Source organism: Halarchaeum sp. P4 (assembly GCF_051195175.1).
Lineage (GTDB): Archaea > Halobacteriota > Halobacteria > Halobacteriales > Halobacteriaceae > Halarchaeum.
Map to the genome: position 1 here is coordinate 1,086,823 of NZ_JBNTKC010000001.1, position 53,013 is coordinate 1,139,835.

At 69.3% G+C, this 53,013-nt stretch carries 67 protein-coding genes and 1 tRNA gene (2 of these 68 cut by a window edge); 37 read left to right on the forward strand and 31 right to left on the reverse strand.

Annotation, left to right across the window (positions count from 1 at the left end; all coding sequences use genetic code 11):
- The 4 genes from ACQUS8_RS05815 to ACQUS8_RS05830 all read left to right on the forward strand — a co-directional run.
- Positions 1-928 carry the 3' portion of an SGNH/GDSL hydrolase family protein gene (locus tag ACQUS8_RS05815; protein WP_435098292.1) on the forward strand. It extends 101 nt beyond the left edge of the window, so only the last 928 of its 1,029 coding nucleotides appear in the window; the start codon falls outside the window, past its left edge; the stop codon is at positions 926-928.
- A 423-nt stretch (positions 929-1,351) separates the two neighbouring features.
- Positions 1,352-2,203, forward strand: coding sequence for a pantoate kinase (locus tag ACQUS8_RS05820; protein WP_435098295.1), 852 nt, complete (start codon positions 1,352-1,354; stop codon positions 2,201-2,203).
- A gap of 63 nt (positions 2,204-2,266) precedes the next feature.
- Positions 2,267-3,037, forward strand: a complete 771-nt coding sequence (locus ACQUS8_RS05825) for a 4-phosphopantoate--beta-alanine ligase (RefSeq protein WP_435098298.1) — start codon at positions 2,267-2,269, stop codon at positions 3,035-3,037.
- Between the two features lie 126 nt (positions 3,038-3,163).
- A complete protein-coding gene (locus tag ACQUS8_RS05830; protein WP_435098301.1) occupies positions 3,164-3,994 on the forward strand; it encodes a DUF7551 domain-containing protein in 831 nt (276 codons plus the stop codon).
- Between the two features lie 6 nt (positions 3,995-4,000).
- Here ACQUS8_RS05830 and ACQUS8_RS05835 read toward each other — a convergent pair whose 3' ends face one another.
- Genes ACQUS8_RS05835 through ACQUS8_RS05845 form a run of 3 tightly spaced genes read right to left on the reverse strand, consistent with a single transcriptional unit; the run spans position 4,001 to position 6,220 of the window.
- On the reverse strand, positions 4,001-4,900 hold the full coding sequence (locus ACQUS8_RS05835; protein WP_435098304.1) for a thiamine-phosphate synthase family protein: 900 nt from the start codon (positions 4,898-4,900) through the stop codon (positions 4,001-4,003).
- Complete coding sequence (gene dcd / locus ACQUS8_RS05840) at positions 4,901-5,512, reverse strand: dCTP deaminase (RefSeq protein ID WP_435098307.1); 612 nt, start codon at positions 5,510-5,512, stop codon at positions 4,901-4,903.
- 45 nt (positions 5,513-5,557) lie between these two features.
- Positions 5,558-6,220, reverse strand: coding sequence for a hypothetical protein (locus ACQUS8_RS05845; protein WP_435098310.1), 663 nt, complete (start codon positions 6,218-6,220; stop codon positions 5,558-5,560).
- Positions 6,221-6,346: 126 nt separating this feature from the next.
- Between ACQUS8_RS05845 and pth2 the strand changes: the two genes are divergently transcribed.
- The 9 genes from pth2 (at position 6,347) to ACQUS8_RS05890 (ending at position 11,006) form a co-directional block, all read left to right on the forward strand.
- Positions 6,347-6,685 carry a peptidyl-tRNA hydrolase Pth2 gene (gene pth2, locus ACQUS8_RS05850; protein ID WP_435098313.1) on the forward strand — a complete coding sequence of 113 codons (339 nt, stop codon included), beginning with the start codon at positions 6,347-6,349 and terminating at the stop codon, positions 6,683-6,685.
- The gene (gene truD / locus ACQUS8_RS05855; protein ID WP_435098316.1) at positions 6,685-8,007 is read left to right on the forward strand and encodes a tRNA pseudouridine(13) synthase TruD; all 1,323 of its coding nucleotides are present in this window, start codon (positions 6,685-6,687) and stop codon (positions 8,005-8,007) included. The genes pth2 and truD overlap by 1 nt, the downstream gene beginning before the upstream one ends.
- A gap of 40 nt (positions 8,008-8,047) precedes the next feature.
- Positions 8,048-8,770 (forward strand): DUF2103 domain-containing protein, encoded by a 723-nt coding sequence (locus ACQUS8_RS05860; protein ID WP_435098319.1) that lies wholly within the window; start codon positions 8,048-8,050, stop codon positions 8,768-8,770.
- 80 nt (positions 8,771-8,850) lie between these two features.
- Positions 8,851-9,138 (forward strand): 50S ribosomal protein L37ae, encoded by a 288-nt coding sequence (locus tag ACQUS8_RS05865; RefSeq protein WP_435098322.1) that lies wholly within the window; start codon positions 8,851-8,853, stop codon positions 9,136-9,138.
- 6 nt (positions 9,139-9,144) lie between these two features.
- Entirely contained in the window at positions 9,145-9,279 is a 135-nt protein-coding gene (locus ACQUS8_RS05870; protein WP_123074201.1) for a DNA-directed RNA polymerase subunit P, read from the forward strand.
- A 19-nt stretch (positions 9,280-9,298) separates the two neighbouring features.
- Entirely contained in the window at positions 9,299-9,562 is a 264-nt protein-coding gene (locus ACQUS8_RS05875) for a KEOPS complex subunit Pcc1 (RefSeq protein WP_435098326.1), read from the forward strand.
- A gap of 138 nt (positions 9,563-9,700) precedes the next feature.
- The gene (locus ACQUS8_RS05880) at positions 9,701-10,324 is read left to right on the forward strand and encodes a response regulator (RefSeq protein WP_435098329.1); all 624 of its coding nucleotides are present in this window, start codon (positions 9,701-9,703) and stop codon (positions 10,322-10,324) included.
- Between the two features lie 48 nt (positions 10,325-10,372).
- Complete coding sequence (locus tag ACQUS8_RS05885; RefSeq protein WP_435098332.1) at positions 10,373-10,759, forward strand: prefoldin subunit beta; 387 nt, start codon at positions 10,373-10,375, stop codon at positions 10,757-10,759.
- 4 nt (positions 10,760-10,763) lie between these two features.
- Positions 10,764-11,006 carry a DUF3194 domain-containing protein gene (locus tag ACQUS8_RS05890; protein ID WP_435098335.1) on the forward strand — a complete coding sequence of 81 codons (243 nt, stop codon included), beginning with the start codon at positions 10,764-10,766 and terminating at the stop codon, positions 11,004-11,006.
- Between the two features lie 122 nt (positions 11,007-11,128).
- Here ACQUS8_RS05890 and ACQUS8_RS05895 read toward each other — a convergent pair whose 3' ends face one another.
- The 4 genes from ACQUS8_RS05895 to ACQUS8_RS05910 all read right to left on the reverse strand — a co-directional run bounded on the left by ACQUS8_RS05895 (position 11,129) and on the right by ACQUS8_RS05910 (position 15,139).
- Positions 11,129-13,003 carry a DUF2070 family protein gene (locus tag ACQUS8_RS05895; RefSeq protein WP_435098338.1) on the reverse strand — a complete coding sequence of 625 codons (1,875 nt, stop codon included), beginning with the start codon at positions 13,001-13,003 and terminating at the stop codon, positions 11,129-11,131.
- A gap of 6 nt (positions 13,004-13,009) precedes the next feature.
- A complete protein-coding gene (locus ACQUS8_RS05900; RefSeq protein WP_435098341.1) occupies positions 13,010-13,561 on the reverse strand; it encodes a GMP synthase subunit A in 552 nt (183 codons plus the stop codon).
- A 75-nt stretch (positions 13,562-13,636) separates the two neighbouring features.
- A complete protein-coding gene (locus tag ACQUS8_RS05905; protein ID WP_435098344.1) occupies positions 13,637-14,452 on the reverse strand; it encodes a hypothetical protein in 816 nt (271 codons plus the stop codon).
- Between the two features lie 75 nt (positions 14,453-14,527).
- Positions 14,528-15,139: a DUF7097 family protein gene (locus ACQUS8_RS05910; protein ID WP_435098347.1), complete on the reverse strand. Its 612-nt coding sequence runs from the start codon at positions 15,137-15,139 to the stop codon at positions 14,528-14,530.
- An 86-nt stretch (positions 15,140-15,225) separates the two neighbouring features.
- Here ACQUS8_RS05910 and ACQUS8_RS05915 point away from each other — a divergent pair, with 86 nt between their 5' ends.
- From ACQUS8_RS05915 to ACQUS8_RS05925, 3 genes are all read left to right on the forward strand, one after another.
- Complete coding sequence (locus ACQUS8_RS05915) at positions 15,226-15,573, forward strand: DUF192 domain-containing protein (protein ID WP_435098350.1); 348 nt, start codon at positions 15,226-15,228, stop codon at positions 15,571-15,573.
- A 162-nt stretch (positions 15,574-15,735) separates the two neighbouring features.
- Positions 15,736-17,262 (forward strand): 2-isopropylmalate synthase, encoded by a 1,527-nt coding sequence (locus ACQUS8_RS05920; protein WP_435098353.1) that lies wholly within the window; start codon positions 15,736-15,738, stop codon positions 17,260-17,262.
- A gap of 93 nt (positions 17,263-17,355) precedes the next feature.
- Positions 17,356-17,721, forward strand: a complete 366-nt coding sequence (locus ACQUS8_RS05925; RefSeq protein WP_435098356.1) for a DUF7522 family protein — start codon at positions 17,356-17,358, stop codon at positions 17,719-17,721.
- A gap of 105 nt (positions 17,722-17,826) precedes the next feature.
- Here the strand turns inward: ACQUS8_RS05925 and ACQUS8_RS05930 are convergent.
- Positions 17,827-17,911: transfer RNA gene (locus ACQUS8_RS05930), tRNA-Ser, on the reverse strand.
- 161 nt (positions 17,912-18,072) lie between these two features.
- On the opposite strand from ACQUS8_RS05930, the gene ACQUS8_RS05935 reads away from it, so the two are divergent.
- The gene (locus ACQUS8_RS05935) at positions 18,073-19,023 is read left to right on the forward strand and encodes an AAA family ATPase (protein ID WP_435098359.1); all 951 of its coding nucleotides are present in this window, start codon (positions 18,073-18,075) and stop codon (positions 19,021-19,023) included.
- A gap of 9 nt (positions 19,024-19,032) precedes the next feature.
- Here ACQUS8_RS05935 and ACQUS8_RS05940 read toward each other — a convergent pair whose 3' ends face one another.
- The 12 genes from ACQUS8_RS05940 to mbhE form a co-directional block, all read right to left on the reverse strand.
- A complete protein-coding gene (locus ACQUS8_RS05940; RefSeq protein WP_435098362.1) occupies positions 19,033-19,530 on the reverse strand; it encodes a DUF7519 family protein in 498 nt (165 codons plus the stop codon).
- Positions 19,527-20,792 carry a DUF58 domain-containing protein gene (locus tag ACQUS8_RS05945; RefSeq protein WP_435098365.1) on the reverse strand — a complete coding sequence of 422 codons (1,266 nt, stop codon included), beginning with the start codon at positions 20,790-20,792 and terminating at the stop codon, positions 19,527-19,529. The genes ACQUS8_RS05940 and ACQUS8_RS05945 overlap by 4 nt, the downstream gene beginning before the upstream one ends.
- The gene (locus tag ACQUS8_RS05950; protein ID WP_435098368.1) at positions 20,789-21,388 is read right to left on the reverse strand and encodes a DUF7269 family protein; all 600 of its coding nucleotides are present in this window, start codon (positions 21,386-21,388) and stop codon (positions 20,789-20,791) included. Before ACQUS8_RS05950 ends, ACQUS8_RS05945 begins: the two co-directional genes overlap by 4 nt.
- Complete coding sequence (locus ACQUS8_RS05955; protein WP_435098371.1) at positions 21,385-22,344, reverse strand: DUF4129 domain-containing protein; 960 nt, start codon at positions 22,342-22,344, stop codon at positions 21,385-21,387. The genes ACQUS8_RS05950 and ACQUS8_RS05955 overlap by 4 nt, the downstream gene beginning before the upstream one ends.
- 51 nt (positions 22,345-22,395) lie before the next feature.
- On the reverse strand, positions 22,396-22,911 hold the full coding sequence (locus ACQUS8_RS05960) for a hypothetical protein (protein WP_435098374.1): 516 nt from the start codon (positions 22,909-22,911) through the stop codon (positions 22,396-22,398).
- 43 nt (positions 22,912-22,954) lie between these two features.
- On the reverse strand, positions 22,955-23,350 hold the full coding sequence (mnhG, locus tag ACQUS8_RS05965) for a monovalent cation/H(+) antiporter subunit G (RefSeq protein WP_435098377.1): 396 nt from the start codon (positions 23,348-23,350) through the stop codon (positions 22,955-22,957).
- Complete coding sequence (locus ACQUS8_RS05970; RefSeq protein ID WP_435098380.1) at positions 23,347-23,634, reverse strand: monovalent cation/H+ antiporter complex subunit F; 288 nt, start codon at positions 23,632-23,634, stop codon at positions 23,347-23,349. The genes mnhG and ACQUS8_RS05970 overlap by 4 nt, the downstream gene beginning before the upstream one ends.
- A complete protein-coding gene (locus ACQUS8_RS05975) occupies positions 23,627-24,196 on the reverse strand; it encodes a Na+/H+ antiporter subunit E (protein ID WP_435098382.1) in 570 nt (189 codons plus the stop codon). Before ACQUS8_RS05975 ends, ACQUS8_RS05970 begins: the two co-directional genes overlap by 8 nt.
- Positions 24,193-25,755, reverse strand: a complete 1,563-nt coding sequence (locus ACQUS8_RS05980; RefSeq protein WP_435098385.1) for a complex I subunit 5 family protein — start codon at positions 25,753-25,755, stop codon at positions 24,193-24,195. The genes ACQUS8_RS05975 and ACQUS8_RS05980 overlap by 4 nt, the downstream gene beginning before the upstream one ends.
- The gene (locus tag ACQUS8_RS05985) at positions 25,752-26,153 is read right to left on the reverse strand and encodes a sodium:proton antiporter (RefSeq protein ID WP_435098388.1); all 402 of its coding nucleotides are present in this window, start codon (positions 26,151-26,153) and stop codon (positions 25,752-25,754) included. The genes ACQUS8_RS05980 and ACQUS8_RS05985 overlap by 4 nt, the downstream gene beginning before the upstream one ends.
- Positions 26,150-26,629 (reverse strand): MnhB domain-containing protein, encoded by a 480-nt coding sequence (locus ACQUS8_RS05990; RefSeq protein WP_435098391.1) that lies wholly within the window; start codon positions 26,627-26,629, stop codon positions 26,150-26,152. The genes ACQUS8_RS05985 and ACQUS8_RS05990 overlap by 4 nt, the downstream gene beginning before the upstream one ends.
- Before the next feature lie 175 nt (positions 26,630-26,804).
- Positions 26,805-29,165 (reverse strand): hydrogen gas-evolving membrane-bound hydrogenase subunit E, encoded by a 2,361-nt coding sequence (mbhE, locus tag ACQUS8_RS05995; RefSeq protein ID WP_435098394.1) that lies wholly within the window; start codon positions 29,163-29,165, stop codon positions 26,805-26,807.
- 358 nt (positions 29,166-29,523) lie between these two features.
- Between mbhE and ACQUS8_RS06000 the strand changes: the two genes are divergently transcribed.
- The 3 genes from ACQUS8_RS06000 (at position 29,524) to ACQUS8_RS06010 (ending at position 30,918) form a co-directional block, all read left to right on the forward strand.
- Positions 29,524-29,775 carry a hypothetical protein gene (locus ACQUS8_RS06000; RefSeq protein WP_435098397.1) on the forward strand — a complete coding sequence of 84 codons (252 nt, stop codon included), beginning with the start codon at positions 29,524-29,526 and terminating at the stop codon, positions 29,773-29,775.
- 136 nt (positions 29,776-29,911) lie between these two features.
- The gene (locus tag ACQUS8_RS06005) at positions 29,912-30,655 is read left to right on the forward strand and encodes a DNA-directed RNA polymerase subunit epsilon (protein WP_435098400.1); all 744 of its coding nucleotides are present in this window, start codon (positions 29,912-29,914) and stop codon (positions 30,653-30,655) included.
- A gap of 68 nt (positions 30,656-30,723) precedes the next feature.
- A complete protein-coding gene (locus ACQUS8_RS06010) occupies positions 30,724-30,918 on the forward strand; it encodes a cold-shock protein (RefSeq protein WP_435098403.1) in 195 nt (64 codons plus the stop codon).
- 86 nt (positions 30,919-31,004) lie between these two features.
- Here the strand turns inward: ACQUS8_RS06010 and ACQUS8_RS06015 are convergent, their stop codons facing one another.
- Positions 31,005-32,627: a BCCT family transporter gene (locus ACQUS8_RS06015; protein ID WP_435098406.1), complete on the reverse strand. Its 1,623-nt coding sequence runs from the start codon at positions 32,625-32,627 to the stop codon at positions 31,005-31,007.
- Between the two features lie 356 nt (positions 32,628-32,983).
- Between ACQUS8_RS06015 and ACQUS8_RS06020 the strand changes: the two genes are divergently transcribed.
- The 7 genes from ACQUS8_RS06020 to ACQUS8_RS06050 are packed head-to-tail and all read left to right on the forward strand — an operon-like array spanning position 32,984 to position 39,805.
- Positions 32,984-35,113: a type II/IV secretion system ATPase subunit gene (locus ACQUS8_RS06020; RefSeq protein ID WP_435098409.1), complete on the forward strand. Its 2,130-nt coding sequence runs from the start codon at positions 32,984-32,986 to the stop codon at positions 35,111-35,113.
- Positions 35,114-36,946: a type II secretion system F family protein gene (locus ACQUS8_RS06025; protein ID WP_435098412.1), complete on the forward strand. Its 1,833-nt coding sequence runs from the start codon at positions 35,114-35,116 to the stop codon at positions 36,944-36,946. It begins immediately after the preceding gene.
- Positions 36,943-37,671: a DUF7289 family protein gene (locus ACQUS8_RS06030; protein WP_435098415.1), complete on the forward strand. Its 729-nt coding sequence runs from the start codon at positions 36,943-36,945 to the stop codon at positions 37,669-37,671. The genes ACQUS8_RS06025 and ACQUS8_RS06030 overlap by 4 nt, the downstream gene beginning before the upstream one ends.
- Entirely contained in the window at positions 37,668-38,123 is a 456-nt protein-coding gene (locus ACQUS8_RS06035) for a DUF7266 family protein (RefSeq protein ID WP_435098418.1), read from the forward strand. Before ACQUS8_RS06030 ends, ACQUS8_RS06035 begins: the two co-directional genes overlap by 4 nt.
- Positions 38,120-38,878, forward strand: a complete 759-nt coding sequence (locus ACQUS8_RS06040; protein ID WP_435098422.1) for a DUF7263 family protein — start codon at positions 38,120-38,122, stop codon at positions 38,876-38,878. The genes ACQUS8_RS06035 and ACQUS8_RS06040 overlap by 4 nt, the downstream gene beginning before the upstream one ends.
- Positions 38,871-39,287 carry a DUF7262 family protein gene (locus ACQUS8_RS06045; RefSeq protein WP_435098425.1) on the forward strand — a complete coding sequence of 139 codons (417 nt, stop codon included), beginning with the start codon at positions 38,871-38,873 and terminating at the stop codon, positions 39,285-39,287. Before ACQUS8_RS06040 ends, ACQUS8_RS06045 begins: the two co-directional genes overlap by 8 nt.
- On the forward strand, positions 39,284-39,805 hold the full coding sequence (locus ACQUS8_RS06050) for a DUF7261 family protein (protein ID WP_435098428.1): 522 nt from the start codon (positions 39,284-39,286) through the stop codon (positions 39,803-39,805). Before ACQUS8_RS06045 ends, ACQUS8_RS06050 begins: the two co-directional genes overlap by 4 nt.
- Before the next feature lie 129 nt (positions 39,806-39,934).
- On the opposite strand, the gene ACQUS8_RS06055 is transcribed toward ACQUS8_RS06050, so the two are convergent.
- The 7 genes from ACQUS8_RS06055 to ACQUS8_RS06085 form a co-directional block, all read right to left on the reverse strand.
- Complete coding sequence (locus tag ACQUS8_RS06055; RefSeq protein WP_435098431.1) at positions 39,935-40,465, reverse strand: hypothetical protein; 531 nt, start codon at positions 40,463-40,465, stop codon at positions 39,935-39,937.
- Positions 40,466-41,239, reverse strand: a complete 774-nt coding sequence (locus ACQUS8_RS06060) for a P-loop NTPase (RefSeq protein ID WP_435098434.1) — start codon at positions 41,237-41,239, stop codon at positions 40,466-40,468.
- Between the two features lie 98 nt (positions 41,240-41,337).
- The gene (locus ACQUS8_RS06065; RefSeq protein ID WP_435098437.1) at positions 41,338-41,808 is read right to left on the reverse strand and encodes a hypothetical protein; all 471 of its coding nucleotides are present in this window, start codon (positions 41,806-41,808) and stop codon (positions 41,338-41,340) included.
- A 300-nt stretch (positions 41,809-42,108) separates the two neighbouring features.
- A complete protein-coding gene (locus ACQUS8_RS06070; protein ID WP_435098440.1) occupies positions 42,109-43,155 on the reverse strand; it encodes a tyrosine-type recombinase/integrase in 1,047 nt (348 codons plus the stop codon).
- Positions 43,152-43,454 (reverse strand): hypothetical protein, encoded by a 303-nt coding sequence (locus tag ACQUS8_RS06075; RefSeq protein WP_435098443.1) that lies wholly within the window; start codon positions 43,452-43,454, stop codon positions 43,152-43,154. Before ACQUS8_RS06075 ends, ACQUS8_RS06070 begins: the two co-directional genes overlap by 4 nt.
- Complete coding sequence (locus ACQUS8_RS06080) at positions 43,447-43,650, reverse strand: hypothetical protein (RefSeq protein WP_435098446.1); 204 nt, start codon at positions 43,648-43,650, stop codon at positions 43,447-43,449. Before ACQUS8_RS06080 ends, ACQUS8_RS06075 begins: the two co-directional genes overlap by 8 nt.
- Complete coding sequence (locus tag ACQUS8_RS06085; RefSeq protein WP_435098449.1) at positions 43,647-43,994, reverse strand: helix-turn-helix transcriptional regulator; 348 nt, start codon at positions 43,992-43,994, stop codon at positions 43,647-43,649. The genes ACQUS8_RS06080 and ACQUS8_RS06085 overlap by 4 nt, the downstream gene beginning before the upstream one ends.
- Positions 43,995-44,219: 225 nt before the next feature.
- On the opposite strand from ACQUS8_RS06085, the gene ACQUS8_RS06090 reads away from it, so the two are divergent.
- Both ACQUS8_RS06090 and ACQUS8_RS06095 read left to right on the forward strand, forming a co-directional pair.
- Positions 44,220-44,519, forward strand: coding sequence for a winged helix-turn-helix domain-containing protein (locus ACQUS8_RS06090; RefSeq protein ID WP_435098452.1), 300 nt, complete (start codon positions 44,220-44,222; stop codon positions 44,517-44,519).
- A gap of 5 nt (positions 44,520-44,524) precedes the next feature.
- Positions 44,525-44,830, forward strand: coding sequence for a repressor phrH2 (locus ACQUS8_RS06095; RefSeq protein WP_435098455.1), 306 nt, complete (start codon positions 44,525-44,527; stop codon positions 44,828-44,830).
- Positions 44,831-45,185: 355 nt separating this feature from the next.
- Here ACQUS8_RS06095 and ACQUS8_RS06100 read toward each other — a convergent pair whose 3' ends face one another.
- Together ACQUS8_RS06100 and ACQUS8_RS06105 are read right to left on the reverse strand one after the other, a co-directional pair.
- Positions 45,186-45,695 (reverse strand): type IV pilin, encoded by a 510-nt coding sequence (locus ACQUS8_RS06100; protein ID WP_435098458.1) that lies wholly within the window; start codon positions 45,693-45,695, stop codon positions 45,186-45,188.
- 6 nt (positions 45,696-45,701) lie between these two features.
- Positions 45,702-46,157, reverse strand: coding sequence for a type IV pilin (locus ACQUS8_RS06105; RefSeq protein WP_435098460.1), 456 nt, complete (start codon positions 46,155-46,157; stop codon positions 45,702-45,704).
- Positions 46,158-46,487: 330 nt separating this feature from the next.
- Between ACQUS8_RS06105 and ACQUS8_RS06110 the strand changes: the two genes are divergently transcribed.
- The 8 genes from ACQUS8_RS06110 to ACQUS8_RS06145 all read left to right on the forward strand — a co-directional run bounded on the left by ACQUS8_RS06110 (position 46,488) and on the right by ACQUS8_RS06145 (position 52,392).
- Complete coding sequence (locus ACQUS8_RS06110; RefSeq protein ID WP_435098463.1) at positions 46,488-46,892, forward strand: hypothetical protein; 405 nt, start codon at positions 46,488-46,490, stop codon at positions 46,890-46,892.
- Between the two features lie 109 nt (positions 46,893-47,001).
- On the forward strand, positions 47,002-47,445 hold the full coding sequence (locus tag ACQUS8_RS06115) for a hypothetical protein (RefSeq protein ID WP_435098466.1): 444 nt from the start codon (positions 47,002-47,004) through the stop codon (positions 47,443-47,445).
- A complete protein-coding gene (locus ACQUS8_RS06120; RefSeq protein WP_435098469.1) occupies positions 47,442-49,007 on the forward strand; it encodes a hypothetical protein in 1,566 nt (521 codons plus the stop codon). Before ACQUS8_RS06115 ends, ACQUS8_RS06120 begins: the two co-directional genes overlap by 4 nt.
- Positions 49,007-49,246: a hypothetical protein gene (locus ACQUS8_RS06125; RefSeq protein WP_435098472.1), complete on the forward strand. Its 240-nt coding sequence runs from the start codon at positions 49,007-49,009 to the stop codon at positions 49,244-49,246. The genes ACQUS8_RS06120 and ACQUS8_RS06125 overlap by 1 nt, the downstream gene beginning before the upstream one ends.
- Before the next feature lie 70 nt (positions 49,247-49,316).
- Positions 49,317-49,859 carry a hypothetical protein gene (locus tag ACQUS8_RS06130; RefSeq protein WP_435098475.1) on the forward strand — a complete coding sequence of 181 codons (543 nt, stop codon included), beginning with the start codon at positions 49,317-49,319 and terminating at the stop codon, positions 49,857-49,859.
- Positions 49,860-49,861: 2 nt separating this feature from the next.
- Complete coding sequence (locus ACQUS8_RS06135) at positions 49,862-50,647, forward strand: hypothetical protein (protein ID WP_435098478.1); 786 nt, start codon at positions 49,862-49,864, stop codon at positions 50,645-50,647.
- Positions 50,640-51,812, forward strand: coding sequence for an ATP-binding protein (locus tag ACQUS8_RS06140; protein ID WP_435098481.1), 1,173 nt, complete (start codon positions 50,640-50,642; stop codon positions 51,810-51,812). Before ACQUS8_RS06135 ends, ACQUS8_RS06140 begins: the two co-directional genes overlap by 8 nt.
- Positions 51,813-51,996: 184 nt before the next feature.
- A complete protein-coding gene (locus ACQUS8_RS06145; RefSeq protein WP_435098484.1) occupies positions 51,997-52,392 on the forward strand; it encodes a hypothetical protein in 396 nt (131 codons plus the stop codon).
- A 25-nt stretch (positions 52,393-52,417) separates the two neighbouring features.
- Here ACQUS8_RS06145 and ACQUS8_RS06150 read toward each other — a convergent pair whose 3' ends face one another.
- On the reverse strand, positions 52,418-53,013 hold the 3' portion of the coding sequence (locus tag ACQUS8_RS06150; protein WP_435098487.1) for a methyltransferase domain-containing protein. 133 nt of this gene lie beyond the right edge of the window; only the last 596 of its 729 coding nucleotides appear in the window; its start codon lies beyond the right edge, outside the window — the gene reads right to left on this strand; it ends in the stop codon at positions 52,418-52,420.

The following is a 53,013-nucleotide window of genomic DNA, read 5'->3' on the forward strand; positions in this document are numbered from 1 at the left end:
GTCGGTGGGCGAGAAGTTGAACGAGGACGCCCGTGAGCGCGTCCGGCATCCGACGAACGGCGAGATACGCTTCGTGCCGGCGGATGACGAGACGGAGGTGGAGGTGACGCTCTCGGCGGCCGCGGAGACGCACGTCCGAGTCTTCTGGGGGTCGTTCCAACGGCCGTTCCGACCGTGGGACCCCATCGAAGTCGGCCCGGAACCGAGGACGCTGACGTTCAGCGTGCCCGAGCGCATCGCGCGCCTCGACGCCGCGGCGGAGACCGGGCGCTTCGACCCGCGGGTGTGTCGGATACTGTTCGAGCGCCTGCCGGCGGCGGCGATTCACGACGTGTCCGGGGACTGCCGGCCACCCACGGCGGACGAACTGCCGGAGGCGCGCTATCTCGCGTACGGGACGTCCATCACGGAGGGCGCGGCAGCGACGGCGCCGCACCTGAACTTCGTCTCGCACGTCGCGCGCGAGCGGGGCTACGACGCGCTGAATCTCGGCTGTTCGGGGTCGGCGTACTGCGAGGCCGCGATGGCCGAGCACATTGCGGGCCGCGAGGACTGGGACGTCGCGACGCTCGAACTCTCGGTGAACATGGCGAACGCGGAGTTCTCGGTGGGGGAGTTCCGCGAGCGCGTCGAAACGTTCGTGGACACGGTGGCTGGTGCGCATCCCGAGACACCCGTCGTCTGCGTCACGCTCTTCCCGTACTTCGCTGACGTCGTCGCGAACGAGGACGCGGGGCGCGCCGCCGACTTCCGCGAGGCGGTGCGAAACGTCGTCGTGGAGAGCGCACACGAGAACGTCTCGCTCATCGAGGGCGCGGAGTTGTTGGACACGCCGGGGTTGACGACGGACGTCCTCCACCCGGGCGACGCGGGTATGGGAACGATCGGGCGCGCGCTGGCGGAGCGACTCGACGCCGTCGTCGACTAGTCGGCGCCGTCGAGTCGAACCGGCGTCGAACGGAGAGTGGGGGCGAGGGCGCCGGCACCCTCGGTGGGGAACTGAGCGGAGTCGTGGGGGTGAGCGACCGACCACGCGGCCGTATGGACGCGACGGGCCGCATCGGCGGCGCGTCGCGTTCCCCCGGTGGCCGATGGCTCCCCCCTTGTCGGGGCGGCCGGATTTTTCGGTTGCCGTGCTGTCTTCCGCGCGGAAGGCTCCGGAATCGACGCCTCCGGCCGAGGGCGTCTACTGGTATTCTGGATTCGGTCATGGTGTTTACGGCCGAGTTTTCATACACTGGTGATGTCGAAGAAGCCAGGGGCGGAGCGGGCGCAGGGAGAGAGGGCACCGAGTCGCCGTGACGACCCGACCTCGAATCGTTTAACCGGGGGCGTGTGGAAGGCTGACGCGATGAGTGACGAGGCGGCGACGGCGTTCGTTCCGGGCCACGTGACGGGGTTCTTCTCGGTGCATCGTGCGGCGACGCCCGCGAAGTCGGGGTCGCGGGGCGGGGGGCTGACGCTGACGGACGGCGTGGGCGTCCGCGTTGAGCGCGCGGACGAGCGACGGGTGACGCTGAACGGCCGGAAGACGTCCGTGCCGGCGGTCGACTCCGTCCTCGAGGCGCTGGACGCGACGGTGGCCGTCACGGCGGAGACGGACCTCCCGGTGGGCGCGGGGTTCGGCGTCTCCGGCGGGATGGCACTCGGGGCAGCGCTCGCGACGAACGCGGTGGTCGGCCCGTCGCGCACGGAGAACGACCTGGTTCGACTCGCTCACGAGGGCGAAGTGGAGGCCGAAACCGGGCTCGGTGACGTCGTCGCGCAGGCGCGGGGCGGCGTCCCGTTGCGTCTCGACCCGGGCGCGCCGCCGCACGGCGAACTTGACGGCGTGCCGGCGTCGGCGCGCGTCGAGTACGTCTCGCTCGGCGAGCTCTCGACGGCGGACGTGCTCTCCGGGTCGACCGCGCGCCTCTCGACGGCGGGCGTACAGGCTCTCGAGGAGGTGCGCGCGAACCCGACACTACCGAGTTTCGTCCAGCAGTCGCGCTGGTTCGCGGAGCAGGCGGGCCTGTTGACTGACGAGGTGGCGGACATCGTCGAAGACGTCGTCGAGCAGGGCGGGGAGGCGTCGATGGCGATGCTCGGCCACACGGTGTTCGCGCTCGGGCACGGCCTCTCGGACGCGGGCTACGACGCGACGGCGACGCACGTCCACCCGGCGGGCGCGGGCCTAACGGACGCGGCGGGCCGCGACGAGTAGCGACGCGAGCGGGTAGCGGAGCGAGACGCGGCGTTTTTGGCGCGAGCACACCCATCAGTGGATATGAGCGACGAGGTCGACGTGCCGGAGGATCACCCACGCTATCAGTCGTTGTTGACGCGCCACCGCATCGAGGCGGGCGTGGAGAAGGGTATCACGAGCAAGCAGGGGCTCATCGCGGAGGGGCGCGGCGAGGCGTTCGACTACCTGCTGGGCGAGGAGACGATTCCGAGCGCAGACGCCGCCGAGCGCGTTGCGGCGGCGTACTTCCTGCTCGCGGAGCACCCGGTCGTCAGCGTGAACGGGAACGTCGCGGCACTCGTCCCGGAGGAGGTCGTGGAGCTCGCGGACGTGACGGGCGCGGACGTCGAGGTGAACCTCTTCGGGCGCACGGAGGAGCGCATGCAGGCCATCGCGGAGCACCTGCGCGAGCACGGCGCCGAGGAGGTGAAGGGACTGACGGCGGACGCGCGCATTCCGGGGCTCTCCCACGAGCGCGCGAAGGTCGACCGGGACGGCATCTACGACGCCGACGTCGTGCTCGTCCCCTTGGAGGACGGCGACCGGGCGGAAGCGCTGGGTGAGATGGGGAAGACCGAAATCGTCGTCGACCTGAACCCGCTCTCGCGGAGCGCGCAGGTCGCGGCGGTGCCGATTATCGACAACATCATGCGGGCGATCCCGAACGTCACGGCGCACGCGCGCGACCTGCAGGACGCCTCGCGCGAGGAGCTGGAGGCCATCGTGGAGGCGTTCGATCGGGAGGAGGCCCTCGCGGCGGCAGAGCGCCGGCTCCGGGAGGGAGCGCGCGAGGACGCACAGGACGCCAAGTAGGGAACGGAGCGGGTTCCTACCCGCCGGCAACGACGGAAACGTGGTGTGTCGTCGCACACCGCAACCGCTAAGTTTGTTTAGGGTGGCCTAAATCGTATGTGTCAGAGCAGCCCGGAGGGAGCGTAGATGGTCGGGCGGACGCTCGACGAGATACGGCGGCGGCTCGACGAGTACACGGACCCGGAGGGGCGCTACTACCTCGCATGCGCCCGAACGGGCGAGCGCCCCGTGCCCTCGGGCGAGCGACGCTATCCTGACCGGGAGCGCGCCGCGAAGGCCGCCGACCTCGTGGACGCCTACCGGGACGAACTCCGGCAGTACGACCCGCGACTCCCACACTACGACGTCATCGTCCGCGAACTCCCGTCGCCCGCGTCGGACGGCGCCACGTCGGCGCCCGGCACGCTCTCGCGCAGCGAGTTCTGCCACGAGGTCGCCGCCGCGGTCTTCGAGACGCTCTCCGGCGGCGGCTTCCGGGACGCCGAGCGCGCCGTCATGGACGCCTACCTCGGCGCCGCCGAGACCGTCACCGATCCCGACGACCTCTGTCTCCTCCTCCTGCGGAGCATGGGCGCGGTGCTGGACGCGACGCTCGACGCCCACGAGCAGGAAGTCGTCCTCAACCGCGCCGCGGGCCGGCTCACCCGCACGGCAATTCGCGAAGACGCCGTCGTCGACAGCCTCACCAGCGTCGCGGACGCCGGGCTCCTGGACGGGTATCGAATCCAGAACGACGGTGCCGAGGAGCGGGCGTACACCGTCGAGTTGGATGGCTACGCGCTCAGCCAGCGCGAATACGTGTTGACGCTGCCCGTCGCCGTCGAACTCCTGCGGCGCCGACCCGGCGCGGACGTCCAGTTCACGCCCGCTGACGGCGACCGACCGGGGTTCCGGGTGGCGCTCGCGGACCGCCAGCGCCACCGGCCACAGGGCCTCTTCCGGGTCGCCGCACCGTAGCGCGTCTCAGAGCAACTCGCGGACGGCCGTGACGACGGCGGGTGCGTCGTCCCCGAGGACGTAGACGTTCGGTTCGACGCCGAAGCCGCCGGTCTGGTAGAGCGCGCGCGTCCCCGGGTTCGCCGCGACGACGTCCCGAATCTCCGCGCGGAGGTCCTCGGCTTCCGCGGGGAACTCGACGGGGTCGAGCCCCTGTTCGGCGAGCCCCTCGATGACCCCCGCGGAGTAGGCGACGTTGATGGCGGCGCGCGCGTCGCTCCCGGCGTCGCGGGCGGCGAGGAGGACGGTGGCGACGTGCGCGGAGACGCCGAACTCGGGGTCGGCGGGGACCTCCGCACGCCCCATCACGTCGAAGACCCGCCCCGGAACGCCGGCGACGTCCTCGGGCGTCTCGGCGTCCACGAGGCATTCGACGAGGTTCGAGCCGACCGCGGGGATGAGCGTCGCGAACCCGGAGGTACGCTCGAGGAGGCGGACGCCACGCCGAACGTCCGCGAGGACGTGCTCGCGCTCGCGGAGGGCGTCCTCGCCCGTCCCGCGGAAGTCGACGTCCATCCCCGCGAGTTCGGGCATCTGCTCGGTGTGGATGTCGGAGAGGACGTCGCCGGGCGCTTCGAGTTCCCGAACGAGGGCTTCGGCTTCCGCGAGCGCGCCGACGCGCGAGAGCGTGCCGTCCGCGAGGCCGTCCGCGACCTCCGCGACGTGGGCGGTGACGCGCTCATCCGCCGCGATGTCCTCGCGGGTGGCGACGTCGCCCTTCGCGTACTTCGAGACGGCGCTCTGACTCACGCCGAGGAGGTCAGCGACGGCCTGCTGTGTGAGGCCGCGCTCGCGGAGGGCGGCGGCGAGCAGGGAGCGATAGGTCGGGAGGAACTCCTCGACGACGACTTCCTCGAGGAAGCGCATCTATCGCTCACCCGATTCGTCGCCGACCTGTTCGCCGCCGAACTCCTCGTCGCCCTGAATCCGGGAGGCCTGCGGGCCGCCCTGGTCTTGGTACTTCGACCCGCGGGCCGCGCCGTACGGCCGGTCGGCCGCGGTTCGGAGCTCGGTGAAGACGAGCTGGCTGATGCGCATGCCGGGCGAGAGCGCGACGGGCGCGGTGCCGAGGTTGGAGAGTTCGAGCGTTATCTTCCCGCGGAAGCCGGGGTCGATGAAGCCGGCGGTGGCGTGGACGACGACGGCGAGCCGCCCCAGCGAGGAGCGGCCCTCGACCTGCGCGACGAGGTCCGGCGGGACTTCGACGCGCTCCTTCGTGGTGCCGAGGACGAAGTCGCCCGGGTGGAGGATGAACTCGTCGTCCTCCTCGATGTAGGTCTCGGAGACGTACTCCTCGACCTCGGTCTCGTCGGTCGGGTGGATGCAGGGGATGTTCGCGCGCTGGAACTCGAGGAAGCGCTTACCGAGGCGAACGTCGATACTCGCGGGCTGAATCTGCAATTCAGGGTCGTCGAGCGGCTCGACGGCGAGGTCGCCGGCCTCCAGCCTGTCGAGGAGGTCGGCGTCGGAGAGTATCATACGCGCAGGAAGGACCCCGGGGCTGTTAAACGAACCTTTCCGGCCTCAGAGGCCACCGAAGACGACGGTGAGCGCGGCGACGACGCCGCCGGCAGCGGAGGCGGTGACGAGGCGGAGGTCGGTGACGACGTAGACGCCGGCGGCCCAGACGTAGCCCTGCCAGACGGCGGCGCCCATCGAGACGAACGGCCGGATGACGGAGCCACCGACGACGACGGTGGTGAGCGCGGTGGCGAGCGGGCCGGAGAGGGACTGCTGGCCGAAACTCGCGCCGACGAGGGCGAGCGTGGTGAGGGCTTCGGCGGCGAGCGGGACGACACCCCACGCGGCGACGGCGAGGACGTCGCCGAAGACGACGTCGTCGGCGGGGACGGCGGCGAGGGCGTAGAGGGCGACGGCGGCGAGGAGCCAGACGACGAAGACGCCGGCGAAGACGAGCGGCGTCCACCCGGAGACGGCACCCCAGTTGTCGACGAAGAAGCCGGTCGTGGCGGGGACGGTACAGCCCGTCGAGGCCTGTCCGACGCTGTCGCTCGCGCAGATGGAGGCGGACGGGTGGACGGGGTCGCTGAGTGTGAGGTTGCTCGCAACGCTCCCGCCCGCGAAGAGGCCGACGCCCAGCAGGGAGAGGGAGACGACGAGGGCAGTGACGAACACCGCGACGAGTCCCTCGAGGAGTGACGGCTCGAACTCCCGGTAGAAGGCCATCGGCCGAAACAGCGGTGTTATCGGCAGCATAAGGGTTGGTACCAGCGGTAGCCAAAAAGAAAGTAAGGCTCACGTCGGGGCCGTGAGGTCGCCACGCCTATGCGGTCGCGGGCCGCCCTCTGAGGTATGAAGCAGGTCATCGCCGCCCGTACCGACCTCGGGATGGGGCGGGGGAAACTCGCCGCGCAGGTCGCCCACGCCTCCCTGAAGGCCTACGAGCACGCCGACCCGGAGAACGTCCGCGCGTGGAAGGACGCCGGCCAGCCGAAAATCGTCGTGAAGGTCGGCTCCGAGGACGAACTCCTCGAGGTCGCCGAGGAGGCGCGCCGCGCCGGCCTCCCGAACGCCATCATTCGCGACGCTGGCCGCACGGAACTCGACCCCGGTACCGCGACGACGTGCGCGGTCGGCCCCGCGCCCGACAACCAAGTGGACGCCGTCACCGGCCACCTCTCGCTCTACTGATGCGCGAGGCCCACTCGCTCGAACGCGACGTCGGCATGGAGTACTACGTGAGCGACGCGCCCGGCACCGGCGGGTCGCTCCGCGAGGCCGCCGCGGACTTCCGCGTGCGCGAACTGGAGGAGTTCGACACCCAGCCGGTCGACGCCGACACCGGCGATTACCCCCACCTCGTCTTTCGTGCGACGCTGACGAACTGGGACACGAACGGCTTCGCGCGCGAACTCTCGAACAAACTCGGCATCAGCCGCGAGCGCGTCTCGTGGGCGGGCACGAAGGACCGCAACGCCGTCACCACCCAACTGTTCAGCGTGCGGGACGTCGCCGCCGACGCCCTCCCCGAGGTGCCGAACGCCGACATCGACCCGGTGGGGCGCGCCGGCCGACCCATCCGCTTCGGCGACCTCCGGGGCAACGACTTCACCATCGTCGTCCGCGACGCCGACGCCGACCCCGTCGACTCGGTGACGAGCGACCTCACCGCGTTCGGCGGCGACGAGGCGGACGGCACGGTCGGCGTCCCCAACTACTTCGGCCAGCAGCGCTTCGGGAGCTATCGGCCCGTCACCCACGAGGTCGGCCTGCACGTCCTCCGCGAGGAGTGGGAGGAGGCCGTCATGGCCTACATCGCGAACCCCTCCGAGGACGAACCGCCCGAGACCCAGGAAGCCCGCGGGTTCCTCGAGGAGAGCCGGGACTGGAGCGCGGCCATCGAACGCTACCCCCGCCATCTCCGCTACGAGCGCGCCGTCCTGAACACGCTCGCGGAGAACGGCGGGGAGACGCCCGAGGACTTCCGCGAGGCCCTCGAGACGTTCCCGTCGAACCTCCAGCGCCTCTTCGTCCACGCCGCCCAGTCCTACGTCTTCAACCTGATCCTCTCCGAGCGCCTCGAGCGGGGGTTGCCGTTCGACCGCGCCGTCGAGGGCGACGTCGTCTGCTTCGCCGACACCGACGGCGAACCCGTCCTGCCCGACACCGACCGCCTCCAGCGTGTGACGAAGGGGCGCGTCGACGTCGTGAACCGCCACGTCGAGCGCGGCCGGGCGTTCGTCACCGCCCCCCTCGTGGGGACCGACACCGAGTTCGGGGACGGCGAACCGGGCGAAATCGAGCGCGAGGTCTGCGAGGACGTCGGCGTCGAACCCGCGGACTTCGACCTCCCAGGGTCGTTCGGGTCGACCGGCACGCGGCGCGCCATCCTCGTCCGGACCGACCTCGAGGTCACGAGAGACCCGCTCACGTTCGACTTCGCGCTCCCGAAGGGCAGTTACGCCACGGTCCTCCTGCGCGAGTACCTCAAGAGCGGTCCGCTCGACCTCTGAACCCACACCGGTTTTACGTGCGAGTCGCCTTCTCGTCGGTATGGAGTGTTCGCGTTGTGGGACCCCACTCGAGAAACCGGGCGACTACTGCCTGGTCTGCGAGACCCACAACGCGGACGCCGTCGTCGTCCACGCCGAACCCGACCACGCGACGCTGACCTTCCTCGATGAGGACGAGGTGGTCGGGCGGACGGACATCGCCACCACGCCCGAGGCGGACGCGGACCTGGAGGGGCGGCGCCTGCGGAACTTCGCGGGCCGCATCGCCGACGAGGTGCGGCGCAAACGCCCCGAGGAGGTGTACGTCGCGGGCGACCGGAGCGTCGTGCAGGCGGTGCGCGCCGACCTCCACTACACCGTCTATCGGGTCCCGGAGGACGATCCCGTCGAGGCCGTGCTCGAACGCCGCGGGGAGCGCGAACTCGACGTTGTCGAGAAAGCGCCCACCGAGAAAATCGGCGGGACGCACAGCACGCTCATCGGTGGGCGTGTCGGCCAGCGCGCCATCCGCGAAGTCGCCGCGCACCCGCACGTGAAGAAGGTGATCCCGGGCCCCATCGAGGCCGGCGGGTCGGGCGCTCGCGGCGGCGTCCGCGCGAAGGTGACCCGCGCCGACTCGAACGGGAACGTCCGGCTCCTAATTCGGGACGGCTCCAGCGTTCAGGAGAACCGCGTGGTGACGACGGCGATGGACCGCGAAACCGGCGAGCGCGTTCGTGACGACCTGAACGAGGCGCTCGAGGACGCCGACCTCAGCCGATAGGGCGGCGCGCACCTGCCACGACGGGCACCCGAAACCGACTCGCAGGGCTTATGTGCGCGCTGGAGTTAGTAGTCGATATCATGGCCAGCAAGGGCTCCAGTAACACCGGGAGCGCGGGCCGGTTCGGCGCACGCTACGGTCGCGTCGCCCGACGCCGCGTCAGCGAGATCGAGAGCGACACGAACGCAGACCACACCTGTCCCGAGTGCGGCACGGACGCCGTCGACCGCAAGGGGACAGGTATCTGGCAGTGCGGCAAGTGCGGCTACAAGTACGCCGGCGGCGCGTACCGCCCGTCCACGCCGGGTGGCAAGGCCGTCACGCGCTCCATCCGCACCGCCCTCGCAGAGGACGAGACCGAGGCGTAACGACGGATGTCCTACAAGTGCTCCCGCTGTAAGCGAGACGTCGAACTGGACGCCTACGGCGGCGTCCGGTGTCCGTACTGTGGGCACCGCGTCCTGCTGAAGGAGCGGAGCCGGGACGTCAAGGAAGTCGACGTCCAGTAACTGACGTCGGGGACGCACCGTGCGCCACCGGACGTCCCTCGTCTTCTCGTATGACTCACCCCGCGTAGCTGCGGCTGTCTACGCCGCGGTGCGCGTCGAGGCCGGCGACATCGAGGGCGACCGGACGGACGCGTCCGTCGAGCGCGACGGCGACACCGTTCGGGTCACGGTCCGCGGCGCGGACCTGACCGCGCTCCGCGCGGGGATGAACACGTGGACGACGCTCGTCGGCGTCGCCGAGGCGGCGTTCGACGCCGGCGAGCGCGCGACCCAACATAACTAGGTCGTAGGCTCATGGGCGTGGGTCGCGTCCGTAATTGATGCCGGTTCGATGGACGAGCGGGGACACGTTTCACTTTCCGTCCCCCATCCTCGTCCACTCCCCCCTCCCCCCTCTCAAACCGGCTTCGATCCCCCCACAATGAGTTTACAGACCGAGCCGACGACGACGCCGGCGTCACACCTCCTCGACTCAGCGGGCCACGAGACCGAACTACCGTCCGTCCCGGAGACCGGTACCGTGCTGGTCGTCGAGGACGACCGCGACCTCGCGGAGACCTACGCCATCTGGCTCGACCGGGAGTACGACGTCCGCCTCGCCGCCAGCGCTTACGAGGCGCGGGAGGTCATGGATGCGGACGTGGACGTCGCGCTCGTCGACCGCCGCCTCCCCGACGGCAACGGCGTAGACGTCGCCACCGACGTCCTCAGCGTCCAGCCGTCGTGCCACGTCGGATACATCACCGCCGTCCAGCCGAGCGTCGACCTCGTCGACATGCCCGCAGACGCCTACGTCGAGAAACCCGTCACGGAACGGGACATCCACAGCGTCGTCGACGAGTTGTTCGCGCGGACGTGCTTCGACGACGCGGACGTCCGGGAGTTCTTCGCCACGACGACGAAACTCGACGTCCTCCGCGAGCGCGCGCTCCCGGAGAGCGTGGACGCGCCCGCCGCCGAGGACCCCGCGCTCGTCGCGCTCCGCGAACGCCACGCCGAGCAGCGAGACGCCATCGCGGAGCGGCTCAAGCAGTTCGTTCGGTGACGGAGCGCAAAGCGGGGGTTTTTACCTCCGGGCGTTCACGTTGTGCGCATGCAGGGCAACCTTCCGCCCGAGGCGCAGGAGAAGCTCGAGGAGCTGCAGGACCTTCAGGAGAAGGCCCAGACTGTCGCGACGCAGAAGCAGCAGGCTGAGACGCAGCTCACCGAGGCCGAGACGGCGCTCGACGAGCTCGAGGACATCGACAAGGAGACGACCATGTACCGCGAGGTCGGCGAGCTGCTCGTCAAGACGGACTACGACGAGGCGCAGGACGACCTTCAGGACAAGGTCGACAACCTCGAAATCCGCGTGCAGTCCCTCGAGAAGCAGGAGGAGCGCGTGGAGAGCCAGTTCGAGGAGCTCCAGGAGGAGCTTCAGGAGATGCTCGGCGGCGCGGGCGGCGGCATGATGGGCGGCCCCGGCGCGGGCGGCGCATAAGGCCATGCCGAGTGACGAAGAAGTCGTCCAGACCGCCGCGGAAGCCGCAGAAGGCTACATCTTCTCGCGGGTGAAACAGTCGGACGTGAAAGACCTCGACGTCGCGGTGTCGTTCGAGGACGGCGTCCTCACCGTGGACGTCTACCTCAACGCACCTGAGGCGGACGTCGAGGCGGACGAACTCGCGGACGAGGCGGCACGCGTCGGCCAGGAAGCGGTCGACGACCTCTTCGCGACGGAGGAGTAGTCCGCGCGGTTTCTCTCCGACTCGCCACGCTCGTGAGCGACGGCTGTCGGGACGGCAGTAATTTTCTCGGTCAGCGCGAGGCAACGTGTGCGTGACGGACGAGTCACGCACGACCGGCGGCGCTACGTGAGGAAGAAGATGAGCGCGCTGATGAGGACAGTGACGGCGACGACGACCGCGCCGAGCGCGCTCCCGAGGGCGATGACGGCGTTGGCGTGGCTGGCGAGCGTCTCGGTGCGGTCGTTGCCGAAGACGGTGACCTCGGCGTGCTCGCTGGCGACGCCGGCCTCGACGGGTTCGAGGTCAGAAAGCGCGTCACCGACGAGCTCGAGGACGACGTCGCGGAGCGCGTCTTGGTCGAGGACGTCGCCGACCTGGTTCTCGGACTTGACGGTGTTGACGATGTGGGTGTCGGTAGTCATCACCTCGACGGCGTCGCGCGCGAAGCCGTGAGCGTCGACGACGGCGTCCACGAGCGTGTCGCGGAGCCCGGGTTCCATGTTGTTCCCGTCGACGAGGACGTAGCAGGCCTGCTCGCCGTCGACGTCGGTGACGGCGACGCGGACGCCGAGCGGGCCGATGCCTTCCTCGGGTGTCCAGACGGTGCGGTCCCACGCGGTGCCGAGTTCGAGCGGCCCGCGCTCGGCGTCCACGAGCGACTCGCCGAGGTCGCCGGCGCCCTCGATGAGGTTGAACGAGCGGTGCGACCCGGGGACGACGTGACCGAGGTCCTCGCCCTGCAGGCCGTTGTTGGAGTTGTGGGCGTCCGCGAGAAGGACGTCCGCGAGGCCGGCGCAGCGCGCTTCGGCGGCGGCAGCGAGGCCGACGGCGTACTCGATGTCGTCGGCGAACGCGGGTGCGAACGTGACGGCGAGGAACGCGCCGTCGTCGCCGAACCCCTGCCCGATGAGGCTGGCGTCGCCGCGCTGGACGCGGACGCTCGGGGTGGCGTCGCGGGTGTACTCGATTTTCTCGGCGGCGCGCTCGGCGGCGTCGACGAGCGTGTCGACTTCGCGCTCGGTGACGAGGTTGAAGTCGTGGCCGGCGGTGGCGTGCGGCGGGAACGCAAGGCCGTCCGCAGTCTCGGCGACGCGCTGGGGGAGGTTGCCGCCACCGATTTCGCCCATCGGCCCGGGATGAATCATCGGGAGGACGAAGCGGGCTTTCTCCTCGCCGTCGGGCCGGCGGAAGGAGAGAACGGTGACGGGAACGACGGCGTCCTCGCCGATCTGCTCGAAGAAGTCCTCGAGTTCGCGGGTGCCTTCGGCGATGTGGCCGATGAAGCCCCGGAGGAAGTCGAGACCCGACACGCCCAGACTCTGGCGCCACGGCCGGTCGACGGTACGGACGAAGCCGTAGGCGACGAGCGCGTAGAGAATACTCATCCCGACGAGGAGAACGAGGTCGTCGGGCGTGATGAGGAGGAGGCGCGCCGGCGCGCTCTGGGGGCGCGAGAGGTAGGCGTTGAGTAGCGGGACGTCCACCGTGAGGTAGCGCATCGTCCCGGAGTAGACGAAGAGGAGGACGCCGGCGGTGGCCGTCTGGATGCTCGCGGGGATGGCGGCGAGCAGGAGGCTGTTGCGCGAGACGGCGAGGACGACCAGCAGGCGCAGCGCGAAGATGAGCGCGAGCGCGGCGATGAGGACGTCGAAGACGAAGTGCTGGCCGGCGCTCGTGAGGACGGTGATGACGCTGGCGACGGCGAGAAGCGCGACGACGATGAGCTCACAGCAGAGCGCGAGCAGCGAGGAGCGGTTGTACGTGAGTTGGCCGTCGAGCCACCGGTCGACGGGCGTGGTGAGGAGGCTGGCGACGACGGTGGGGATGCCGATGTAGAAGACGCCCTCCCACGCGTCCTCGAGGATGTAGGTGGCGTCGAACGCGCCGACCCCCGCGAGGGCGGCGACGAGCAGCGAGAAGCCGACGCTGACGTACCAGTTCGGGGCGCGGAAGATGAACCGGGAGAGCGCCGCGAGGTCGCCCTGCGTCTCGGTCATGGGCGCTTACTCGCAGCGCGCGAGGAAGTTCTCGAAGACGACGTCGCCGCGTTCGGTGTGGGCGACTTCGGGGTGCCACTGGACGCCGTAGCGGTCGCGCTCGGGGTCGCTCATGGCTTCGACGTCGCAGACGTCGCTCGTGGCGGTGCGCGTGAAGCCCTCAGGCACGGCCTTCACTTCGTCGGCGTGGCTCGCCCAGACGCGCGTCTCGGGGGCGAGCGACCCGACGAGCGGGTCGTCCTCCTCGAGGATTTCGACGGTGACGTCGGCGTAGCCGCCGTAGTCGCCGCCTCCCACGTCGCCGCCGTATTCGGCGGCGATGAACTGCATGCCGAGGCAGATACCCAGGATAGGAACGTCGAGGTCGAGGTACTCGTCGCAGCGACCCGTCCGGTCCATGCTGGGGCCGCCAGAGAGCACGAGGCCGTCGTACTCGGCGAGGTCGCCGGGCGCGGTGTCGTTGTCGACGAGGTCGGTGTCGACGCCGAGGTCGCGGAGGGCGCGATGTTCCAGGTGCGTGAACTGGCCGTGGTTGTCCACGACGGCGATTCGGGTCATGCCTCTGCGTAGAGTACTGGGTCGTAAAAAGTCCTCGCAGTCCCGTCGAAACGCGAGACGGCCGTCTGACAGGTTTCAGGCGACGATGTCAGCGTCTACGAGGAACTCCCGTCGGACGCGTTTCACTTCGGGGCCCTCGGGCACGAGTTCCGGTGCCTCGGGCGGTGCGTCGAAGCGCTTCGGGTCAGGGGTCACCGGTTCGAGGAGGTCGGCGAAGACGTCGCCGCGCCGACCAGTCATGTAGGTGAAGCCACCGTACCGTCGCTCCTCGAACGGCGTCGTTTCGGGGTCGGGGAACTGCTCGCGGACGACGTTACCCGTCTCACGGACGTACTCGGCGGCCTCTTGCTGGGCGTGCCGGCTCTCCGCGTAGTAGCGCTCGCCGTACTCGTCGTCGTAATCGACGCCGGCGTGCGCCGGGGACTCGAAGCGGACGCCGCCGTCCGGGAGCGCCCCCTCCGCGAAACAGAAGTTCACGGTGAACGAGTCGGGGTACCGCAGGAGGACGAGCACACAGACCTGTTCGTCGACCGCGGTGTGCTCCTCGATGCGCAGGAGGCACTCCCGGTAGTAGACGGCGAGTTCGCCGATCCAGTCGTCGCGCTCGCCCGCGGCGTACGCGTCCGCGACGTCGTCGTAGTCGTCGCCGACGAGGTGGCGGAGGCGATGCTCGAAGCCGTTGCCGATCTCGGCCACGATATACTCGAGCGCCGCCGAGAGCGGCGCGTCCGGGTCTTCGAGCAGGGTGGCCTGTCGGTCCCGGCCGTCTGCGATGCGTGCCATGTTCTCGTGATGCGTCCGCTCGGCCTCGACGTCCGGTAGCGGTATCCGTATCGCCTGTCGGTAGAGTGCGTTCACGCCGCGTTCGACGCGGGCTCGCCTCTCGCTCATTCGGGAAGTCGTCGGGAGCGCAGCTATATGAACCCGCCGTCCGTGTCAATCGCTCCCAGCAGACTTACACCGCGTTCAGCGTTCGTCGTTTCGCGGCCCGTTACTGCGTTCAGCGTCGCGCTCGGCAGCCGTCCGGAAGCCGAGTTCGTCGAGTTCCTCGCTCCGGCGGCCCTCCGCCTCCGCGAGCGCCTCCGCACTCGGGCTGGCGTCGTCGTCGATGCGCGCCCACGAGTCGTGGACGGCGCTGTGACACCACCGGCAGAGCGTCACCGTGATTTCGTGACTCACCTCGTCCCCACTGGCACCGGCGGCGTCGCTCGCGGGTCGTCCCTCCCCGCTCGCGTGTTCCGTGGACTCGCTCCGTTCGTCCACGTACGACAGGTGGTGTTCTTCGAGGAGGGGGCGGGCGTCGGTGTGGGCGTTCCGGCGCTCTTCGAGGCCGCAGCGTGCACACTCGTGACCGTCGGTCGTGGAGGAAAAATGCGGGCAGTCGCGCCACTCGGCATCGCCGTCAGCGGCCGGACAGCGGTAGTCCGCGCTCGCGCGCTCCTCGGCGAACTCGGGGTCGTGCTGGGGGAAGTCGAAGGCGTAGCGGCACTTCCCGTCGCCCGTGACGTGGTCGCAGGCGCCGGCGTGCGCGTAGGGGTCGTCGACGCCCACGGCGGTCCCGGTCGGCGTCTTCTTCACGACTCCCGGTTCGGGGGCGCGACGGGAAAACGCTTCCGTGGGTCGCGGGCCGAAGTCTCAAACCGCGTCGCCCCCTCCCCACTCCCGTGCAGGTCGTCCACGAACGCGGCGGCGACATCGACGTGCTCGCAAGCGACGTCGAGCGCGCGGACTCGTTCGTCTCGCGGGCGCGCGGGCTGATGTTCCGGCGCTCGATTCCCGACGACTACGCGCTCGTCTTCGAGTTCTCGGGGCGCGCACAGCGCGGCGTCCACATGGTCTTCGTGCCCTTCGACATCGACGTGCTGTGGCTCGTCGACGACGAGGTCCAGCGCGTGGAGACGCTGTCCGCGTGGACGGGGCGCGCGAGCGCGGAGGCGGAGTGCTTCGTCGAACTCCCGGCGGGCGCGGCGAGCGACGTCCGGGTCGGCGACACGGTGCGAGTCGAACCCTAACGGTCGATATTGTCGGACCCGACCAGTTTATGTGTCTCGGGCGTATTCGTGCAGACACAATGACGACACACCAGTCGTCGGAGGATAGAGGAAGTCGCCGCAAGGCGGCTGGCCGTGAAATCCGACGGTAACGAAATCCACCCAACCGATAGCGAGTTCTCGATGGACTTCTTCTCGAACAATACCCTCAGCGACGGCGACGTACAGTTCCTCGACACCACCCTCCGAGACGGCGAGCAAGCCCCCGGAATCTCCCTGACAGCGGAGGAGAAGGCGGGCATCGCTCGCCGGCTGGACGACGCGGGCGTCGCGGCCATCGAGGCCGGGAGCGCCTGCACGAGCGCGGCCGAGCGCGAGACGATTCGGCGCGTCACCAGCCTCGGCCTCGACGCGCGCATCACGAGCTTCTGTCGGGGCATCCAGCGCGACGTCGACCTCGCGATGGACTGCGACGTCGACGGCGTTCACATCGTCGTCCCGGCAAGCGACCGGCACGTCGAGGGGAAGGTCGGGTCGACGCGCGAGGAAGTCGTCGAGAAGACGAGCGACCTCGTCGCGTACGCGAAGGACCACGACCTCTGGGTCGAGGTCATCGGCGAGGACGGCTCACGGGCGGACTACGACTACCTCGAAGCGCAGGCCGAGGCCGCCTTCGAGGCGGGCGCGGACCGCTTTTGCTTCGCGGACACGGTCGGGCACGCCTCGCCCGAGCGCGTCTACGAGGGCGTCGAACGCCTCGCGGAGCACGGGCCGGTCGCCGTCCACACGCACGACGACCTCGGGCTCGCCGTGACGAACGCCCTCGCGGGCATCGCGGCGGGCGCGGACCTCGTCCACGGCACCATCAACGGCATCGGCGAGCGCGCCGGGAACGTCGCCCTCGAGGAGGTCGCCATCGCGCTCTGGCACTGTTACGGCGTCGAGCCGATGGAGACCGAGCACCTCTACGAGGTCGCCTCCTACGTCGCCGACGCGACGGGTATCCCGCTCCCGCCGAACAAGGCCGTCTCCGGCGAGAACGCCTTCGCGCACGAGTCCGGCATCCACACGGACGGCACGCTGAAGGACGAGCGGATGTACGAGCCCTACCCGCCCGAGGCCGTGGGCCGCGAGCGCCGGCTCGTCCTCGGGAAGCACGCGGGGCGCGCGGGCGTCCGCGCGGCGCTCGCCGAGCACGACGTCGAACTGGACGACGAGGCGCTCGCGGCGGTCGTCGAGCGCGTGAAGACGCTCGGCGAGAAGGGCCGTCGCGTGACCGACGCGGACCTCCTCACCATCGCGGAGGACGTCCGCGGCCGGGCGCGCGAGCGCCGCGTCGAACTGCTCGACCTGACGGCGGCGAGCGGGTCGGGCACGCCGAGCGCGAGCGTCCGCCTGCGCGTGGACGGCGACGAGCACACCGCCGCGGGCACGGGGAGCGGGCCGGTCGACGCCGCACTCTCCGCGACGCGGCAGGCGCTCGGCTCCGAGTTCTCCTTCCATCTCGAGTCCTACCACGTCGACGCCATCTCCGGCGGTACGGACGCCGTCGTCACCGTCGACGTCGAGGTCTCTCGGGGCGACCGCTCGGTGTCGGTGTCCGCGAGCGACGCCGACATCACCGTCGCGAGCGTCACGGCGGTCCTCGACGCGCTCGACCGACTCCTCCCGGAGGCCGACTCCGAGGAAGCCGTCCCGGCGGACGACTGAGGGACGCCCCACGAGTCGGCCGGGCCGTCCGACCGTGTGACTTCCCCACACGGGTTTTGTGGCTGGCGGCACAACATGCCCGACGGTGGTAGAATGACCGACCCACCGAGCGAGGAGTTGACGCGGGCGTGTCGCGCCGCAATCGGCGACTCGCTGCGAAGCATCGTCTACTTCACTGAGGACGACTACGAGCAGGTCTACCTCCGTGAAGACTTGGAGGCGGACGCCGACGTCGAGTCGTTCGTCGAGAACGAGCGCAGCGGGTTCGAGCGCCGGGATACCGGCGCGAACTCCGAGCTGGGCGCGTACGACTACACGATACACGGCCACGAGGAGGGCGCGCTGGCGCGCGTCGTCGTCGGTGACCACGGCGTCTTCGTCACCACCGACCCGCTCTCGACGTCGCGCTTCGAAGAAGTGGCCGTGGCCGTCCGCGACGTCCTCAGCGACGCCGGCTGAGGTCCACCGTCCTCGTTCTTCGCGCACGGAGCAACCGCTCACCGGAATTTACTCCCGCACTCGCAGACGAACACCACGGCTCTCGGGTGTTGCGTCGTCAGAAGGCGCCGAGGGTGAGATTTGAACTCACGAGTCCGAATGGACAGTTGCTTTCGAGGCAACCGCCTTGGCCAGGCTAGGCTACCTCGGCCTACTCATGGCTAATGGGGTTTCGACTTTAGCCGTTTCGATTCGGAGCGACTGACGCCGGCGGTGTCGCCGACGGCGCAGCCGTGATTCGGGGGCCCGCACGGAGCGTGTGTCGTGGGAGCGACCGGCAAGCCTATGGTTGCTCGTGTCACGGAATAGACCATGAACGTCGAGGAGGCGAGTGCGGACGTCGAGGCGGTGTTGGACGCCGTCGCGGACGCCGTCGTCGCCGATCGCTCGTTTCTGGAGACCGTCTCGGTCGGACTGCTCGCGCGCGGCCACGTCCTGCTGGAGGACGTCCCCGGCACCGGGAAGACGCTGACCGCGCGCTCGCTGACGCACGCGCTCGGCCTGGAGTTCTCGCGCATCCAGTTCACGCCCGACCTCCTGCCGTCGGACGTCATCGGGACGCACGTCTTCGACGAGAAGGAGCGCGAGTTCGAGTTCCAGCCCGGCCCCATCTTCGGGAACGTCGTCCTCGCGGACGAAATCAACCGCGCGCCGCCGAAGACGCAGGCCGCACTCCTCGAGGCGATGGAGGAGGGGCAGGTGACCGTCGACGGCGAGACCCACCAGCTCCCCGACCCGTTCTTCGTCGTCGCGACGCAGAACCCCGTGGAGCAGGAGGGGACCTTCCAGCTCCCGGAGGCCCAGCTCGACCGCTTCGTCGTGAAGTCGGCCATCGGCTACCCCGACCTCGACGGCGAGCGCGAGATTCTGCGCCGGCGTGCCGGCCGGACGAGCCAGTCCCCGGACGTCGAGCGCGTCCTCTCCACGGAGGGAGTGCGCGACCTTCAGACGGCGCCCGAGGACGTCCACGTGGAGGACGACGTCCTCGACTACATCGCGGACGTGGCGCGCGCGACCCGCGAGGACCGGCGCGTCGACGTCGGCGTCAGCCCGCGCGGGACCCAGCGGCTCTTCGAGGCGGCGCGCGCGTATGCCGTCGTCGAGGGCCGCGAGTACGTCACGCCGGGCGACGTGAAGCGCGTCGCGAAACCCGTCCTCGCCCATCGGCTCGTGTTGACGCCGGACGCGACGGTGAGCGGGACGGAGAAGGAGTCGGTCGTCGGCGCAGTCCTCGACCGGGTCGCGGTGCCGACGGTCGAGTAGCCCCGTTTCTCAGCGGAGCGTCCAGACGAGCAGGAGCGCACCGACGAGCATCCCGACGAGCGCGACCACGGGGCGGCCGCCGAAGCCGACGAGCGCGACGGCATAGACGACGGCCGCCGAAAGCGTGAGAACGGCGGCGCTCGCGGCGGCGTGGACGAGTTCGGCGTCGCGTGTTTCCGCCCGGGAGCCGAGTTGCTCGCCGAGCGAGACGGCGTTCTCGCCGACGTCCCACGCGAAGAGCGCCGCGGCGGCGGTGACGAGCGCGGGGAGCGGCCCGGCGCCGAAGGCGCCGAGGAGGACGGCGGCGAGCGCGAGCGCCGCGGTGCCGAACCCGAGGTACCGCCGGCGGCCGCGTCGGACGCCGAGCGCGAGACCGACGGTTCCGGCGAGCGCCGCGCTGACGGCGTAGAGGCCACCGGTGGTGGCGACGGCGACGCAGACGACGCCGGCGAAGACGGCAAGGGCGGCGCCGACGTCACTGGGCGAGCGGTCGACGGCGTCGCTCACCGCGACCACCCCCGTGCGGCGCGGGTGAGCGCGACGGCGAGCGGGTCCGCGGGGTCCCAGTCGACGACGCGGACGCCGGCCCCCCGGAGTTCGCGGATGCGCGTCCGGCGTTCGACGGCGGCGACCCGGCCGCCGACGGTGTCGCGACCCGTGACGTCGGGACTGAGGACGGTGACGGGGTGGCCGTAGCTCTCGAGACGGCGCGCGGTGAAGGCGCTCGTCGCGTCGAGCAGCGGCGTGGCGAAGACGACCTGTGCGTCACTGGGGACGTTCTTGCGGAGGCGGCGGAACGCGAGGACGTCCGGCGTCGCGCGCCCGTGGCCGGTGGGCGGGAAGGCGTCGTCGAGCGCGAGCCGGTCGGCGAGTCGGAGGCGATGGTCACGGCCGCTCCCGGGCGGGAGCCACGTCCACGTCGGGCCGTAGGCGGCGAGGCCGACTTGGTCGCCGGCGGAGAGGAGGGCGGCGGCGACGTCACCCGCGCCCCGGATGCCGTGTTCGAGCGCGGCGACACCCTCCTCGTCGGTGGTGTAGGCGTCCTCGCGGGCGTCGACAACGAGGACGACGCTCGCGGCGCGCTCCTCGCTGAACTGGACGGTCGAGAGGTCGCCGGTGCGCGCGAGGCGCCGCCAGTCGACCCGGGAGAGCGGGTCGCCGGGCCGGTAGTCGCGGACGGCGTGAAACTCGACGCCGCTCCCGGGCGTGCTGGTGGTGACGCGGCCGACGCGCCGGAGGGTCTGTGCACGCAGCGGCGGCGCGTCGATGGTGGTGAGCGACGGCACACACTCGAGGCGGGTCTCGGGGCCGACGGCGCGTTCGCGTTCGAGCGACCCGGGGAGGTTGCGGCTGTAGACGGTGAGCGGGTCGAAGTCGTGGCGTCCCCGGGTCGCCTCGACGGTGTAGGTGAAGGAGAGGGTGCGCCCGGCGCGGAGCGCGCTCGCGGCGCGCGGCGACCCATCGACGACTTCGAGGGCCTCGGGAACGCCGTCGACGACGCGGACGTCGGGGAGGAAGCCCCCGTCGTTCGTGACGGTGACAGTGACGGCCACGTCTTCGCCGGGGTCGGGGTCAGTCTCGGAGAGCGTGCGCTCGACGGTGAGCGACGGGTCGGGCGCGTCGGTCGCGTCGGCGTAGCCGGCGACGGCGGCGGCGAGCGCGCCGACGAGGAGGACGGCGGGCGAGCGCAGAATCGCGGCAAGGCCGGCAGCGGCGAACGTGAGCGCGGTGACGCCCGCCCAGCGTTCGGTGCGTCGCGGGTCGCTCATCCGGACACCTCCTCGGTTCGCCCGGCGTCGTCGGCCTCGCGGAGGCCCGCGATCCGTTCGATTTCGGCGAGCGCGTGGCGGAAGCGGACGTCGAAGACGGACGCGCGCCCGAGGAGTTCGCGGAGGCGGAGGCGCGTCGGCGCCGGTTGCGCGTCGTCGGCGAAGAACGCGGCGGCGTGCGGGTCGTCCGTCCACGTCCCCTCGCGGAGTCGCGACTCGGCTGCCTCCTCGGTGAGGCCGTCGATGGCGACGAGCGTCTCGACGGCGAGGTCGTGGAGGCGGTCGCGAGCGACCGGGCGCGCGCTGGCGCGGGCGTTCGTGCGGGCTTCGGCGTACGTCCGGTCGAAGGACTTGCCGGGGCGGCCGGCTGCCCGTCGGGTCTCGACGTCCGGTGGGTCGGCGCGCTCGGCGTCCGCTCTGGTCGCGCGGGCGTCCCGGTAGGCGAGGTAGGCGGCGAGGAGCGCGACGACGCCGACGACGGTGATCGCGGCTTCCGCGAAGGAGAGGCCGGCGACGAGCCCGGGGGCGAACGCGATGACGATGCCGGCGACGGCGGCGAGGAGGCCGAGCGCGAGGAGGACGCGGCGGGCGTTCACGGCCGCTCACCTCCCTCGGCGTCGCCGTAGGCGGCTTCGATGGCGCGCAGGGCGTCACGGGCGCGCGCTTCGCGTTCCTCGTCGGCGGCGTGGCCGCCGTAGCGGACGTCGTTGAACAGGTCGGTGAGGACGTCGACGTGCTCGGGGGCCATGCCGGCCTCGCGGGCGGCGGCGGCGAACTCCTCCGGCGTGCTGGATTCGGGGTTCGGGACGTCGAGGAGGTCGGTCATCTCCGTCCACGCGCGATAGACTTCGTTCTCGGCGTCGGCGTCGCGCTCGTCGAGTCGGTCGGCGGCGGCGCCGGCGGCGCGGCCGACGTCCGCGAGCGTCTCCTCGTCGGCGTCCTCCGCCTCGGGTTCGACCTCGTCGCTCTCGCCGGTGGCGTCGGTGTCGCCGCTGGCGCGGAGGAAGACGACGGCGAGGACGAGGACGGCGCCGACGAGGAGGAGCGCGAGCGCGGGCGGCGTGCTGACGGCGCCCGCGGCGCCCCCGCCGCCGCTGCCGTTCCCGGCGAATGGTATCGGGTACTGCGAGAGGTTCGGTGCGCCCGCGGGCGGCTGGTTGTCGGGGAGGTCGCTCGCGCCACAGTCGGTGAGGAGGGCGTAGACGAGGAGTCCGGGGAGGAGTGGCGTGCCGACGACGACGAGGGCGGTGAGCCAGTCGTGGCGCCGCCAGAGGAGGGCGCCGGCGAGGAGCGCGACGAGCAGGACGCCGAGTTTGAACTGCCACGTGAGGAGCGGGGGGACGCACGCCCCGGCGAACGCCGTCGGCGGGCCGCCGCCGGTGCCGTTGGCGCTGGCGTTCTGGCCACCGAGGTTACCGCCGCCACCGAAGCCGAAGCCACCGCCGCCACCGCCACCGCCGGTCGTGGTGGGGTTCGTGATGGTGGCCGCGGCCAACCCGAAGGCGAGGAGGCAGACGCCGACGACGAGGAGGGCGCGGAGGGTGCGGTTCACGGTGTGACGTATCCCTCACGATAATTATACCCATCGAACGCGCGTTCAGTGTTACCGTGACACGTTCGCGGCGAGGACGATGACGTTGGAGGGACGGTGGACGACGCGGACGTGGAGGGATTCGCCCTCGGGGACGGGCGCGGAGCCGTCGTCGGTGGCGAGGTGGAGGCGGAGCGCCTCACCGGCCTGCCACGTCCCGCCGGACTCGAGCGGGCCGCCGACGGCCGTGACGACGTCGTCGCCCCGCGTGCAGCTACACCCAGCGAGCGAGCCGTTCGGGTGCGGGAAGCCGGTGACGGTGGTCTGCGCGCCGTCCGGGCGGACGACCGTAATCGCGAGGTCGGAGACGGGTACCGCCTCGCCGGCGCGTTCCCGAATCGCGACGGTCTGCGTGCCGTCGGGCGCCGTCGTCAGCGTGGCGTCGCTGGCGGAGACGGTCGGTGCGCTCGCCGCCGAGTCGGTGAGGACGTAGAAGCCGCCCCCGACGGTGGTGGCGAGCGTGACGGCGAGCGCGAAGAGGAACGTGGTGGCGAGCGGCGAGGAGCGCCCGACGTCGCGCGACGACATTGACGGGCGGTAGCGGCGGCCGACAGTTGAAGCTCCCGGCCGTCTAGTCGTCCGATGGCGGGGCGCGGAAGCCGTCCGGGTCCTCGTACATCTCGACACCGAGTTTGCGCGCGGCGCGCGAGATGAGATGGGAACCGACGGGCACGGTGGCGAAGAGGAAGACGATGCCGACCAGACAGGTGAGGCCGGCACCGAACGGCCCGAAGCGGACGAACCCGGCGAGGAACATCGAGGCGGCACCGAGCGTGGTCGCCTTCGAAGTGGCGTGCATGCGGTTGTAGACGTCCGGGAAGCGCCAGAGGCCGACCGTCCCGACGACGACGAAGAACGTCCCGACGACGACGAGGACGGCGACGATGGCGAGCCGGAGGTCGGAGGGGCCGGCGTGGCCCCCCGTGGCGGCACCTTCTGACGCGGCGGCGAGTGCGTTCGGAATCATTCGATGATGTCACCCTCCGTGAGGTATTTCGCGGCGACGACGGTCGTGACGAAGCCGACGATGGCGAGCATGACGGCGACGAGCACGAAGAACGACTGGTCGACGTCGAGCGCGTGCAGGACGACGATGGCGACGACGCAGGTCCCGATGGCGTCGAGCGCGACGGTGCGGTCGGGGACCGTCGGGCCGACGACGACGCGCACCGCGCAGGCGAGCGTCGCGAGCGCCACGACGACGCTCCCGAACGTGAGGGCGGCGTCGTAGACGACCTGGACGCTACTCATCGTTCACCTCCAGGCGCGCCGGTTCCGGCGCGGGCGCGTCCGGGTCGGTCTCCTCGTCGAAGATGACGAGCGCGTAGCGCTCCCAGCGCCGCACGGGGGCGACGAGGCCCTCCACGTCGGAGGCGTCGACGGCGTGGACGTGGAGCGCGTTCTCCTCGGCGTCGTAGTCCATGGTCAGCGTACCGGGCGTGAGCGTGATGGAGTTACCGATGGCGGTGATGGCGGCGTCGCTCTCGACGCGCAGCGGGATGACGACGACGCCGGGGTCGAGTGGCATCGACGGCGCAAGCACGCGCTTGACGACGTCGACGTTCGCCGTGAGGAGTTCGTAGACGAACACCACGACGTACTTCACGGCCGCCGGAACGGCGGTGGGTATCCGCGAGAGGTCGCTGCGTCCCGGGAAGAGCTTGCGGAAGGCGTAGGTCACCGGGAGTGAGAGCGCGAGACCGACGACGAGGCCGGCGAGGAGCGCCCGGGGCGTCCCCTGCGTCTCGGCGACGAAGAGCCAGACGACGGCGAACGCGAACCCGGCCGTCACCCAGCGTGGCACGCGGGTCATGCGCTCCCACCTCCGAGGACCGCACGGATGTAAGCGTCGCGTCCGGCACCCGTGGCGACGTGGCCGGCGGCTTCGGCGAACCGGTAGACCGGGTCGAAGCCGACGCCGACGACGAGGATGCAGGCCGCGAAGGCGACGATGACGGCGACCTGCACCCGGTCGGGCGCGGCCATCGCCTCGACGGCGGGGGGCCGTTCACCCCAGAAGCCGCGGTTCCACGTCCGCGAGACGTAGCCGATGGTGAGTATCGCACCGAGGACGGCGACGGCGAGCACGCCCGTCGAGCCGCCGACGGCGGCCGACCGGAAGACGAGCAGTTTCCCGAAGAAGCCGGCGAGCGGCGGAATCCCGACGAGCGAGAGCCCACCGACGAGGAACGCGCCGGCGAGCACCGGCGTCCGGCCGGCGAGCCCGCCGAGGTCCCCGAGGTCCGTGGTGCCGGCGGCCTGCCCGACGGTCCCGGTAACGAGGAAAAGTAGGGGTTTCGCGAACGCGTGGTTGAGCGCGTAGACGAGCGCCGCGGCGACGCCGGCGGCGCGCAGGTCCGGGACGGCGGCCGCAACGACGAGCGGCAGGACGATGAAGCCGACCTGCCCGATGCTGGAGTAGGCGAACGTCTCCTCGAGGCTGGGCCGGTCGAGCGCGACGAACCCGCCGACGAGGACGGACGCGCCCGCCATCACGAACAGCACGGGACCGTAGGCGGCGAGCAGGCCCGTATCGAGGTAGGGGAGGACGACGCCGGGGCTGGCCGCCGCGAACACCGTGAAGCCGAGGCGGACGATGGCGTAGACGCCGACCTTCTTCGCGACGCCGGCGAGCATCGCGGCGGCGGGCGCGGGGGCCGCCGAGTAGGCGGCGGGCACCCACCACTGGAACGGCACGAGGCCGGCCTTCAGCGCGAAGACGGCGAGCAGGAGGAGCGAGAGCCCGAGGACGGGCGCGGACTCCGCGGGCGAGGCGTGCGCCAGCCAGCGCGCGATGTCCGCCATGTTGAGCGTGCCCGTGACCCCGTAGATGCCCCCGACGGCGAGCAGCATGACGCTGGAGCCGACGAGGTTCAGCACGACGTAGCGCGTCGCCGCGAGCGTCCCGTCCTTCCCGCTGTAGAAGGCGACGAGGCCGTAGGAGGCCATCAGCGTCACCTCGAACCAGACGAAGAGGTTGAAGACGTCGCCGGTGAGGAACGCGCCCGTCGACCCGACGAGCAGGAAGTGGAAGAGCGTGTGGTAGGAGACGCGCTGACCGGGCGCGTGCACGTACCGGAGGCTGTAGACGAGGACGAGGGGCGCGACGACCGCGGTCATCGCGAGCATGAACGCCGAGAGCGGGTCGGCGACGAGCGTGATGCCGTACGGTGCCGGCCAGTCGCCCACCTGATAGGCGAGGGTATTCGCCGGCCAGACGCGCGTGAGGAGCGCCCCAACGGCGACCGTGTATCCGACGGCCCCGAGCAGGCTGACGGTGCGCTGAACGCGCGGCGCAGTCCGCGTGAGGATGGCGGCGATGGCCGCGACGAACGAGACGAGCAGCGGCGCGATGACGAGGTTCGTCGTCATCGGACCGCCCCCGTGATGTCCTCGAGGTCGATGCTGCCGTGCTCCTCGTACGTCCGGTAGACGAGGACGAGCAGGAGCGCCGTCGTCGCGAAGCCGATGACGACGGCGGTGAGCACGAGCGCCTGTACGAGCGGGTCCGTGACGTTCTCCGCGCCGTGGCCCTCGACGATGGGCGCGACGCCGCCGATACCGCCCATCGTGATGAGGTAGACGTTCGTCGCCTGCGAGAGCACGAGCACGCCGAAGACGACGCGCACGAGGTCGCGCCGAAGGACGAGGAACGTCCCGGCGGCGAAGATGACGCCGAGCGTCAGCGCGAGGACGACTTCGACGGACGACCCCGACGCGCCGCCCGACCCGGTGGCGGCGACGAGGCCGGCTCCGAGTGCGCCGGTCATTCTGCACCCACCACCGAGATGATCGTGAGGAGCGCGCCGACGACGACGGCGTAGACGCCGAGGTCGAAGACGACGGCGGACGCGAGTTCGATGTCTCCGAAGAGCGGGACGGTCGCGTGGCGGAACGTCTGTGTCATGAATGGGATGGTCGAACCGGTGAGGTAGCCGTAGGCCATCGCGGCGATGCCGCCGGCGACGGCGATGCCGAGGCCAGCCGCGAAGAGCGACTGGTAGTCCCGGACGATGCCGTGCTGGACGTGCTCAACGGCGGTCTCGACCTCGCGGCCGAGGACGCGGTCCTCGACGCCGTCGAGGCCGAAGGCGAGGTAGGCGAGCGCCATCGCGGACGCGGTGAGGACGCCCGCGATGAAGCCGCCGCCCGGGAGGTTGTGCCCCTGCAGGAAGAACGCGAACGAGACGACGAACCCGAGGGGGACGACGACGCGCGCGACGGTGCGCAGGATGACCGTGCTCACGCGAACCACCTCGTGGTTCGCGTGAGCCAGCCAGCACGGTCGCTGGCGCTGCTCACGCCGACTGCCGGTCGGCGTTCGCCGTTCCGCGACCCCTCACTTCGTTCGGCGTCGCGTGTCACGCAAGCCACCTCCGCGTGTCGAATGTGACTTAGTCGGGCCATAGGTCCGACGCAAGTCATGGCGTCTCACCCCGCTCGCGCATGACGACGAGAGTCAACACCGCGACGGCGGCCATCGCGATGACGGAGATTTCGCCCATCGTGTCGATACCACGGAAGTCCACGAGGATGACGTTAACGAGATTGTGGCCGCCGGCCTCGGGGACGGCGTTCTCCACGAAGTAGGAGGCGATGCTGTCCGGGTTCGCGCCGGTGGCGACGAGCGTCGTGACGGTGACGAACCCGCCGACCAGAACGGAGAGCACGGCGTCCTGTGCGGCGCGCGAGCGGTTGATGCGCCCGTAGTAGCTCGGCAGGCGGTCGAGGACGATGAGGAAGACGACGAACGTCACCGTCTCGACGACGACCTGCGTGAGCGCGACGTCGGGCGCGCCCGCGAGGACGAAGAACACCGTGACGCCGAAGCCGACGACGGAGAGCGCGAGCACACCGGCGACGTGCGATGGCGCGCGAATCGCGGCGAGCGCGGCGAGCGCGGCGACGGCGAGGATGATGGCCAGCGGAATCCCGAGCGTCATCTCGCCGAATGGGATGGCGACGCTCGTCGCGAGGTAGCCGAAGCCGCCGAGGGCGATCGAGCCCGCGAGCGTCCACGAGGCGTACGTCCGGAGGGTGTCCGTCCAGAGCGTCCGGTGGGTGGCGGTGCTCGCGCGGTTCGCGCCGAAGACGAGCGTGTCGTACCACCAGTCCGCGCCGAGCGGCGGGACGGCCGCCAGCGTGCCCGTGACGGCGGCCTGGATGCGCGGCCACACGAAGTAGGTGAACGCGCCGCCGACGAGCGTGAGCGCGCTCATGGCGACCGCAGGCGTGAGATACGTCGGGAAGGCGTAGTGGAAGGTGAGGTGTTCAACGCCCGGCGAGAGCGTGCTCGCGATGACGTGTCCGACGAACTTCTCGAGGGGGTAGAGCGGGTAGCCCAACGCCGCGGTGACGCCGCCGAGGCCGATGACGCCCGCGATGCCCGCGAGGAGGACCGGCGGACCGTTCATCGACCACGGCGCGCTGTGGACGTGGCCGAGCGACTCGGGTTTCTGGCCGAAGAAGACCGAGAGGAAGCGCAGCGAGTAGACGAGCGTGAAGACGCTCCCGACGACGGCGATGACCGGGTAGACCCACGTCAGCCCGCCGTCGTGGCTGGCGAGGTGATAGGCGGCCTCGAAGAGGAACTCCTTCGAGTAGAAGCCGTTGAACGGCGGGACGCCGCCCATCCCGAGCGCGGCGATGACGGTAACCCCGGCGACGACCGGGAGGTCGCGCCAGAGCCCGCCCAACTCGTCGAACTGCCGGGTGCCGGCCTCATGGGCGACGATGCCGGCGACGAGGAAGAGCGCGGCCTTGAACGCCGCGTGGTTGAGGATGTGGAAGACGCCGGTCTCGGCGCCGAGCGCGCTGGAGAAGCCAAAGCCGGCGACGATGAGGCCGAGGTGGCTCACCGTCGAGTAGGCGAGGAGTTCCTTCAGTTCGGTGGCGCACACCGCGAGCACTGCGGCGATGAGCATGGTGACGAGGCCGAGCGTGACGAAGATGTGCGTCCAGTCGTCGCCGACGAGAATCGGACGCATCCGTCCGAGGAGGAACACCCCCGCCTTCACCATCGTCGCGGAGTGCAGGAACGCCGAGACGGGCGTCGGTGCGGCCATCGCGTTCGGCAGCCAGACGTGGAGCGGGAACTGCGCGGACTTCGCGGCCGCGCCCACGCCGACGAGCGAGACGATGGGGAGGAGGAGGCCGGCTTGTTCGACGGCGGCCCGCGTCGCCGCGGGGTCGGCGAGCATCGCCGTGAGACTGTACGTTCCGGCAACGGAGGCGAGGAGTACGAAGCCGACCAACATGAAGAGCCCGCCGCCGACCGTCACGAGGAACGCCTTGCGCGCGGAGTAGCGCGAGTCGCGCGACTCGGAGTAGTGGCCGACGAGCAGGAACGACGCGATGCTCGTGAGCTCCCAGAAGCAGAAGAGCACGACGAGGTCGCCGGCGTAGACGACGCCGAGCATCGACCCCATGAAGGCGAGCATCGTCGCGTAATACTTCGTCTGGCCGGGCTCTTCGCGCATGTAGCCAGCGGAGTAGACGAAGACGAGGACGCCGACGCCGCTGGCGAGCGCGCCGACGAACGTCGCGAGGCCGTCGACGTAGAAGCCCAGCGTGATCTCTAGGGGGCCGACCCACGTGACGGACGCGCCGCCGTGGGTGCCCGCGAGCGAGACCACGAGCGCGAGGCAGACGGCCGCGACGGCGGCCGCGTAGTACGCCGTCCGGTTGCCGAGCTGTCGTGCGACCGCGGGCGTCGCCGCCGCCGCGGCGAACGGCAGGCCGACGAGGGCGACGAGCACCCACAGGTCGGGTGTCGGTTGCACACTCGATTGGTAGGGGAGTTTGATTATAAAGGTGGTCAAGATAGCGTCCGACGCCGCGGCGACACCTTAGCCAGTCGCCAGAAAACGGAAGTGACGAGCCACCGTCACAATGGGTGCGCGACGCTCCGGCGGCACTCGGCGGCGTCGTCTCGGAGCCACCACCACCCTCACCTGACGCCGGCGGTGGCCGGGGCGTGCGCTCCGTCGTCGGACGTGTGCCGCGTTCTGCCGTTGGCGCTTCTACAGCCGTTCGACGTAGAGGACGACTGCCGTGTGGACGTCGGGACGAACGGCAATTCGTGTTAGCTCGTCGCCAGAAACACGAAAGGGGTGGGCCCGCACGTACGACACGCGAGAGATGTCGGTCGAACGGGAGGAGAACGAGAGCCGTGTCGAAGCGCCCACGCTGACCACGCGAGTCCGAACCGCCGCTGCGTCCGTCGGAGTGTACGACCTGGTGCTCGCCGTCATCCCCCTCGTCCTCACCGGAGGCGCGCTGGTGGGAACAACCGGCCACGTGTCGTTCACCGCCGGCACGGCCGGCGGGAGTCTCGCCGGCGCCGTGCTCGTCTGGTACGCCGTCTTCGGCATTCCGCCGGGCTACAGCTGACTCGTTTCTTTAAGTTCTTCTCGTCACAAGCAGTAGATACGAGCGAGGGACGGCCCGTCGGGGCCGCCCCGATTTTTCCGTCACAGTCCGCCGGCGAGTCGTGCGTTTATCCGTCTGCGCACGGTAGCGGGAGTCGATGACCGACGCCGCCACGTCGACTCCCGACCAGTTCGAAGTGGTCGAGGAGGAGGACGTCAGCACGCGCCCCGGGGACGGCGCGCTCGCGCGGGCCGCCCACCAGCGTGACACCACCATCGGGCGCTGGGGCCCGACAAGTCCGAGCGCCACCCAGATTGGTCGCGCGCGCTCACCCGAGGAGGACGTCTCCGAGAACCTCCGCCGCCTCCACGACGAACGCCACCCCGCGACCGAAGGCCACGGCGCGCGCCAGCACCGACTGGAGAAACTCCGCATCACGCACGCGCTCTGCAACGACCTCGACGTGACGCCGTGGCAGCGCGACCGCGCGCTCGGCGTGATGGTCGACCTCGATTTGACCGCGTTCGGCAGCCAGCGCGCCATCGAGAAGGTCGCGCTCGTCACCATCCGCCACGTCGTCGACGACGAGCGCGAGCGCTACCTCGGCCTGCAGGACCAGGAATGGCTCGCCGGACAGTCCCCCGAGCGCCTCGAGGCGCTCTACGAGCAGTTCACCTCCATCACGGACGAGCCGCACTTCGAGGAGCTCGCGGAGAAGCACGGCCTCGAAATCACGAACCTCAACCGCCTCCGCCGGGTGCTCCGCGAGCAACTCGACGAGCAGGACCTCCACGGCGCCGTCTACGGCCGGAACCCCTACCGTGACCCGAACCTCCCGAGCGCAGACCTCCGCGATTCCGAGGAGGACGTAGAATCACGGGACGAGCGCGGGGCGGAGTGAGGCGGGCGGCACGACGGCTCCGACCCGCCGGAGACGTTATCCGTCTGGCCTGAGTGCGTTTCGTTGTCATGGCGACCGGAACGGTTGACTTCTTCAACGAGACGAAGGGCTACGGCTTCATCGAGACCGACGACGCGGACGACGACGTGTTCTTCCACATGGAGGACATCGGCGGCGAGGACCTCGAAGAAGGCCAGGAAGTGGAGTTCGACATCAAGCAGACGGACAAGGGGCCACGTGCGGAGAACCTGACGCGCCTCTAAGCGCGAGCGCCCCAGTTTTTCGGACAGCCACACCGTGGAGCGGCGGCCACGCGCGCCGTCGTGAGGGAAAAGGGAGGTGTCGGCCGTCAGTCCGCGGTGGTCGGTGCGCCGTCGTCGTCAGTCGGCTCGGCGTCGTTCGTCGCGGGCTGAGAGGGCTTCTCCGGTTTCGCCTCGGTGATGATGCTGGAGTCGGTCTCGCCGAGTATCTCGCGGGCCGCACGGTAGCTCGCGTAGACGATGGCGAGCAGGAACACCGTGAACGGCAGCGCGAGCACGCCGGCGAAGGACTCGATGGCGCCGAAGCCGGAGAGCTGCAGGCTCATAATTCCGAAGACGGCGAGGAGGACACCCCACCATGCGCGGATGCGAGCGTTCGGGTTCTCGTCGCCGAGGGTGATGGCGGAGACCATGAACACCGCGGAGTCGAGCGAGGTGATGATGTAGCCGGCGATGACGAGGACGAAGATCACGGCGAGGAGGTTCCCGAGCGGCGTGATGGAGAGCGCCGTCGAGATGGCTGCCGGAATCCCGGAGGACGTGTAGGCGGCGGTGACGGGCTCGCGGTAGCCGGGCGCGAGCACCCAGGCGCCGATGAGCGAGTGCTGAACCCACGTCAGGGCGGCGGGCGCGACGACGAGCACGAGGAACATCTCGCGGATCGTCCGGCCCTTGGAGACGCGGGCGACGAAGCTCCCGACGAAGATACTCCACGCGGCCCACCACGCCCACCAGAAGCCGGTCCACTGGCCGGCCCACGTGCTCTCGGTGCCGGGGACAGTGTAGAGCATGAGGTGGAACATGTTCGAGAGCCAGACGCCGGTGGCGTTCAGGCCGAGTTCGAACATATAGAGCGTCGGCCCGACGACGACGAGGAGCGCCATCGCGATACCGATGAGTATCATCGTCGCACGCGCGGCGTTCCGGATGCCGGAGCGGAGGCCGAGCCAGATGTCGAAGAGGAAGACGGCGCCGATGACGGCGAACAGCAGGTAGGTGAGCGCCATCGACTCCATGCCGAACGTCCCGCCGAGGATGGACGAGACGGTCTGCGCGCTGAACCCGAGCGTCGTCGCGATGCCGCCGATGCTGGCGACGATGGCGGAGAGGTTCACCAGCCAGTGGAACCAGCGGTGGTCCTCGACGCTGATGAGGTTGCCGAGCATCGCGCCGACCTTGTACTCGCCGACACCCTGCGTGTAGACGATGATGCCGAACGCGATGCCGACGGGGAGGTACCACATCGCAAGGCCGGGGAAGACCTCGTGGATGTACATGAACGCGAGCGCGAGCGACCCGGGCGTCGCCGAAACAGGCATGTTCGGCGGCGGGGAGTTCGCGATGCTGATGGGTTCGCCGACGCCCCAGATGAGGATGGACGCACCGAAGCCGACGGTGAACACCATCGAGAGCCACGAGAACGTGTCGAAGTCGGGTGTGGCTTCCTCGCCACCGATGCGGAGCTTCCCGTACTTGGAGAAGGTGAGTGCGGTGACGAGAATCAGGAGGAGGAAGCCGAGGAGGATGAACCACCAGCCGAACCACTTGAGTACCCAGTCGAACGCGCCGTTCATCGTCACGCTCAGCAGTTGCGGGTCGACGAGGCCGACGGCGGCGAGTCCGAGGAGGACACCCATCGCGACAACGAACAGCGCGAGTTCGGCGCCGTCGGCGTCCTCCAGGCCGAAGATGTAGCGTGGCGAGAGCTTCATGAGTGTGTCGAGGTGTCAGACGGTCCCGGGTCGTGCGTGGACGGCCAGTCGCCGTTGCCAGCCCCGAGGCGGGATGCCCGGGTATCGGTGCGCGAACGCGCGGCCGGCGTCCGCGCGCGGCCGCTTACCGTGTCGCAGTTCCGTGGAGTCATCGTGATGTAGCAGGGCTTGAGCGGAGTCGCACAGATATACCCTGCGAAAGGGATTCGAAAACGGACCGCAGAGGCCTTGTGGTGGTCGTTCACAAGGGGCGTATATATGTCGGCGAGACCCACCGCGTCCGTAACCCGAAGCACTGCTACGGTTACGCATAACCAACCGCGACCTTATACCCATACGTCTATTGACACTATACGATGGTTTTCTCGCTCCCCTCACTCGCGGCGCCGGACGACGCCGCGGCGTGGTACGCCCCCGACGTCCGCGCGCAGTACGAGTCCTCCCCCGGCGTCGTCGTCACCGTCCGCGACGACGGCGTGGGCTTCACCTACGACGTCCGCGAGCCCGTGCTCACCGCGGCTGACGCCGGCGCGCGCGAACGGGTCGGCGCGCACTTCGCGGACGCTCACCTGGAACGGCCGCTGACGCGCGAAGGCACCGTCGAGCGCGCCGCCGCCGGCCTCGACCCGAAACACCGGCGCATCGTCGACCGGCTCGCCCCCGACGCGCCCGCGAGTCGCCGCCGCCTCCGCTACTACGCCCTCCGCGACCTGCGCTGTCTCGGCGCGCTGACGCCGTACGCCCTCGACGAGCGCATCGAAGTCGCGGACGCCGCCGACGACCACCTCGTCGTCCACACCGCCGACTACGCGCCCGCGCGCACGACACTGCCCGCGCGGCCCGCGCACCTCGGGCGCTTCCTCTCCCAGCGCGTCGACACCTACACCGTGCCGTTCGGCGACTTCGACGTCCCCGTCGTCGTCTACCGCGAACACCTCCTCGGTGCCGACCCCTTCGACCTGCAGTACGCCGTCCAGGAACCCCCGCTGCTCCCCGGCGACGCCGACCTCGTCGAGGCCTGCAAGGAGCGGGTCTGGGAGACGAACGTCGCGGACGTCGTCGCCGACCGGAGCGCGTTCGTCCGCGAGCACGCCGAACGCTACCTCTCGCGCGCCCTCAGCGCCAGACAGACCCGCGCGTGGCGCGAGGCCGCCGACTACCGCGTTCGCGCAGTGCTCGCCGCCTACGACCTCGCCGTCCCGCCCGTGGACCGGCGGTTCAGCGCCGACCGCCTCGACGACCTCGTCTACTACGTCCTCAGGGACTTCGTCGGCGACGGCGAACTCACCGTCCCCATCCGCGACGAGCGCCTCGAGGACGTCGAGGCGAACCGCGTCGGCGAGCGCGTGAAAGTCGTCCCTCGGGGCGGCAACGAGCGCGTGCCGACGAATCTGGTCTTCGAGGACGAGACGCGCTTCGTCAGCCTCGTCACCCAACTCGCCGCCGCCGACGGCGTCGAGTTGAACGCCTCGAACCCCTCCGCGAAGGTGAACCTCCGGCCGCCCGAGGTGGACGACGACACCACGATTCGGTGTGCCGTCGCGCTCCCCGTCATCAGCGAGGGCGGCCCGCATGTCTCCATCCGCAAGCAGGCCCCCGACCCACTCACGCCAGTCGACCTCGTCCGACAGGGAAGCATCCCCACCGAGGCCGTCGCGATGCTCTGGATGGCCTACGAGCGTCACGCCGCCGTCCTCTTCTCCGGGCCGACCGGCGCCGGGAAGACGACGCTGATGAACGCCCACCTCCCCTTCGTCCGCTTCGACGACCGACCCATCAGCATCGACGAGGGCAGTCGTGAAGTCCGACTCCCCCACGAGACCGGCGTCTCGCTGACGACGCGCGACCACGAGAACCCCTTCAAGCGCGTGACGATGGCCGACCTCATGACCGAGACGAACTACCTGAACCCCGACGTCGAGGTCATCGCCGAAATCAACACGCCCGCCAGTTTTGAGACGTTCGGCGAGGTCCTCAACACCGGCCACGGCGTCATCGGCACGACGCACGCCGAGGACATGGAGACGCTCGTCAACCGCGTCGTCGAGCGCGGCCTCCCCGCCTATCTCCTTCGGGAAGTCGATCTGGTGGTGTTCCCGCGGCACGTCGACGGCGCGCGCTACGTCGGCGAACTCGTCGAACTCGTCCGCGACCCTGACGCCCCCGCTGACGGCGAAATCGTGAAGGGCGAAACGACGATTCGCTACCGCCGCCTCGTCACCCGGACCCACGACGGCGGCTTCGTCGTCCACGACGCCGACTCCGCGTTCTTCGAGCGCCTCGCCACCCGGACCGACCGGAGCGTCGCCACCGTCCGCGCCGAGTACGAGCGCAAACACCGCTACGTCCGCTACCTCGTCGAGGCGGACGTCAGCGACGCCGACGACCTCTTCGCGTTCCTCGCCGACCTCCAGGTCGATGAGGCCGCGACCGTCGAGCGCATCCGCAGCGACCGCGCGAACGCCCGCGCCGACGGGGGACGCTGAGTGGCCCGCCGCGTCGAATCGCTCGACCGAGCGTGCTACGCACTCTTCGGCGGCCGCGCCGAGACGTCGCGCCACGACCGGGACCGCCAGCACTACCGTGCGACCACCGTCGGCGTCGGCTTCGACGTCTACGTTGCGCGCGTCTACGCGCTCGCCGTCCTCGTCGGGCTGCTCGGCGGCACGCTCGCGCTCGGCGTCGTCCTCCTGCTCGCCGACCAACTCGCCGCCGCACTCCCCGTCCTGGTTCCGGCGAGCGCTCTCGCGCTCAGTGCCGGTGGTGTCGTCGGCCTGCTCGCCGGTGACGCGACGATACGCGCCGGCGGGCGCTACCTCCAGTTCGTGGCGCGCGCCCGGCGCGCCGACATCGAACGTACCCTCCCCGGTGCCGCGCGCTACCTCCGTGTCCTCGCCTCCGGCGGTGCCGACGAACGCACGCTTGTCCGCCGCGTCGCCGAACGCCCCGACGCCTTCGGCGAGACCGCCGCCGAGTTCCGCGCCGTCCAGTCGCGCACCGCGCTCACCGGGAGCATCGACGAGGCGTTGCGGGGTGTCGCGCGCGACACGCCCTCGCGCGACCTACTCGCGCCCTTCCTCCTGAAGTTCCGCGAGCACGCCCAGCAGGGCCCGGACGCCGTCGAGAGCTACCTCGAACTCGAGTCGCGCATGCTCGCGAACCGCCAGTCGCGCTCCAACGAGGAGGCCGCCGGCGTCCTCGAGTTGCTCGCCGAACTGTTCGTCGTCCTCCTCGTCGTCCCCGCGCTCCTCGTCATCGTCGTCACCGTCCTCGGCGTGCTCGCACCGTCACTCGGCCGCCCCGTCCCCACCGTGTTCGGCCCCGTGACCCTTCGCGCGCTCGTCGTCTACGGCTGCGCCGCGAGCGTCATCGCCGTCGGCGCGGGCGCCGCCGTCCTCGTCGACTCGCTCCGCCCCGCGGGCTACGGCCTCGACTGGTACACCCGGAGCCTCGACCTCTCAGGTGTCGTCCGCGGCGCGCTCGACAACCCCGCGGACGCCATCGCCGTCTTCCCCGTCGTCGGCGTGCTCGCGGGTGTGGCGCTCCTCGTCGCCGGCGTCGACGCCGTCAACGCCGTCCTCCTCGGCTACGCCGCCGGCGCGATACCGGTCGGATTGGTCGCCGTCCGACGCGCCCGCCGCGACGACGCGAAGGACCGCGAAATCAAGGACTTCGTCCACGGCGTCGCCGGCTACGTCGGCCTCGGGAACCCGCTCCCGCGCGCCGTCGAAGCCGTCGCCCGCGACGCCCACCTCGGCCCGCTGAAGGCCGACGTCGCCGACCTCGCGTTCAACCTCGGCCTCACCGCCTACGGCGGGGAAGTCCGCCGGGAGGCGCTCGCGCGCTTCACCCGGAAGGTCGGGACGCCGCTCGCCGACCAGTCCATCGGCCTCGTCACCGGCGCGCTCGACACCGGGAGCGACGCCGAAACCGCCTTCGAGGCGCTCCAGACCGAAATCGGGCGGCTCTACGACGAGCGCAAAGCCCTGCGCGCGCAACTGCAGGTCTACGTCGCCGTCGGCTGGACGACAGCACTCCTCGTCGTCGGCATCATCGTCGTCGTGAACGCCTACGTCCTCGGGAGTTTCGCGCAACTCGCCGCCGTCCACGGCGTCGGCACGAGCCTCGCCATCGACCCGAGCGCCGTCGACCCGGCCCGCGACCGCTATCGCTTCTACGTCGTCACGCAGGCGACGATGCTCGCTTGCGGCTGGTTCGCCGGGGCCGCGAGCCGCGGGCGCTACGAGGCGCTCCTCCACTCCGGCGTCCTCGTCGCCCTCACCTACGTCGTCTTCGCCGCCACGGGGATGATGGGATGAGCACGCGTGACTCACACCCGCGCGACTCGCGCGGCCAATCCCACGTCGTCGGCATCGTCGTCCTGCTCGGCCTCGCGATGCTCTCGCTCACCGTCGTCACCGCCGGCGTCGGCGTCGTCGTCGACGACACCGCCGCGAGCGCGGACGCGACCCGCGTCGCCGCAATGCTCGAGGACGCCTTCCGCCCCACTGAACTCACGGGCACCCGCACCGTCGCCGTCCCGTTCGCCGACGGCGACCTTCACACCGAAACCCGGAGCCTGCGCGTCCTCGGGAGCGACGGCCGCGTCGTCTACGCGACGGACACGAACGCCGTCGTCTTCGACGCCGACGACCACGGCGTCACCAGCCTCGCCGGCGCGACGCTCCTCCGAAACGACGGCTGGGCGCAGGTCCGGCGCGGCCTTCCCGTAACCGTCGGCGAGGACGTCCTCGTCGTCGGCGTCGTCCGCGTCAGCGGCGACGTCGCCGTCTCCGGGAGTGGCGGGTCGGGCGCGCGCCTCCGGACCGTCGTCACCCACGACCGCGCGAGCCTCGGCCCCGGAACCTACCGCCTCGCCGTCGAGACGGACCACCCCGAGGCGTTCGCCGCGTATTACGAAGACCGGAACGTCACCGTCTCGACCCACGACTTCGACGGCGACGGCCGCGCGAGCGTCGTGCTCGCGTTCCCGCCGGCACGCCACGCCTACGTCGTCACGCACGACGTCGAGGTGTCGACGTGAGCGACTCGCGCGGGATGACGCCCGTCGTCGCGAAGACGCTCGAAATCGGCATCGTCCTGCTCTACGTCGCGCTCGTCACCACGACGCTCTACGGCGGCGTTGTCCCGAGCGCGCAGGCGGACGCCGCGAGCGTCGTCGGCGACCGGGCACTCAGCGCCGCCGCGGTCGGCGTCGAGGACGCCGTTCCGTCCGTGAGCGGCGAGGCTGTGACCGTCCGCGCTGAGGTCACGCTCCCCGACACCATCGGCGGCCAGCCCTACGCGATTCGCGCCGACGGCCGCACGCTCGTCCTCGACAGCCCGGTCGCGGGTGTCGGGGGCGACGCGCCGTTGAGCCTCCCCGGTCGCGTCACGAGCGTCTCGGGCACGTGGCACAGCGGCGAGTCGCTGTCCGTCGTCGTCCGCGGCGACGGGGACGCCCTCAGCGTCGAACTCCGTGAGGTGGCGCGATGAGCGAGCGCGGCCAGGCGAACCTGCTCGCGCTCGGCGTCGCCCTCCTCCTCGTTTCCGGCGCGCTCGGCGTCGCGCTCGCCTTCACCGGCGGGGCGTTCGGAAGCGTCGACCGCGGGAGCGAGGACGCCCGACTCGCCGACTCGCTCGCCGCGAGCGCGGTCGCCCCCGACAGCGTGCTGACCACCCGCGCGAACGTCCTCGACGCGGCGGCGCTCGACGGCGTGAACGCCACCGCCTTCGAGGCGGCGTTCCCCGCGGCCCGCGGCCGCGCCGTCCGTGTGACCCTCGACGGCGACCCGCTCGTCGAGACCGGCGACGCGAGCGGCGGCGCGCACGTCGAACGCATCGTCCTCGTCGCCGAGCGACAGACGCGGCGGTACGCCCCCGCGTTCGCCGACGGTGGGGTGCTGACGCTCCCGCGGCGGACCGACCGCCTCACCGTCACCGTCCGACCGCCGCCCGGCACCGTCGTCGAGTCCGTCTCCGTGGACGGCCGCGTCGTCCTCGCCGAACCAGTCGTCTACCCCGACACCGTGAACACCACCACACAGACACCGAGCGACCCGCTGAACGCCACCGACCCCGCCGTCCCGACCGGCGGCCTCGACGGGACCTACCGCGTCTCGGTGAGTCGCTACCGCACGGCGACGGTCACCGTCGCGTCGAACGTCCCGCTCCCCGCCGGGAGCGTCGTCGTCACCTCCCACCCAGTCGTGACGCACAAGGCCACGCTGGGGGTGCGCGTCGATGCGTGAGGACGATTCGCGCGGCCAGCTCAGCCTTCCCGTCATCGAGGCGGCGCTCGGCGTCATGCTCGTGCTCGCCGTCGTCGCCGGCTTCGCGCTCGGCGTCCCCCACCCGGGCGGCACGGAACGCCAGCTCGGTGTCTACGCGCACGACGCCGCGACCGTGCTCGCCGACGAGCCGCCGCGCCACGGCGGGGCGACCCGGCTCGAGGAAGTGGCGGCCTCGCCCGCGAGCTTCGAGCGCGAGAAGGGCGCGCTCCGCGAGCGCCTGACGCGCGTCCTCCCCGCGAACTGCATGTTCCGCGTACTGACGCCACACGGGACCGTCGGCTACCCGCGGCCCGCGGGCGTCCCCGCCGGCTACGCGACTGTGCCGACCGCGAACGGCCCCGTCACTGTCGAGGTGTGGTACGTATGACGGACGAGCGCGGCCAACTCGTCCTCGTCGCCGCCGTCGTAATCGCCCTCGCGTTCGTCCCCGTCCTCTTCGCCTACCTCCAGTTCGGCTACGCGGGCGACGCGACCGCCATGACCACGCGCGACGACACCGGCGCGGCCACCGTCGCCGCGCTCGACCGGAGCGTCGACACCGCCGCCCCGCACGTCTCGCGTCAGTACGCGTGGCACGAGAGCGTCCACGCCGTCGACGCCTATCGTGCGGCGCTGGACGGCCGCCTCGCCGGCATCACGAGCGCCGGCCTCGCCGACGGGACGGCCGTCGTCGTCGACTACAACGCGAGCGCCGCCACGTCGTACGCTCGAGCGCACTGTCCGACGGGCGACGGGCGCACCTTCGGACCGTGTGACGCCACCGAGGGCGTCGTCGTTCAGGAGCGCGCGGACCGAACACACGTCCTCGCCGTCGCCTTCGACGTCACCATCGTCGAGGACGGGAGCGAGACGCACCTGACCGTCGTCGTCCGGCGCGCGGGCTAGGCACTCGCGTCCGCGACGACGACGTGGAGGCCTTTTTGCGAGTTGCCGCAGGCGAGAAAGTCACGTCTCGAGGGCACCATACTGGCAGACGTCCGAAAAGAGGTTATCGGCCGTGTGGTCGGGGCGGAGTCAGGCGTCGCCGACCGGGTCGAAGCCGAGTTCGGCGGCGCGTGCCTCCGCTTCCTCGCGGGCCTGCGCGCGAATCTCCTCGATGCGCTCGGCGTCCTCGAGGAACGCCGCGACGGCGTCGTAGCCGGTGTCCTCGGCGTCGGGCGTGCGCTTGCGGGTGCGTTCGGCGAGCTCCGGGTCGCCCGCGAGGCGCTCCGCGAGCGCGTCCGGTTCGACCGCGGACTCGGGACCGAGCGGCGGGTCCGCGTGCTCGTAGAACCGGACGTGCAGCGGGCCGTCGAGGCCGTCCCGGGCGAGCGCCGCCACGCCGTCCGCACCGACGGGCCCGGTCGAATGGCGGACGCGCACCGGCACGCCGTCCGCGAAGGCGACGAGGCCGTCACCGCCCTCGCCGAGGAGGAGCGAGTCCGCGGGCACGAACTCCGCGTAACCCGTGAGCGACGCGTCGAGCGCCTGCGCGAGCGCGCGGCCCGGGTCGACGACGACCCGCGAATAGGCGAGGTCGCCGCCGAGGTCGACGCCGGCCGCCATCTAGATGGCCTCGGGGATGACCGCGCTGCGGAAGCGGTCGGCGAGCGCGTCGCCGTCGCCCGCGTCGACGTCAATGCGTTTTGCGGCGTCGCGGTAGGCCTGCGCGGCGGGGCTGTCCGGAGCGTACGCGAGCAGCGGTTCGCCCGCACGGCGGGCGGCGCGCGCCGCGTCGTCGTCCGGAACGTGGCCGACGATGGGGCCCTCGAAGTAGCGTTCGGCCTTCGGCGCGATGGCGTCGATGCCGTCCTCGGGACGGACCTTGTTGAAGAGGACGCCCGCGACGCCCGTCCCGTAGGACGCGGCGTACTCCTGAACCTTCAGCGCGTCCGAGAGCGCGGGAATCGTCGGCTGGGTGACGAGGACGACGCGGTCAGCGAGCACGATGGGGAGAACGGAACCCGGCGACCCGATGGCCGCCGGCGAGTCCAGCAGGAGGACGTCCGTGTTCGCCGCGAGCTCCGCGACGACGTCGCGCAGGCGCGTCGGGTCCGCCTCGCGGAACCCCGCGAGGTCCGTCCCGCAGGGGACGACGGTCAGCCCGAAGCGCTCGTAGCAGGCGTCCGCGACCGAGGCGTCGCTGTCCGTGAGCAGGAGGTCGTGGAGCGTGACGGGCGCGTCGTCGAGGCCGGCGTGAAAGAGCAGGTTCGCCATCCCCGTGTCCGCGTCGACGACGGTCACGTCGTACTCCTCGGCGAGTGCGAGACCGAGCGCGAGCGTGCTCGTCGTCTTCCCCGTGCCGCCCTTCCCGCTCGCGACGGCGAACGCTTCGACCATTTGACGTAGTTCGGCGCGCAGGACGTATAAGGACGCTGGTGAGACAGACGGAGACACGCTTACACAGGGAAAACGGTGGAGAGGTGGTCGGGTCGCCGCTACTCCTCGCCCGCGCCCTCCTCTCGGAGCAGCGCGGCGATATCGGCGGCGTCGAGGTCGCCGAGGTCCTCGAAGAGCGAGTCCGCGAGGCCGCGCGTCTCCGGGCGCTCGCCGCGCCGACACTCCTCGTAGAGGTCGGAGACGGCGCCCCGGTAGGAGGCGAGGTGGCGGGCGTGCTCGACCGCGGAGCGGACTGACTCCGCGCTCGCGTCCGGACTGACGACGGCGTCGTAGCGTTCGCGGTCGACCCCCAGTGGCGCGTCGCTGACTGCGACGACGGTGAGCGGCCCGTCGGCCCGCTCGCGTGCCGCCGCGACGAGCGCGTCGACGTCCGCGACACCGTCCGGGTCGACCAGGAGGACGGCGTCCGCAGGAATGGGGTCCGGGAGGTCGTCGACGGCGTCGACGTGCACACGCTCCTCGGAGAGAGCGGCGGCGACCGACGGCTCCGAACCGGCAACCAGTATCACGGCTTCCGGGAATTTCGGCGCACCGTGGATAATACTTTGGAAACACAGGTTGAAATTACTATCTGCCACGAGCATACTGTGACTCGCGGGTCGCTCGTCGGGAAAGAGGGTAGTGCATACTGGTGGTGTCGAGCGCAGGAAGTCGTGTGCATCGTTGGAAGCGAAACCGGACCGAGACTACTCCGAGTTTACAGACGTTCGTCCCCCGCGTGGAATCGACGGAAGTAGTAGTCCGCCCTCCCCGGACTGAGTCCATCCGGAAATTCGCAGGCCATGGCCGGGACGCGTCGACAAACATCGTTACAGTCCCTCCAGATGCTCGCGGCGTTGCTCGGCGCGCCGGCGCTCGCTCCGGCGGTCGTAGTGCTTGTCGAGGATTTGCTCGCTCGCGTCCATCCGGTCGCTCACTACGACACGCGGCGCGTCGGCGAGTCGGTAGGCGGTAACGCGGCCGCTCCGGACGTCGTGCGGCGAGCGAGACGACGGGCACGTGCTCATCTTCCCGTGTTCCGTCGCCTCGCAGTCCTCGGGGTCCCGGTCGTGCGGGCACGCCTCACTGCGCCAGCACGGGCGCGTGATGCGGTAGAGGGCGTCACGGACCGTACTGCGAGCGATGCGCCCCTGCGGGGTCGTGACGAGCGGGGCGCGGCCGTGGTCGTCCGTCACGTCGACGCGCGGGCCCTCGATGTAGTCGCGGATGACGCCGGCGACGTACTCCGAAATCGAGTTCCACCGCTCCGACTGCTCGTCGTTCTTCAGCCCGGTACCCTGCCCGGGCCGGTGCACGAAGTGGAGCGCTGGGCCGTTGGCGTTCGGTCGCTCGCCGTCGAGGTCGAGATCGTCGAGGTCGAGCGCTCGGAGCGCCCCGATGCGGCACCCCGTGTTCCAGAGCACCAGCATCACGACGTGGTTCCGACTCGCGTAGTGGTAGCGAGACAGGTAGTCGAGAATCGACGTCGCACGGTCCGGGTCGAGCGTCGTCTCGCTCACGTCCTGCCCGTGGTTCACCTGCGGTAGCGGCACCTGCGTAAACAACTCCTCGGGAACCGCGTCTATCTCGCCGCAGAAGCGCAGGAACGCGCGAATCGTCGCCAAGTCCCCGCGGAGTGTGACGTTCCGCAGCTCCTCGCCGCTGTAGCCGCCTTCGCGTCGCCAGACGCGGTACGTGTACAGGTCGCGCCCGGTGAGGTCGTTCAGGTTCTCGAGGTCTTGCTCCTCGCACCAGGCGACGAACGCGCGAAGGCGGTAGTCCTGTCCCTCGAGTGTGTCCTCGGTGAGTTCGTGCTTCCGGGCGTCGAGGTAGAGACGGCGAGCCTCGTTGGGTGAGAGTGGCTGTAGGTCGCTCACAGCTCGTCACCTCCGAAGTAGGCCGCGATGACCCCAGGCGCACAGTCCGAGCAGAGCGCGCCGAGCGGCCCGTCGGTCACGTCCGTGGTGGTGCCGCACTCGCAACAGGCGTCGTCGCCGGTCATGTTGCGAGCGACCGTGCGGAACGCGTCACGGCGCTCGTCGGGCACGTAAACGGTCGCACTCCCCTCCACACCTTGGAGTTCGAGGACGCGACCGCGGACCGACGCGCCGCGAAGCTCGCCGAGCTGATGGCGCTCGTCCGGGTGTCCCGTCCGCGGCTCGGCGGCGTCACTCATCGTCGCCCTCCGCGGACAGGACGACCTCGCCCCGGTTGTTCCGCGCGACACTGACGGCGTCGCCGGGCTCAGCATCAAGGGCGTCCACGACTGGCGTTCCGAGGAGGATGCGCGTCTCGTCGCCGACCTCGTAGACGTGATACGTCCGTGGGAGCGCCGGTCGACGGCGCGTGTAACCCTTGTCGGTGTCGCTCATGCACCTGCCTCCGTCCCGGCCGCCACCCATTCCTCACGCTCCACGAGGGCGTGCTCGCCGGCGTCGGTCAGCTCGTACTCGTTCGTCCGCCCGTCCCGCTCGCGCTTCGCGACGAGCCCCTCAGTGACGAGGTCGTCGAGGTTCGGATACAGCCGGCCGTGGTTGATCTCTTCGCCGTAGTAGTCTCCCACCACGCGCTTCACCGTCAGCCCCTTCGACGGACCTTCCCGGCGGAGCGCGTGCAGGAGGTCGCGCTGGAACGCCGTCAGGTGCGCGAGTTTATCCGATGCCGATTCGTCTAGCGTCGTGCGGGCGTCACGGCCCGCATCGGTGGTTTCGTCCATAGCAGTCCACGAAACCATCCTTTTGGGCCAGCGTGGTAGCGCTGGCCCGACTCCCTACCAAGTAGAGAGTGGTGTCGGATGCTTTCGTAATTGTCACAACACAACACTCTAACTTATACGTTAGGGTGTTGCCGTATTACAAGCATCGTGCTAATTAACTCGAATGTCCCGGATTAATCCTCCCCGTGCCAGTACGTTAGGGAAATGCGTCTCTCTGCAGAGTGGATGAATCTCATAGACGACCGCATTCTTGAGATTCTCGTCGACGAAGACCGGCAAATGAGTCCGACAGAGATTGCCGACTACCACCATATCAACTTCCACCCTGCCTACATCGGCCGGCGTTTCTCGAAGCTCCGTGAGGCCGGGCTGGTTAGGAAAACACATCCGAACAAGGCCCTCTATGAAGTTACTGACAAAGGCCGCGCGTACCTCAACGAAGAGTACGACGTCGAGGCCGGAATGTACGTCGACGACATGAATGGAAACGGCGAAACCAACATCAACGCCGACGAGAAAGCCTAACCTCGATGTCGGTCCGGATACACGCGCGCTGGGTGACGAGCGCCGACGAGGACATCCTTGAGTACTTACGCGACCGCGACCTTGCCAGCCCCAGCGAAATCACTCGCGCTATCCGGACCCCAGCGACAACACGCCGCGTTCGCGAGCGCCTCCGTGTCCTCTCGCAAGCCGAGTACGTCGCCCCGCTCGACGACGACTACGACGTCTACCAGCTCACCATCTGGGGTCGTCTCTATCTCGACGGCGAAGTCCGCGCCGACCTCCTTATCCCTGAACCCGATCCACGGCGGCCCGGCCACGTGCTCGGTTAGTTGTCGCGACGATACGGCCCCCACGTCCGAATCCGAGCGCTCGACCCGAGTTGCAGTCGTCGCATCGAACCAGCCGAGGTCGCGCGCCGTCCTGATCACCCGGACAGCGTCCGGCTTCACGCAGTTCATCCACGGCCAGATTCGAGCGCGCGGAAAGTTGAGCGCGCTCGCGGTGGCGCTTGCCCCTCTTTCGGGATGCTGGCTCGCCCACGCTGAACACGCCGATCATTCTCAATGGAATCGTGCGAATCTGAGTATAAGGGCGGCGAGAACGTCCGCGCAAGCGCCGGCTCAGAAAGCGTAGCTGTAACTATACACGAATTATCAATAAAAGAACGGCTCAGATCGCGAGGTGTTAGCTCGGGGTCGTCGAGGAGCTAATGATTGAAGACTGGCCCGATTCGGACTGCCAGACGACGCGAACGGTCTCTCCGTTCGTGAAGGGACCATCACCAGTAGTGTTGGTCCAGTCGGAGACAGATTCGGAGAGCACCAGCGTATCACCTGCCGAAAGCTCGGCAGTAGAGTTCCAGCTTCCACTGGCAGTGACGTTCGAGTCCATCGACCCGCTGTCGTTCCAGTAGGACGTCCCACCGACACTCACGGTGACTGCAGACGTCTGAATCGGGCTATTGCTTCCCTGTTGGGTGATAGAAATCGTGTCGTTCGTATTCTGGTTGCTGAAGTTCTCGTACTCGTAGCCGAACGTGGCCTGCGGTGCCTGATTACCGACTTGGCTACCGAGCCCGAGGACGAACGTTCCGATAACGGCCGCGAGAATCACAGTTATCGCGACCATCAGTATGACCCCGATAACCGGCGACACGCCACGATCGTCGCCGCTAAAGAGTTGTTTCAGTTCCATTGATGGTTACCCGTTGTAGGTCCACGAGGAGATAATCGAGGACTTCCCGGAGTCGCCCTGCCAGACGAGGTTCACTTTCTGGCCGTCAACCCACTCAAGGCCGTTAGTCCGTTCGGTCGCGGTCGAGTTCCAGTTACGGATCGTGAGCGTATCTCCTGCGGAGACTCCACCAGTCGGACTGCTGGTGATGTTGACGAATGAGCTGCCGGTCGTTGAGGCGGTCAGGCTGCTTGACTGGATCGTTGAGCCGCTACTTTGGAGTGTAGCGTCAACGGACGTCATATTTCCAGACTCCCACGTGAAGCTGGCCTGTGGCGCTTGGCTGCCGACCTGATTCCCGAGTCCGAGGACGAACGTGCCGATGACGGCCGCGAGAATAACCGTAATCGCGACCATTAGAATGACGCCGATAACCGGCGACACGCCACGATCGTCCGCTTCGAAGACTTGTGTTAGTTTCATGGGTTTACTGCGCCGACCCAGCCACAGAAGTCATATGGGAGTCTCACGACTCCAGATGTGTAGGTCGAGAGGTCGGCCCTCCGTCCCTACGTCCCCTTCTGCTGGCAGTGGTCGGCGTCTAGGTGCTATCTGACGCGGAGCTAACTTAAAATGGGTGGCCGATTGTGGCCGCTGAGTCGGGCGAAAGCTTTGTCTACCCGTGCGTCACGCCCGCACAGCCGAGAATACGGATTCGTGACACGATGGAGGTGCCGGAGACATTTCGATTACTGTGAAATTCCCCGGGAGTTAGACCGACTCTAGGCCCGCAAGCGCGACTATCGGGGTGCAATGGCACGTAATTCCATTGACCCCATCGACCTGTTCGGGATGGCGCTCGTCGCCATCTTCGGGCCGATGGCTATCGGCGTTGTAGCGTTCAAAATCACCGTCTTCGGCGGGTTCTCGTTCACCGACATCCTCTGGAGCGGATCGGGCGTCGAGATTACCTACGCGACTGTCCTCGCGCTCATCGGCGTCGGCTGGATTGTGCTCGCGAACTTCATCGTCGGCGACTGGGACATCGACGAGCTCGAGTGGTACCACACCGCGGCTATCGTCGTCGCGCTCGGTATCGTCCCGGTCTACGCCGTTGTCCCGGCCGTGCAGAACGTCTTCTCTGACTACGGCGCAATCGCGCTCGTCGTCGCCATCGTTCAGACTGGCTTCGGGCCGCTTCTCTCGTGGGAGGGCTAACGATGCAGGCCAACCACACTCGCGACCTCGACGGCCGGCTGATGTTCGCCGCGGGAACACTCACGACGCTCGTCGGCGTCGCGCTTCCGAAGCTTCTGGGGGTGCCGCTGTGACGGACGCCGACTCTCCGGCGCCGTCGCTCTGGAAGGGCGCGCTCGCGTCCGGTGTCCTGCTCGTCGTCGTCGCGATTGTCGGCGAGCCGAAGGGCGTCGCCCTCCTCGGCGCGCTTCTCCCTGTCGCGTGCGTCGCGTGGGTCCGGTACGACTCTCGCCGCGCCGCTCGACTCGACGAAGAACGGACAGATGTGTCCGACGCCCGCAGCGGCGAGGCCGCGCGTGCCGACGGCGACGGGCGCGGTCTCGACTACGGCGGCGAGTCTCTCAAGGACGACCGGGAGAAGGCCCGCGTCCGTTCCGAGGCACCATCCGTTTTCGCTCCGTTCGTGCAGGGTGAGCGCGCCGCTGTCGACGCCCTCGCGAACGGCGCGACGCGCGACGACGCGATTGCGGCCGGGCAAGAGGCGGTCGCCGAAGCGCGGGGTGGTGGGTCGTGACGCGCACCGTGCGCCGGCTCGCCGCCCTCACCCTCGTCGTCCTCCTCGTCTCCTCGAGCGTCGCCGCGCCCGTCGCCGGTGCGAGCCTCGGCACCATGACCGGCACGGCCGCCATCGACTCGCCCGACAACATGGAGCCGTACACGTCCGGGAGCGGCGTCTGTAGCTACGACGGCCTGTTCAACCTGCTCGGCATCAATCTCGCCAGCACCGACTGTGGCCAGTCTGCACCCGATCAGACGATGAACAACACGTCGAAGATAGAAATCTATCAAGATGCCTCTGAGCTGAAATCGTGGACGGAGACGACTACCACATCGCACAATAACTCCCTGCAGAATATCCAGACGACGCTCTACGCCTACGGAGAGGCGCGTCAGAACGCGCTCCTGAAGAATGGGACGACCACGACCGCGATGCTCAACAACAAGGTCAACCAGACGATTGCTGACCGTGTGTCTAAGATTCAGCAGAATCGTATCAACGTCTGGAATCAGCGTGTGCAGATCCTGAAGAGTCTCGTTGTTGCTCGTGATTCAGCGGGGATATCGATTAAGTATGTGACCGCGCAGACCACCTACAACGGGTGGAAAAACCGAGAGCTTCGTGAGAGAAACTTTGCGACAACAAACATCACCCTCGCTAATGGGTCATCAACCCAAATTAACGTCTTTGCTATCGAGTCATCAACAACCTCGCACACGCTAAGCGATGGTATCTCTCCAAAAGACAGTACGGTTTGGTCGATTGCTAATGTCCCGACCGAGTGGTGGGGCACAAACGGTAAGACAACTGGCCAAAGCCCGTTCCGCGTTGTCGTCAAGCCGGCGACGTCATCGGATACGGTAATCACGCTATTTAAAACCGATGACCATCCGCAGTATCAGAATTGGCAGACGCTCCTAAAGAAGGCGGCGCTCGCGAAGCAGAACCTCGCGGCAACCGCGTCGTGGAAGGTCGACGCCTACCAGGCCGGCGAACTCGACTTAGCGAACGCGACGAGTCCGCTCACACTCGCCCAAGAGTACAGCACAAGCTACGCCGAGACAGGCAACCTCGCGTATGCTCGTGCGACGGCGGCGGCCGCCGGCTACGCGACGCCATCGCTCAAGAACGTCTCGGTGATGACCGTGCGCGACGCGCAGGCTGGCTACAACTACACCGGCGCGCTCCTCTCACAGACCGCGCCCGACAATGGGACGTGGATGCTCGGCCAGCAGTACAACGCCGCGCAGATCGACGGTGTGCAGCTCGTCGCGACGACCACCGGCAAGACCCACACCCTCCAGGGCAACTTCACCGTCACCTCGATGAAGAACGCGAACGGCGAGACGCTCAACCAGACGCACGTCCGCCAGTACGACTACACCGTCTCGAACTCCTCGCAGTACATCCAGCTCCAGCAGGAGCTGAACGAACTCCGTGAGACCATCGCGAATCGGACTGCGAGCGGCGGCACCTCCGACCCCGGTAGCGGCGGTGGGTCCGGGTCGCTCGCGATCGTCGGCCTGCTCGCCGTGCTCGCCGTCGCGGGCGTCGCCTACCTCCAACGGGATAACTGATGCTCCTACTGCTCTGGAAGGTGCTCCGCCCCGTCCTCCCCTACCTGCTCGCGTTCCTCGCGCTCGTCGCAGCGGCGACCGTCGTCGGCGACGTCACCGGCTGGTGGGATATGCACGCCATCGTGCTCGACGCCGCCTTCGAGGCGGTTCGTGGCGTCTGGCACATGGCCGTCGACGCCATCGAGGCCGGCATCAACTGGGTGCTTGACGAACTCGCGGCGCGCCTTAACCCGTTCTAACTCGCGGCCCTTCGGGGCCGTAGCCGTCCGTGGTCGGTCCGCCGGAGTTCGATTCTCCGGGCGGCTCTCGATGAAACGCAGTATCCTCCTCGTCGTCCTCGTCGTCACGATCGCCATCGTCGGCGGCGTCGGCGTCGCGAGCGCGGCGAACAACTCCACGACGACGTCGAGCCCGCCGACGCCGGCCGGCGGCCATCCCGTCGCCGTCGACGGCGTCCTCACCATCCAGGGCTGGACCTACGAGGACGGCATCATGAACGTCACCCTCCAAGCCTCCCAGTACAAGAGCGTCACCCTGAGCGCGTCCGCCGAAAAACAGGGGAAGGTCTCAAGCGCGGCCTACCGGCAGGTGATTCTCCAGCGCGGCGAGACGACCACCATCTCGCTCCCCGCCGACCGGATTGATGGCGCCGCCTCCGTCTCCGTGACGACGAGCGCCTGCATCGCCTCTGGGTCGTGTCCGACCATCTACTCCAACGACAACACGGGCCCGTGGCTCACCGGCGGGAGCGAAGTCGGCTGGCTCGGCGGGATGGGCGTCGCCCTTACCTCCTGCTTCGGCGTCGGCTGGTGGGTCCTCCGTCGCGGAACCGACGAGCCGGAGGTGGCCTAACCGTGCGCGCGACCTTCGCTGACTGGCGCGATCGGCTCACCTTCATCCTCACCGAGAGCCCCGTCCTCGGCGGCTTCATCGTCCTCCTCGCGCTCGGCGGGTTCGGTGGTCTCGTCTGGCTGTTCACCGCTGGGGGCGTCGACGTCCCCGCGTGGGGCTGGTCGCTCATCGGCGGCGCCCTCGTCCTCACCCCGATTACCGTCCCGAGCGCGTACGCGCTCGCGCGGTGGCTCCGCCGCCGCCGGCAGGTGACTGTCTACCTCTGTAACGCCGAGAATCACGCGACTATGGATGGGAAGGCACAGGAGAAGTTCTACGTCCCACCCGAGATCTGGAGCGAGAAGTCCATCGGGAAATGGGCGCCCACCCCCATCAACGGCGGAAGCGCGTGGCAAGTCCGCGAATTCGACTGGGATGCCGATACCGAGACGCTCTACGTCGAAGGCACCCCGCTGCCCGCGCTCAACGACGACCGGATGTTCACCTGGCGGAACTACGTCGAGGACATCTACGGCGACCTCATCGACCGCTACCACGCCCTCAACCGGGCGCGAGACCGCACCTCGAAGATGGCTGTCGACGTCGAAGAGGCCGCCATCAACGAGAGTGCGGAAGCCCGCGAGCGCGGCCAGATGCTCGACCAGACCGCGGCAAAAGACGCCTGGGAGGACGCGACCGACGACCTCGATGACCTCGCCGGCACCGACGACCTCCCCGACATCGACGACTACATGGACTACAACGAATCCGAACACGCCGACGAACCGGAGGCACAGGCCGATGAGTGACGACAACGGCGGTGACGATCTCTACACGCCCGCGCAGTACCGCGAGCACGTCGACGGCTACGGCGCCCGCGACGCCCACGGCCACGAGTACGCCGGCATCGTGCAGGACCCGAAGGTCTCGCGCTACCTCGGCATCCTCGCCAACCACTACGACCCGACCACCAGCGACGAGCCCGCCGAGATGCCCGCCCGCTGGGCCGACCTCGAGGACGTCCAAGACATCGTCTCGCTCGCCGCCACCGAGCGCGGCCGTGAGGCGATGGCAGACGGCGATATGCAGATGCTCAAGCACCTCACCGGCCAGACCGACCAACGCGCCGACGTGAGCGGCATGAAGGCCATCGACCAACTCCGCTCGCTTCTCACCGGCCCGGCGCCGATGTTCTACCTGTGGGCCGAGCCCGGCACCGGGAAGACGAACTTCGCGCTCCTCCTCGCCCAGCTCTGGAAGGCCACTCACGAGGGCGAGGCGCTCCTCGCCTCGAACATCCGCACGCTTCGCGAGACCGACGCATGGACCGACGACGACGGCGTCGAACGCGATGGCTGGCTCTCGAACTTCGGCGAGCTTGAGGAATGGATTCAGCAGGATGGCGACCCGCTCCACAACTCCCAGACGCCCAAGCTCTTCCTCTTCGACGAGGCCTCGTCGAGCGCCGGCGGCTCAGGCACATCCGGCTACGAGACGAAGGCGAAGATGGGCCCGCTCGCCTACAAAATCAGGAAGTACGGCGGCGCGCTCATCGTTATCGGCCACGACGGCAAGGACGTTCACCCGCTCATTCGCGAGCTCGGGAAGGCCATCCACAAGGAGGGCCTGAAGGACGCCACCGTCTACGACGACGTGCAGAACCGCCGCGGCAAGGGCGAAGTCCTCCAAATGACCGGCATCCCCGAGACCGACTACCGCTACGACGACAAGGAGCCCACCTCCTGGTCGTGGTCCAACGGCGAGGAGGAAGACCTCGACTACGACGACGTCGTCGAGGACGTCGCCATGTGGACCATCGTCAACGAACGCGAGAAAGACGACCCTGTTGCGTACCGGAAACTGGCGAAAAAGACACCCTGGGACGCCTCTACCTGCTCTCGAAGGTGGAAGCGATACAAGGAGGATGGCAAGTACGTCGATGCCGTACAACGCGTCGAGGACATAATCGCATGACGGCGTCGGGGTCAGCCGTGTTGCATGATGCATGCCCCCCGCCGTACTGTATAGTGCAAGCGGGGTCCTACCCGCCGTCGCTGGCGCTCCTCCGGAGGCTACCACCCCGAAACCGGGGGCGGCCCGGAGTATATATAGAACGCGCGCGACGCGAACGCGTGGCCTCACAGAGGACAGAATAACGATGGCGTCGAAAAAATCGAAGCGCGCGAACCGATACGGAACGCTCGCCGAGCAGAAGATGGCCGAGAAATGGCGACTTCGCCGTGAGGGCGTGCATACGTTCTGGCGCGACGCCGTCGATTGTGACGGGACGCCGTGGGAGCTGAAGGCCGCCGTCGTCGAGACCGCGAGCGGACGCCCCGGACGCTTCCGCGTTCGCGAACACGCCCACGACCAACTCCTCGAGCACGGCGGCTGGTACGGCTTCGCCGTCTATCGCCGCGTCGGCCGCGGCATCCGTATCCTCCGCTACAAGGCCATGCCCGCCGCCCGCCTCCCCGTGAGTGCGTGGTACGGCGCCGGCGGCACCGACGAGCACGACCACACGAAAATCAGCATCGCGGACGTTATGCAGTAATCCTGCTTCTGATCGACTCTCTGGGTTATTGGGCTGTAGTGCTTTCGTCAGTGCCTCGTTCTACGAGTGACTCGCGATAGAGGTCTGGTTCGCCTGTAGGCTCTGCTGGAGCGGCACGGATGACGTGCTGGTCCTGCCAGCCGTCGTGAAGTTGTGTGAGGGTCTTGAGTGCGGCTCCAGCGAGTCCATTTCGATTGAGCGCGACGTGGTTGTGTTCGGTGACGCGCCATCCAGCCGCACGTAGAATATCGACGAGTTCGCTCTCAGTCCACTCGTGGTTGTGGCGGTGGTACGGGTTCGGAGCGAAGCCGTCCCAGATGTTTCGTCCGAGGACGAAGCGAGCGCGCTGAATAAGCCGCGTCGCGTTTGGTGTAGAGAGGACGAAGTACCCATCGTCAGCGACGACTCGACGTGCCTCCTCCAGCGCTGCCAACGGGTCGAAGAGGTGCTCGAGAATTGCACCCATCACCACGACGTCGGCGGTGTCGTCATCGACCGGCCATTCCTCTTCGACGTTACACTCACGAACGTCGACGTCGTATCCGGCAACGTCCCTACGCCACGTCTCGCCGAGATTGCCGTACGCCAGACCGATATATTCGATTTCCCCAGGCGCAGGAT

Bases quoted from the DNA above. Each gene is read 5' to 3' on its own strand.
- ACQUS8_RS05820 (WP_435098295.1), top strand. From the start codon at position 1,352: ATGAGTGACGAGGCGGCGACGGCGTTCGTTCCGGGCCACGTGACGGGG.
- ACQUS8_RS05825 (WP_435098298.1), top strand. From the start codon at position 2,267: ATGAGCGACGAGGTCGACGTGCCGGAGGATCACCCACGCTATCAGTCG.
- ACQUS8_RS05830 (WP_435098301.1), top strand. From the start codon at position 3,164: ATGGTCGGGCGGACGCTCGACGAGATACGGCGGCGGCTCGACGAGTAC.
- ACQUS8_RS05835 (WP_435098304.1), bottom strand. From the start codon at position 4,900: ATGCGCTTCCTCGAGGAAGTCGTCGTCGAGGAGTTCCTCCCGACCTAT.
- dcd (WP_435098307.1), bottom strand. From the start codon at position 5,512: ATGATACTCTCCGACGCCGACCTCCTCGACAGGCTGGAGGCCGGCGAC.
- ACQUS8_RS05845 (WP_435098310.1), bottom strand. From the start codon at position 6,220: ATGGCCTTCTACCGGGAGTTCGAGCCGTCACTCCTCGAGGGACTCGTC.
- pth2 (WP_435098313.1), top strand. From the start codon at position 6,347: ATGAAGCAGGTCATCGCCGCCCGTACCGACCTCGGGATGGGGCGGGGG.
- truD (WP_435098316.1), top strand. From the start codon at position 6,685: ATGCGCGAGGCCCACTCGCTCGAACGCGACGTCGGCATGGAGTACTAC.
- ACQUS8_RS05860 (WP_435098319.1), top strand. From the start codon at position 8,048: ATGGAGTGTTCGCGTTGTGGGACCCCACTCGAGAAACCGGGCGACTAC.
- ACQUS8_RS05865 (WP_435098322.1), top strand. From the start codon at position 8,851: ATGGCCAGCAAGGGCTCCAGTAACACCGGGAGCGCGGGCCGGTTCGGC.
- ACQUS8_RS05870 (WP_123074201.1), top strand. From the start codon at position 9,145: ATGTCCTACAAGTGCTCCCGCTGTAAGCGAGACGTCGAACTGGACGCC.
- ACQUS8_RS05880 (WP_435098329.1), top strand. From the start codon at position 9,701: ATGAGTTTACAGACCGAGCCGACGACGACGCCGGCGTCACACCTCCTC.
- ACQUS8_RS05885 (WP_435098332.1), top strand. From the start codon at position 10,373: ATGCAGGGCAACCTTCCGCCCGAGGCGCAGGAGAAGCTCGAGGAGCTG.
- ACQUS8_RS05890 (WP_435098335.1), top strand. From the start codon at position 10,764: ATGCCGAGTGACGAAGAAGTCGTCCAGACCGCCGCGGAAGCCGCAGAA.
- ACQUS8_RS05895 (WP_435098338.1), bottom strand. From the start codon at position 13,003: ATGACCGAGACGCAGGGCGACCTCGCGGCGCTCTCCCGGTTCATCTTC.
- ACQUS8_RS05900 (WP_435098341.1), bottom strand. From the start codon at position 13,561: ATGACCCGAATCGCCGTCGTGGACAACCACGGCCAGTTCACGCACCTG.
- ACQUS8_RS05905 (WP_435098344.1), bottom strand. From the start codon at position 14,452: ATGAGCGAGAGGCGAGCCCGCGTCGAACGCGGCGTGAACGCACTCTAC.
- ACQUS8_RS05920 (WP_435098353.1), top strand. From the start codon at position 15,736: ATGGACTTCTTCTCGAACAATACCCTCAGCGACGGCGACGTACAGTTC.
- ACQUS8_RS05925 (WP_435098356.1), top strand. From the start codon at position 17,356: ATGACCGACCCACCGAGCGAGGAGTTGACGCGGGCGTGTCGCGCCGCA.
- ACQUS8_RS05935 (WP_435098359.1), top strand. From the start codon at position 18,073: ATGAACGTCGAGGAGGCGAGTGCGGACGTCGAGGCGGTGTTGGACGCC.
- ACQUS8_RS05945 (WP_435098365.1), bottom strand. From the start codon at position 20,792: ATGAGCGACCCGCGACGCACCGAACGCTGGGCGGGCGTCACCGCGCTC.
- ACQUS8_RS05960 (WP_435098374.1), bottom strand. From the start codon at position 22,911: ATGTCGTCGCGCGACGTCGGGCGCTCCTCGCCGCTCGCCACCACGTTC.
- mnhG (WP_435098377.1), bottom strand. From the start codon at position 23,350: ATGATTCCGAACGCACTCGCCGCCGCGTCAGAAGGTGCCGCCACGGGG.
- ACQUS8_RS05970 (WP_435098380.1), bottom strand. From the start codon at position 23,634: ATGAGTAGCGTCCAGGTCGTCTACGACGCCGCCCTCACGTTCGGGAGC.
- ACQUS8_RS05975 (WP_435098382.1), bottom strand. From the start codon at position 24,196: ATGACCCGCGTGCCACGCTGGGTGACGGCCGGGTTCGCGTTCGCCGTC.
- ACQUS8_RS05980 (WP_435098385.1), bottom strand. From the start codon at position 25,755: ATGACGACGAACCTCGTCATCGCGCCGCTGCTCGTCTCGTTCGTCGCG.
- ACQUS8_RS05985 (WP_435098388.1), bottom strand. From the start codon at position 26,153: ATGACCGGCGCACTCGGAGCCGGCCTCGTCGCCGCCACCGGGTCGGGC.
- ACQUS8_RS06000 (WP_435098397.1), top strand. From the start codon at position 29,524: ATGTCGGTCGAACGGGAGGAGAACGAGAGCCGTGTCGAAGCGCCCACG.
- ACQUS8_RS06005 (WP_435098400.1), top strand. From the start codon at position 29,912: ATGACCGACGCCGCCACGTCGACTCCCGACCAGTTCGAAGTGGTCGAG.
- ACQUS8_RS06010 (WP_435098403.1), top strand. From the start codon at position 30,724: ATGGCGACCGGAACGGTTGACTTCTTCAACGAGACGAAGGGCTACGGC.
- ACQUS8_RS06015 (WP_435098406.1), bottom strand. From the start codon at position 32,627: ATGAAGCTCTCGCCACGCTACATCTTCGGCCTGGAGGACGCCGACGGC.
- ACQUS8_RS06020 (WP_435098409.1), top strand. From the start codon at position 32,984: ATGGTTTTCTCGCTCCCCTCACTCGCGGCGCCGGACGACGCCGCGGCG.
- ACQUS8_RS06030 (WP_435098415.1), top strand. From the start codon at position 36,943: ATGAGCACGCGTGACTCACACCCGCGCGACTCGCGCGGCCAATCCCAC.
- ACQUS8_RS06040 (WP_435098422.1), top strand. From the start codon at position 38,120: ATGAGCGAGCGCGGCCAGGCGAACCTGCTCGCGCTCGGCGTCGCCCTC.
- ACQUS8_RS06045 (WP_435098425.1), top strand. From the start codon at position 38,871: ATGCGTGAGGACGATTCGCGCGGCCAGCTCAGCCTTCCCGTCATCGAG.
- ACQUS8_RS06050 (WP_435098428.1), top strand. From the start codon at position 39,284: ATGACGGACGAGCGCGGCCAACTCGTCCTCGTCGCCGCCGTCGTAATC.
- ACQUS8_RS06055 (WP_435098431.1), bottom strand. From the start codon at position 40,465: ATGGCGGCCGGCGTCGACCTCGGCGGCGACCTCGCCTATTCGCGGGTC.
- ACQUS8_RS06060 (WP_435098434.1), bottom strand. From the start codon at position 41,239: ATGGTCGAAGCGTTCGCCGTCGCGAGCGGGAAGGGCGGCACGGGGAAG.
- ACQUS8_RS06075 (WP_435098443.1), bottom strand. From the start codon at position 43,454: ATGAGTGACGCCGCCGAGCCGCGGACGGGACACCCGGACGAGCGCCAT.
- ACQUS8_RS06080 (WP_435098446.1), bottom strand. From the start codon at position 43,650: ATGAGCGACACCGACAAGGGTTACACGCGCCGTCGACCGGCGCTCCCA.
- ACQUS8_RS06085 (WP_435098449.1), bottom strand. From the start codon at position 43,994: ATGGACGAAACCACCGATGCGGGCCGTGACGCCCGCACGACGCTAGAC.
- ACQUS8_RS06090 (WP_435098452.1), top strand. From the start codon at position 44,220: ATGAATCTCATAGACGACCGCATTCTTGAGATTCTCGTCGACGAAGAC.
- ACQUS8_RS06095 (WP_435098455.1), top strand. From the start codon at position 44,525: ATGTCGGTCCGGATACACGCGCGCTGGGTGACGAGCGCCGACGAGGAC.
- ACQUS8_RS06100 (WP_435098458.1), bottom strand. From the start codon at position 45,695: ATGGAACTGAAACAACTCTTTAGCGGCGACGATCGTGGCGTGTCGCCG.
- ACQUS8_RS06105 (WP_435098460.1), bottom strand. From the start codon at position 46,157: ATGAAACTAACACAAGTCTTCGAAGCGGACGATCGTGGCGTGTCGCCG.
- ACQUS8_RS06110 (WP_435098463.1), top strand. From the start codon at position 46,488: ATGGCACGTAATTCCATTGACCCCATCGACCTGTTCGGGATGGCGCTC.
- ACQUS8_RS06125 (WP_435098472.1), top strand. From the start codon at position 49,007: ATGCTCCTACTGCTCTGGAAGGTGCTCCGCCCCGTCCTCCCCTACCTG.
- ACQUS8_RS06130 (WP_435098475.1), top strand. From the start codon at position 49,317: ATGAAACGCAGTATCCTCCTCGTCGTCCTCGTCGTCACGATCGCCATC.
- ACQUS8_RS06140 (WP_435098481.1), top strand. From the start codon at position 50,640: ATGAGTGACGACAACGGCGGTGACGATCTCTACACGCCCGCGCAGTAC.
- ACQUS8_RS06145 (WP_435098484.1), top strand. From the start codon at position 51,997: ATGGCGTCGAAAAAATCGAAGCGCGCGAACCGATACGGAACGCTCGCC.